The organism is Citrobacter sp. W9 (assembly GCF_026719375.1).
Taxonomy (GTDB): domain Bacteria; phylum Pseudomonadota; class Gammaproteobacteria; order Enterobacterales; family Enterobacteriaceae; genus Citrobacter; species Citrobacter werkmanii.
The window spans coordinates 1-52,494 of the sequence record NZ_JAPPTE010000027.1 but is presented as its reverse complement, the minus strand read 5'-3'; the positions used below and the strand labels follow the sequence as shown (position 1 = coordinate 52,494).

Here is a 52,494-nt window from a genome sequence, read left to right as displayed (position 1 = left end):
GAATTAAACTTCGTAATGAATTACGTGTTCACTCAGAGACTTGGTATTCATTTTTCGTCTTGCGACGTTAAGAATCCGTATCCTCGAGTGCCCACACAGATTGTCTGATAAATTGTTAAAGAGCAGTTGCGACGCGCCTTAGCGCTCTGTCGCGAGGTGGCGTATATTACGCTTTCCTCTTTCAGAGTCAACCCTCATTTTCAGGTTTTTCTCTTCAACCGACCGGCCTGTTTGTGTGAAGTGATTCACATCCGCCGTGTCGATGGAGGCGCATTATAGGGAGTTTCCTTCAGCCCGCAACCCCTAAATGACAGAAAAATGACTGACTGCTGCATTCCACAGCAAAACCCCGCCTTATACCCATTTACGCACAGAGTTATCCACAATCATCAAAAAACTACCGGTGCGCATTGCTGAAAAATGGAGAGAACCGGCACAGAACGCTCTATATATAGAAGAAGTATTGGCAGCCTAAGCCCACATTCCTTACCACCTTTGAATTACGCATGCCGTCGGGCGATAATACCCGCACAAACCGTGATTCCAGGACCGTGATGAGACACTCTCTGCAACGTACTGCTATACGCAAACGCCCAATGAAGCTCGGCACTACCGTGATCCTCATGGTCAGTGCAGTACTCTTCTCAGTGCTGCTTGTTGTTCATCTGATTTACTTTTCGCAAATCAGCAACATGACACGCGATGCATTAGCGGATAAAGCGCTTGCGGTCGCGCGGACGCTGGCAAACTCGCCGGAGATCCGCCAAGGGTTAATGAAAAAACCCGAGGAAAGCGGTATTCAGGCGATAGCTCAGGCGGTGAATAAGAGCAACGATTTTTTGTTCATCGTCGTCACCGATATGAAAAGCACTCGTTATTCCCATCCCGAAGCGCAGCGAATCGGCCAGCCATTTAAAGGTGATGACATTTTGCTGGCTCTGCAGGGCAAAGAGAATGTTGCCATTAATCGCGGCTTTCTGGCTAAAGCTCTGCGCGTGTTTACCCCTATCTATGATGAGCATCACCGACAGATTGGCGTGGTGGCGATCGGCCTTGAGCTAAGCAGAGTGACTGAGCAGATCAATAACAGTCGCGGCAGCATCTTCTGGTCCATCTTGTTTGGCGTTCTGGTTGGGTTACTCGGCACATGGGTATTCGTCAAAGTCCTTAAACGCATTCTGTTTGGCCTGGAGCCGTATGAAATCTCCAATCTGTTCGAACAACGCCAGGCGATGCTGCACTCTATAAAGGAAGGTGTCATTGCCGTAGATGAGTGTGGTGAAGTCACGTTGATAAACCAGGCGGCGCAGGAGTTGCTTGATTACCACAAATCCCAAGATGATGCCCAGCTCTCAACGCTCAGCCACGCGTGGTCACAGGTGGTCGATTTTTCGCAAGTATTACGCGATGGAACGCCACGCCGCGATGAAGAGATCACGGTGAAAGATCGGCTACTCTTAATTAATACTGTTCCGGTACTCAGCAACGGAAAAATCATCGGGGCCATTTCAACGTTCCGCGATAAAACTGAAGTTCGGAAACTGATGCAACGCCTGGACGGTATGGTTAACTATGCCGACGCACTTCGTGAACGATCCCACGAATTCATGAACAAATTGCACGTGATTCTGGGATTATTGCACCTGAAAAGTTATAAGCAGCTTGAAAATTACATCCTGAAGACCGCGAACAATTATCAGGAAGAGATTGGCTCACTGTTAGGAAAAATAAAATCTCCGGTGATCGCTGGATTTTTACTCAGTAAGATTAATCGCACATCTGATTTAGGTCATAGTCTGGTCATTAGCAATGAAAGCCAATTGCCGGAAAACAGCAATGAAGATCAGGTAGCGGTGCTGATTACCGTTTTGGGGAATTTGATTGAAAACGCCCTGGAGGCGCTAGGTCAAGAACCCGGTGGCGAGATCAGCGTATCCTTGCACTATCGACACGGCTGGTTGCATTGCGAAGTGAATGACGATGGTCCAGGGATCGCCCCTGAACACATTGAGCACATCTTTGAGAAGGGCGTCTCGTCAAAAGGAACCGAACGAGGCGTCGGTTTAGCACTTGTGAAACAGCAGGTTGAAAGTGTTGGCGGCAATATTTCCGTCGAGTCTGAACCTGGGGTCTTCACCCAATTTTTTGTACAGTTACCGTGGAATGGTGAGAGGGCCAGCAGATGATCAATGTCTTAATTGTCGATGACGATGCAATGGTAGCGGAATTAAATCGTCGTTATGTCGCGCAACTCTCCGGTTTTCATTGCTGCGGAACAGCCTCTACGCTGGAGAAAGCCAAAGAGATCATCTTTCATAGCGGTCATCATATCGATTTGATTTTGCTGGATATTTACATGCAAAAAGAAAACGGTCTGGATCTGCTGCCCGTTCTGCACAGCAAAGGCTGCAAGTGTGATGTTATTGTCATCTCTTCCGCCGCTGACGCGACCACCATCAAAGACTCTCTGCACTATGGTGTCGTTGACTACCTGATCAAACCTTTCCAGGCTTCCCGTTTTGAAGAGGCGCTAACCGGCTGGCTACATAAGAAAACAGAGATGGAAAAGCATCAGTACTATGAACAGTCTGAGCTTGACCAACTTATTCACGGCAGCTCCTCCAATGAGCAGGAAGTACGCCGCTTACCCAAAGGGCTAACGCCACAAACATTACGTACGCTGTGCCAGTGGATTGATGAGCATCAGGATCAGGAGTTCTCTACGGATGAGCTGGCCAATGAGGTCAATATCTCCCGCGTCTCTTGCCGTAAATACCTTATCTGGCTGGTTAATTGTCACATCTTATTTACCAGCATCCACTATGGCGTGACCGGTAGACCTGTTTATCGTTACCGCGTTCAGGCAGAGCAATACTCATTGCTTAAACAATATTGCCAATAAATACATTTTGGGATTATTTGTTATTTGAAAGTAACAATTATTAAAATAATGAAAAATCCCTATTTTACTGGCTGAAGCAGAAGCATTATCAATTTGCGTTAGATCAAATATATTTGTACACAGCATGTCAAAAGCTATATTTCAATATTGATAAACATCACACTGTTTTTAATTTCAAAATCGCTAACAAAAGTTAATTAAGTATTATCTGACTCGCAGAGTGTGTATTTTTACCCATAAAGGATTAGTCTGAAATTAACCAGACATACAAAATCTGGACTGGTAGCAATGGAGACCATGCTACGTACCATGGACACCGTACATTTTTGTGAGCAAATAAAAGTATCCGTACGCCGATCTCATTACATAATGAAATGGCGTGACCGTGATCACACAAATAACCCACTCACTCATTCTGTCCGTGGTTCATGTCATAGCGGAAAACGCAAAACAGATAAATTACAGCGTCAACCGCAGCTCTCTATGCCCAGTTCTGCTTCCCATCGCCTGAGGATTTTCTCCTCTGTTCAACGCCACAGAAAAAAACTAAATATCGCCATAACTTTAAAAAAACATTCTAGCAAGACATTTGAACATTAATCGCAAATACGGACATATCGAATACTGACCATTTTTTGATGCTTATTCTGGCAAAAAAGAATGTGCCACAGATCCATTTTTCAAAAAATTGACTGGGTTTTTCGCGAGGGTAAATAAAATGTTATTTAGTATACAACTTCTCATAATATTAATATGTTTGTTTTATGGTGCCAGAAAGGGCGGTATCGCACTGGGCTTATTAGGCGGTATCGGCCTGGTCATTCTGGTTTTCGTTTTCCATCTCCAGCCGGGTAAACCACCTGTAGACGTTATGCTGGTTATTATTGCCGTGGTGGCCGCATCGGCAACCCTGCAAGCCTCCGGCGGCCTTGACGTTATGCTGCAAATCGCTGAAAAGCTGCTGCGCCGTAACCCAAAATACGTTTCTATCGTCGCGCCGTTTGTTACCTGCACCCTGACGATTCTCTGTGGTACAGGCCACGTGGTATACACCATCCTGCCAATCATTTATGACGTTGCCATTAAGAATAATATTCGCCCGGAACGTCCAATGGCGGCGAGTTCTATCGGTGCGCAAATGGGTATTATCGCCAGCCCGGTTTCCGTAGCCGTGGTGTCACTGGTCGCCATGCTGGGTAATGTGACGTTTGAAGGTAAACATCTCGAATTCCTCGACCTGCTCAGCATCACCATCCCGTCTACCCTGCTGGGTATACTGGCTATCGGTATTTTCAGCTGGTTCCGTGGTAAAGATCTGGATAAAGATGAAGAATTCCAGAAGTTTATTTCCGTCCCTGAAAACCACAACTATGTTTATGGCGACACCGCCACGCTGTTAGACAAAAAACTACCGAAAAGCAACTGGCTGGCCATGTGGATCTTCCTCGCCGCTATCGCCGTGGTTGCTGTGCTCGGCGCATTCTCTGAGCTGCGCCCTACCTTCAGCGGCAAACCGCTGTCCATGGTACTGGTTATCCAGATGTTCATGCTGCTGACCGGTGCGCTGATTATTATCCTGACGAAGACTAATCCCGCTTCAATATCTAAAAACGAAGTCTTCCGTTCCGGTATGATCGCGATTGTGGCGGTGTACGGTATTGCCTGGATGGCCGAAACAATGTTCGGTGCGCACATGACAGAAATCGAAGGTGTGCTGGGTAATATGGTGAAAGAGTATCCGTGGGCCTATGCAATTGTTCTGCTGCTGGTATCCAAGTTTGTAAACTCCCAGGCAGCGGCGCTGGCGGCGATTGTTCCGGTCGCGCTGGCAATCGGTGTTGATCCAGCGTACATCGTTGCTTCGGCGCCGGCATGTTACGGTTACTACATTCTGCCGACCTACCCGAGCGATCTGGCTGCTATTCAGTTTGACCGTTCCGGTACCACCCACATCGGCCGCTTCGTTATCAACCACAGCTTCATTCTGCCTGGCTTGATCGGCGTAAGCGTATCCTGTGTCTTTGGTTGGATATTCGCCGCAATGTACGGTTTCCTGTAATCACAGTTCGCGTGCCGTCCGCGTTGGTACGGCACGCCACTCTTAAGACACAGTGAATTTCTAAATTCCTGATAAAAATGAAAAGGCTGGAAGCAAATGTCAAAAGTTGAATTCACTTACCAGGCGGCTTTCCCACTGGGGGAAGACAAAACTGAGTACTACCTGCTGACATCCGATCACGTCAGCGTCGGCGAGTTTGAAGGCGAGACTATCCTGAAAGTAGCCCCTGAAGCACTTACGCTACTGGCTCAGCAAGCCTTCCACGATGCCTCCTTTATGCTCCGCCCTGAACACCAACAGCAAGTCGCCTCAATTCTCCATGATCCCGAAGCCAGCGAAAACGATAAGTACGTGGCGCTGCAGTTCCTGAGAAACTCCGAAATCGCCGCCAAAGGCGTATTGCCAACCTGCCAGGACACCGGTACGGCCATTATCATGGGTAAAAAAGGCCAGCGCGTGTGGACCGGCGGCGGCGATGAAGCCGCGCTCTCCAGAGGCGTATTTAATACCTATATTGAAGATAATCTGCGCTACTCGCAAAACGCGGCGCTGGATATGTACAAAGAAGTGAATACCGGCACCAACCTGCCTGCGCAAATCGATCTGTACAGCGTGGACGGTGACGAATACAAATTCCTGTGCGTGGCCAAAGGCGGTGGCTCAGCCAACAAAACCTATCTGTATCAGGAAACCAAAGCGCTGCTGACTCCCGGAAAACTGAAAAACTTCCTGGTGGAAAAAATGCGTACGCTGGGTACCGCAGCTTGCCCGCCGTACCATATTGCATTCGTCATTGGCGGCACGTCAGCGGAAAGCACCCTTAAAACGGTGAAGCTGGCCAGCACGCACTACTATGATGCGCTGCCGACTGAAGGCAATGCTCACGGCCAGGCGTTCCGCGATCTGCAACTGGAACAGGAACTGCTGATCGAGGCACAGAAACTCGGCCTCGGCGCTCAGTTTGGCGGGAAATACTTCGCACATGACATCCGCGTGATCCGTCTACCTCGCCACGGCGCGTCCTGCCCGGTAGGTATGGGCGTTTCCTGCTCCGCGGACCGTAACATTAAAGCCAAGATTAACCGCGAAGGGATCTGGATTGAAAAACTGGAACATAATCCAGGTCAGTACATTCCCGAATCTCTGCGCCAGGCTGGCGAAGGCGAAGTGGTTAAGGTAGACCTTAACCGTCCGATGAAAGAGATCCTCGCCCAGCTTTCGCAGTACCCGGTTTCTACCCGCCTGTCACTGAGCGGCACGATTATTGTAGGTCGTGACATCGCCCACGCGAAGCTAAAAGAGCGTATTGAGTCCGGCGAAGGTCTGCCGCAGTACGTGAAAGATCATCCGATCTACTACGCGGGCCCGGCAAAAACGCCAGCGGGTTATCCGTCCGGCTCTTTAGGCCCGACTACCGCAGGTCGTATGGACTCCTATGTTGACCTGTTGCAGTCACACGGCGGCAGCATGATCATGCTGGCAAAAGGCAACCGTAGCCAGCAGGTGACAGACGCTTGCCACAAACACGGCGGTTTCTACTTAGGCAGCATCGGCGGACCGGCAGCGGTACTGGCGCAGCAGAGCATTAAGCATCTGGAATGCGTGGAATACCCGGAGCTGGGTATGGAAGCTATCTGGAAAATCGAAGTAGAAGATTTCCCGGCGTTCATCCTGGTCGATGATAAAGGCAACGATTTCTTCCAGCAAATCGTCAGCAAACAATGCGCTAACTGCGCGAAGTAACCTATTCGGCCCGGCACTGGACTGACACTAAACTTTTGGCGTCAGTCCAGCGATCCCCCCGGGCCACCTTAATCCCCCCATTTACTGGCGTTGAATTTTTGCTGTTCACAGGGAATAGTAATCTTTTCCATTACGTGTGAATTCATAATGCTCCGCACACTGAACCCCATGATTTTGCAGTCTGGCGCGCTGATTCTGGCGCTGATCCTTATCTACACCGGCATCTGTGCCACTGAGAAAATCACCTGGCTGATGGAAGTCACGCCGGTCATTATCGTCGTACCGTTGTTGCTGACTACCGTAAAGCGCTACCCGTTGACGCCGCTGCTCTACACGCTAATTTTCTTTCACGCCATCATTCTGATGGTCGGCGGTATGTATACCTATGCCAAAGTCCCCGTCGGTTTTCAGGTTCAGGAATGGCTGGATCTTAGTCGCAATCCCTATGACAAGCTGGGTCACTTCTTTCAGGGGCTGGTGCCAGCGCTGACGGCACGAGAGATTTTAGTGCGCGGTAATATTGTCCGTGGCCGAAAAATGCTGGCATTTTTAGTCTGCTGCGTGGCGTTGGCGATTAGCGCGATCTATGAGCTGATCGAATGGTGGGCGGCGCTGGCAATGGGTCAAGGAGCTGATGATTTTCTCGGCACGCAGGGCGACCCGTGGGATACCCAATCCGATATGTTTTGCGCCCTGCTTGGGGCCTTAACCACCGTGATTTTACTGGCGAGAATGCATTGCAAGCAACTGCGCCATTATGGGTTAATCACCGCCAACTGAATGAAATCATTACCGGATGTTGCTGATGCACATCCGGCCTGCATGCTTGCCATTCAGCAATATCAGTATCAGCCAAAAAAATAGTCCCCCTGTCGATAAACGGCGGTTAAAATCCGTCTTCAACACAGCATAACTCATTGTTTAAAAACATATAAAATACAAAATAGACTATTTTTCACCCGCTTTACAGCCCATTTTCTCAGGATAATACTTGCCTGCGTCACATTCATACGGTGTGTCTGCAATCCATAAATTGCAACCTTTCCACAACCGGGTAAAAGATGATGAAAGTATTAATTGTTGAAAGTGAGTTTCTGCATCAGGACACCTGGGTCGGTAGCGCTGTCGAACGTCTGGCTGACGCATTAAGCCGCCAGAATGTTACCGTCATTAAGTCCACCTCATTCGACGATGGTTACGCCATCCTCGCCGCAAATGAAGCCATTGATTGCCTGATGTTCAGCTATCAAATGGAACAACAAGATGAGCACCTGAATGTCAGGCAATTGATCGGCAAGCTCCACGAGCGCCAGCAAAACGTTCCTGTTTTCCTGTTGGGCGATCGCGAAAAAGCCACCGCATCGTTGGATCGCGACCTGCCGGAGCTTGTCGATGAATTCGCCTGGATTCTGGAAGATACCGCAGACTTTATCGCCGGGCGCGCCGTGGCGGCGATGACTCGTTACCGCCAGCAGCTTCTGCCGCCGCTGTTCAGCGCGCTGATGAAATACGGCGACATCCATGAATATTCCTGGGCGGCGCCTGGCCACCAGGGCGGCGTCGGTTTTACCAAAACCCCAGCCGGTCGTTTCTATCATGACTACTACGGCGAAAACTTATTCCGTACCGACATGGGTATCGAACGCACCTCCCTGGGTTCACTGCTGGATCATACTGGCGCATTTGGCGAGAGCGAAAAATATGCCGCCCGGGTGTTTGGCGCTGACCGCTCCTGGTCCGTGGTGGTCGGGACTTCCGGCTCTAACCGCACCATCATGCAAGCCTGTATGACCGACAACGACGTCGTGGTGCTGGATCGCAACTGCCATAAATCGATTGAACAGGGGCTGATCCTTACCGGGGCAAAACCGGTATACATGGTGCCTAGCCGCAACCGCTACGGCATTATCGGGCCTATCTACCCGCAGGAAATGCAGCCTGAAACATTGCAGAAAAAAATCAGTGAAAGCCCACTGACAAAAGGCAAAGCCGGACAAAAACCGTCATACAGCGTCGTGACTAACTGTACCTATGACGGCGTTTGCTACAACGCAAAAGAGGCGCAGGACCTGCTCGCGCAAACCAGCGATCGTATCCACTTCGATGAAGCCTGGTACGGCTATGCCCGCTTTAACCCAATTTATGCCGACCACTACGCCATGCGTGGTGCGCCGGGCGATCATAACGGCCCTACCGTTTTTGCCACCCACTCGACTCACAAACTGCTGAATGCGCTCTCCCAAGCATCTTATATTCACGTCCGTGAAGGTCGTGGGGCCGTGAACTTCTCCCGCTTTAACCAGGCGTACATGATGCACGCCACCACCTCTCCGCTGTATGCCATCTGCGCATCAAACGATGTGGCGGTTTCCATGATGGATGGTAACAGCGGCCTGTCGCTCACCCAGGAAGTGATTGACGAAGCAGTCGATTTCCGTCAGGCCATGGCGCGGCTGTACAAAGAATTCACCGCCGAAGGCGACTGGTTCTTCAAACCGTGGAACAAAGAAGTGGTAACCGATCCGCAGACCGGCAAAACCTATGACTTTGCCGATGCGCCAACCCAACTCCTGACCACTGACCAGAACTGCTGGGTAATGCGTCCGGGCGAATCCTGGCACGGGTTTAAAGATCTGCCGGATAACTGGAGCATGCTGGACCCGATTAAAGTCAGCATTCTGGCACCGGGTATGGGCGACGATGGCGAACTGGAAGAGACTGGTGTTCCTGCAGCTCTGGTCACCGCCTGGCTTGGCCGTCACGGTATCGTGCCGACGCGTACCACCGACTTCCAGATTATGTTCCTGTTCTCAATGGGGATTACCCGTGGGAAATGGGGCACACTGATCAACACGTTGTGCTCTTTCAAACATCACTACGATGCGAATACTCCGCTGGCACAGGTAATGCCTGAACTGGTTGAGGAATATCCAGACACTTACGCAAACATGGGCATTCACGATCTTGGCGACACCATGTTTGCCTGGCTGAAAGAGAACAACCCTGGCAGCCGTCTCAATGCAGCCTACTCCGGCCTGCCTGTTGCTGAAATTACACCGCGTGAAGCCTATAACGCGATAGTCAGCGATAACGTTGAGATGGTGGCCATTGAAAATCTGCAGGGCCGTATAGCAGCGAACTCTGTGATTCCTTACCCACCAGGAATTCCGATGCTGTTGTCCGGTGAAAACTTTGGCGACGCTAATAGCCCGCAGATTAGTTATCTACGTTCGTTGCAGTCCTGGGACCACCATTTCCCTGGATTTGAACATGAAACCGAAGGAACGGAAATTATTGACGGTGTGTATCACGTCATGTGCGTGAAAGCATAATGTCTTTTTGAGATAGTCCGATTTGAAGGATGACATGTCATGCTTGAGTAATTCCTGAGTATTGCTGCAAAACAATAACATTGTCATACCTTTTTGCGCGGGACCACCCCGCGCTTTTTTTATACGAAAATTGCACGTTGCCACTTGCGTAAAATTTTATGTACACGGCAATAATCCCTACAGATATTGTAATTAATCTAAATATCGCTATTTTATCGCCTGTCTTGATTCATCACACAATTTCATTTGCCGGTTATTTCTTGCCCAATGGTAAGTTACGGTAGTTTATGTCATATTCCTGGAGTTTGGGTATGAGACTTTGCAGCAAAGAAGCGTGTGTTGTCGTATTAACGGAGAAGGATGTTTGGTTAAGGATTAACGGTAAAGAAGCCATCAGTTTAAAAGCTAATCATATGGCATTGGTGGCATGTGATAATAATATTATCGACTTCTCATCACTTAATAACGCACTGGTCGTACATATCAGCCGCGATATCATTAAAGACTATCTGCGTTTTTTAAATAAGGACCTTTCACAGATCCCATTCTGGCAGCGGAGTGCTAACCCAGTGATCACCGCTACCTGTCTGACGCCGGATGTCTTCCGGGTGGCCGCCCAACATAGCGTAATGGAAACAGTCGACGAAGGTGAAAGAGAGCGCACACGCTCACTACTGTTCACGGTGTTGTCACGCTTCCTTGACAGCAAAAAATTTATCTCTTTACTCATGCATATGCTGCGTAGTCGTATCAGCGACAGCGTTTATCACATTATTGAAAGCGACATACACAAAGACTGGAATTTAAGCATGGTTGCCAGTTGCTTATGCCTGAGTCCCAGCTTGTTAAAGAAGAAACTCAAAAGCGAAAATACAAGTTACAGCCAAATAATTACCACATGTCGCATGCGTTATGCCGTCAATCAACTCCTGATGGACGAGAAAAACATTTCCCAGGTTTCTCAACTGTGCGGATATAACAGTACCTCATACTTTATTTCCGTATTCAAAGAGTTTTATGGGATGACGCCACTGCATTATGTTAGTCAACATCGGGAGCCATCCGCTGCCTGATTTTTAATCAGTTAGCGATAAGCCATAATAATATCAGCATTAGCGATACCCCAGCTCCGTCATCATAAAATAGTCTTTTGAAGAGGTATGATAAGTCCGTCATTTATCCTTATCAGGAGTTAAAAAATATGTCGACGGATGCTGATGCTCACAAAGTGGGCTTAATCCCCGTCACCCTTATGGTGTCGGGGAATATTATGGGTTCCGGTGTATTCCTGCTACCCGCAAACCTTGCGTCAACTGGCGGGATTGCAATCTACGGATGGTTGGTCACGATTATCGGTGCTCTGGCACTGTCGATGGTGTACGCAAAAATGTCGTCCTTAGACTCCAGTCCCGGTGGTTCTTATGCTTATGCCCGCCGCTGTTTCGGTCCTTTTTTAGGCTACCAGACTAACGTCCTGTACTGGCTGGCCTGCTGGATTGGTAATATCGCCATGGTGGTCATTGGCGTCGGTTACCTAAGCTACTTTTTCCCCATCTTAAAAGATCCGCTGGTCCTGACGCTGACCTGTGTCGTGGTGCTGTGGATCTTCGTATTGCTGAACATTGTCGGCCCGAAAATGATCACCCGTGTACAGGCCGTCGCAACGGTGTTGGCGCTGGTGCCGATTGTTGGGATTGCCGTCTTCGGCTGGTTCTGGTTCCGCGGTGAAACCTATATGGCGGCCTGGAACGTCAGCGGTATGAATACCTTCGGCGCAATTCAAAGCACTCTGAACGTGACCTTATGGTCATTTATCGGGGTGGAAAGTGCCTCCGTCGCGGCAGGCGTGGTTAAAAACCCCAAACGTAACGTGCCTATCGCCACCATTGGCGGGGTGCTGATTGCCGCCGTTTGTTACGTGCTCTCCACAACGGCGATTATGGGGATGATCCCTAACGCTGCGCTGCGTGTTTCGGCCTCGCCGTTCGGTGATGCCGCAAGAATGGCGCTGGGCGACACCGCTGGCGCGATCGTCTCCTTCTGCGCCGCTGCCGGGTGTCTTGGTTCACTGGGCGGATGGACGCTGCTGGCCGGACAAACCGCCAAAGCGGCGGCCGATGACGGTCTGTTCCCGCCGATTTTTGCCCGCGTTAACAAAGCCGGTACCCCGGTGGCCGGGTTAATTATCGTCGGTATCCTGATGACCATTTTCCAGTTCAGCAGCATGTCGCCGAACGCCGCAAAAGAGTTTGGTCTGGTCTCTTCGGTTTCGGTCATCTTCACGCTGGTGCCATATCTGTACACCTGCGCTGCGCTGCTGCTGCTCGGTCATGGTCACTTCGGCAAAGCACGCCCGCTGTATCTGGCGGTAACCTTTATCGCCTTTGTCTACTGCATCTGGGCAGTGATCGGTTCTGGCGCCAAAGAGGTGATGTGGTCGTTCGTCACGCTGATGATTATTACCGCACTGTACGCACTTAACTACAACCGGATCCATAAAAACCCCTATCCATTAGATGCCCCGGTAAAAAATAGTTAACGCAAGCGGCACTGGTGAATAGCCGCCATCCTGCAAAAAGCCAATCTTAAGAACTTAAGGTTGGCTTAATTTTACTTTGAGAGGATCTACACCACTTAGTCGATGGAATCCCCCTTAATGTTAAAGCACCTGTTTAAAAGGCCCACTCTCGGGTTAATCAGCTGGCTTCTGCTGCTCTCATTTTATCTTGCGACTTTTCTGAACATTGCGTTCTATAAACAAGTGCTGCAAGACCTGCCCCTGGATTCTGTGCGCAACGTGTTGGTGTTTTTATCAATGCCGGTTGTCGCTTTCAGCGTTATGAACATCGTGCTGACGCTGGCCTCATTCCTGTGGCTTAACCGCCTGGTGGCGTGCGTTTTCATTCTGGTTGGCGCATCGGCTCAATATTTCATCATGACCTACGGCATCATCATCGACCGCTCGATGATCGCCAATATGATGGACACCACGCCCGCCGAAACCTTCGCCCTGATGACACCGCGAATGGTAATTACGCTCGGGGTGAGCGGTATTCTGGCCGCGCTCATTGCCTGCTGGATAAGAATCAAGCCTATTACTCCAGTGCTGCGCAGCGTGTTGTTCCGTGGCGCGAACATTCTGATCTCCGCGTTGCTGATCGTGTTGGTCGCCGCGTTCTTCTATAAAGATTACGCCTCACTGTTTCGCAACAACAAAGAACTGGTGAAATCCCTCAGCCCATCCAACAGCATTGTGGCGACGTCATCATGGTATTCGCACCAGAGGCTGGCCCACCTGCCGTTGGTACGCATTGGCGAAGATGCGCATCGCAATCCATTGATGGTAAAAGAAAAGCGTAAAAACCTGACGATTGTGGTTCTCGGCGAGACCTCCCGCGGCGACAACTTCTCCCTGTCCGGGTATGCGCGCCAGACCAACCCGCTACTGGAAAAAGATAATGTGGTCTATTTCCCGCGCACGACGTCCTGCGGTACGGCCACGGCGGTATCTGTACCCTGCATGTTCTCCGATATGCCGCGCGCGCACTATGATGAAGAACTGGCGCAGCATCAGGAAGGCGTACTCGACATCATCCAGCGGGCGGGAATTAACGTGCTGTGGAATGATAACGACGGTGGATGTAAAGGAGCCTGCGATCGGGTGCCGCACCAGAATATGACTAAGCTGAACCTGCCGGGACAGTGTATTGATGGTGAATGCTATGATGACGTCCTGTTCCACGGGCTGGAAGAGTACATTAATAATCTGCAAGGCGACGGCGTGATTGTGCTGCACACCATCGGCAGCCACGGTCCGACCTATTACAACCGCTATCCTGCGCAGTTCAAGAAATTTACGCCAACCTGCGACACCAACGAGATCCAGACCTGTTCCCAGCAACAGCTGGTCAATTCATACGACAACACGATTCTTTATGTTGACTATATTGTTGATAAAGCAATCAATATACTGAAAGAGCATCAGGATAATTTCACCACCAGCTTGGTCTATCTTTCCGATCACGGTGAATCCTTAGGGGAAAATGGCGTCTATTTGCACGGCCTGCCGTATTCGATTGCGCCAGATACGCAAAAACATGTGCCGATGCTGCTGTGGCTCTCAGAAGATTATCAGCAACGCTATCAGGTCTCTCAGACATGTTTGCAAAAACGGGCAAGCTCAGAAGATTTCTCACAGGATAATCTGTTCTCGACTCTGCTGGGATTAACGGGCGTGCAAACACAGAAATATCAGGCGGCAGATGATATTCTGCAACCCTGCCGGGGAGGCTAAGCGAATGAAAATTCTGATTGTTGAAGACGATACGTTGTTATTACAGGGACTGATACTCGCCGCGCAAACAGAAGGCTATGCCTGCGACGGCGTATCAACCGCCCGGGCAGCGGAACAATGCCTGGAGACCGGACATTACAGTCTGGTGGTTCTGGATCTCGGCTTACCGGATGAAGACGGTCTGCACTTCCTGAACCGGATCAGGCAGAAAAAATACACCGTACCTGTGCTTATCCTCACCGCCCGCGATACGGTGAAAGACCGGGTCAGCGGGCTGGACGTGGGCGCAGATGACTATCTGGTTAAACCGTTCGCGCTGGAAGAACTGCACGCCCGCATCCGGGCGCTGCTGCGTCGTCATAACAATCAGGGTGAAAGTGAGTTAATTGTCAGTAACCTGACGCTGAATATCGGTCGTCGCCAGGTGTGGATGGACGGGCAAGAGATTATCTTAACGCCGAAAGAATACGCGCTCCTGTCGCGCCTGATGCTCAAGGCAGGCAGTCCGGTTCACCGGGAAATTCTGTATAACGACATCTACAGTTGGGATAACGAACCGTCGACCAATACGCTGGAAGTCCACATCCATAATCTGCGCGATAAAGTGGGGAAATCACGTATCCGCACGGTCAGGGGATTTGGCTATATGCTGGTCGCCACTGAGGAAAGCTAAGTGAAGCTGCTGCAATATCTAAAACGACCGCTCCCTCTTCGCCAACGGTTAATACTGACGATAGGTCTAATTCTGTTGGTCTTTCAACTCATTAGCACCTTCTGGTTGTGGCACGAAAGTACTGAGCAAATACAGTTATTCGAGCAGGCGCTGCGCGATAACCGTAACAACGATCGCCACATCATGCATGAGATCCGCGAGGCCATCGCCAGCCTGATCGTCCCCGGCATCTTTATGGTCAGCCTGACGCTGCTGATTTGCTACCAGGCAGTGCGACGTATTACTCGCCCGCTGGCGGATCTGCAAAAAGAGTTAGAAGCGCGGGCAGCCGATAACCTGGCCCCCATTGAAATTCACAGTTCAACCGTTGAGATACAGGCGGTCGTCTCAGCGCTCAACGAGCTGGTGACGCGGCTGACCACCACTATCGAAAACGAACGCTTATTTACCGCCGATGTCGCCCACGAACTACGCACGCCGCTGTCAGGCGTTCGCCTGCATCTGGAATTATTATCCAAAACCCATAAAGTCGACGTTTCGCCGTTAATTGCCCGCCTTGACCAAATGATGGACAGCGTGTCGCAACTGCTGCAACTCGCCCGCGTCGGGCAGTCGTTTTCGGCCGGAAGCTACCAACATGTCAAACTGCTGGAGGACGTGATTCTGCCCTCCTATGACGAACTCAGCACCATGCTGGACCAGCGCCAGCAGACGCTGCTCCTCCCGCAAAGCGCGGCGGACGTTGTCGTACGTGGCGACGCAACGCTGTTACGCATGCTGCTGCGCAATCTGGTAGAGAACGCCCACCGTTACAGCCCGGAAGGCACTACTATTACGATCGGCCTGAATACCGAACATGATGCCGTCATGGTCGTCGAAGATGAAGGTCCAGGCATTGATGAAAGTAAATGCGGGGAGTTAAGCAAAGCGTTTGTACGGATGGACAGCCGTTTTGGCGGCATTGGGCTGGGGCTGAGCATTGTCAGTCGGATCACCCAGCTACATCACGGGCATTTCTATTTGCAGAATCGTCAGGGAACGAGCGGCACTCGCGCCTGGGTGGAATTAGCGAAAGCTCAGTAAGAATTCACCCATACGTACAAAAAGCTGCTGACGATCAGCACGCTACACAGGGCAGTTAAACTTTCATAAATGCGGGTTTTCATGACACTCTCCTCCGAAACTATGGAGGAGAGTTTGCCTGAAGGATATTAAGCCAACCTTAAGTCGCTGTGATAGATCAACATAATGCGCCGGATGGCAGTTGGCGCCTTATCCGGTCTACTGAGTACAACGCTACCCGCAGGCCTGAAAGCTGATTACTCATCAATACGCGGATGCTGCTGCACCAGACGCGAACGCTTAAGCTGCAATTCCGCAATTTCCTGATCGATATCTTCGATTTTATGCTCGATGTTATCGTAGTGCTCACCAAGGATCTCTTTCGCTTCCTGAATATCCGAAGCGGCAGGCGTCGCCCCTTTCAGTGGCTTATTTGCGGTCTCTTTCATGGTGATACCGGTAATTAAACCAACCACCGCAATCACCATCAGGTAGTAAGCAGGCATCATCAGATTCTGCGAACTTTCCACCAGCCAGGCAGCCAGGGTCGGCGTCAGACCCGCAACCAGGACCGAGATATTAAATGCCGCCGCCAACGCGCTATAACGAATATGCGTCGGGAACATCGCCGGTAACGTTGACGCCATCACCCCGGTAAAGCAGTTGAGGATCACCGCCAGCATCAGCAGCCCGGCAAAAATCAGGCTGATGACATTACTGTTAATCAGGATAAATGCCGGAATGGCCAGCACAAACAGCGCAATACTGCCCATAATAACAAACGGGCGACGACCGAAGCGGTCACTGAGCAGACCCATCACCGGCTGCACAAACAGCATACCAATCATGATGGCGATAATAATCAACACGCCGTGGTCTTCAGAGTAATGCAGGTTATGCGACAGATAGCTCGGCATATAGGTGAGCAGCATGTAATAGGTAACGTTGGTGGCAATCACCAGACCGATACACGCCAGCAGGCTACGCCAGTGTTTGGTCGCAATCTCTTTAAACGAAACCTTCGGACCTTCCTGCAGGCCCTCGCGGTCGCCCTGTTCCAGTTTATCAACGTGCTGCTGGAACGCCGGCGTCTCTTCCAGCGCATGACGCAGATACAGACCAATCAGCCCTAACGGCAGCGCCAGGAAGAACGGAATACGCCAGCCCCATTCAAGGAAATTTGCCTCGCCGACAATGGTTGAAATCAGAACCACCACGCCCGCGCCCAGCACAAACCCGGCGATCGAACCGAAGTCCAGCCAGCTACCCATAAATCCACGCTTACGGTCAGGCGAATATTCCGCGACAAAAATCGACGCCCCGGTGTACTCTCCGCCGACCGAGAATCCCTGTGCCATCTTACACAGCAACAGCAGAATCGGCGCCCAGATACCAATCGAGGCATACGAGGGAATAAGACCGATACAGAAGGTACTGATCGACATAATCACAATGGTGATAGCGAGGATCTTCTGACGACCGTATTTATCGCCGAGCATACCGAAGAACAATCCGCCAAGCGGTCGAATCAGAAAGGGAACAGAGAAGGTGGCGAGCGCGGCAACCATCTGCACGCTGGGGTCAGCCCCCGGGAAGAACACTTTACCTAATGCGTAAGCAACAAACCCATAAACACCAAAATCAAACCACTCCATCGCATTACCTAACGACGCCGCGGTAATGGCTTTTCGCAATTTTCCGTCATCAATGATGGTGACGTCGCGCAGCGTAATGGGTTTTATTTTTTTCCTTTTTAGCATACCAGTCCTCTTAGACTTAGCCCTGTCGCGCACAGTTCGACGCTCCTAACGCAACATGCGCTAAGGTCATCGCCGAGCGGGGAATGCACAGACGCAATCCCTGTAACAAGCGTAGCAGGTTTACTTACACTGGCTGGAAACGAGCAGTACAACCGAACCTGTTGACGCCTGATTGGGCGGTTAATGACCTCTTTACCCTAACAGTGTTTAAATTTGTGATCAACTTCACACATGGTATTTCATTTCGTCAACCTGCGTAAATAAGGTCATTCTGAGTCAGCTTTTTTACATGTCATGCTTGCGATTTACTGACAATTAAATACAAGAATAAATCGCTTTATTGCGCCAACAATCACAGCGGTCACTATTATTCTGCTAGCAAAAAAAACACCTAATCCCTTCACAAAAAGATCACAGCTTTTTTAATAATCACAGCGATTGAGAACTTTTGCGCGGAATATGTGATGAAGATAACTAAAACATCGTTTTATTTTGATTGAATCAACGTTCCCGTGAATGCAAACTAATTCCAGACGCAATATCCCTGGGAGCAGCAACATGCTCAACGTATGCCGCGTTAGATTCTATAAAACAAAGAGATAGCGATTACCTTTGTTAAGAAATTTAAGTAACCATTTGAATTTATTAATTTTTAAATCCTTGCGCATATAGTGCCTGCGACAAGATATGAGGACGTTTATGAAAATTAAAGCCACGATTGAACGCATCCCCGGCGGAATGATGTTGATTCCCCTGTTATTAGGCGCAGTGTTAAATACCTTGGCTCCCGATACCGGCGCGTATTTCGGTTCGTTTACCAAAGGTATGATCAGCGGAACGGTGCCTATTCTGGCGGTGTGGTTTTTTTGTATTGGCGCATCTATTGATTTACGGGCAACCGGTACAGTATTACGGAAGTCCGGTACGCTGGTTATCACCAAAATAGCCGTGGCGTGGGTAGTGGCAATGATAGCCGCGTCATTTATTCCTGATACCGGTATTCAAACCGGGTTCTTTGCGGGACTTTCGGTACTGGCAATTGTTTCCGCGATGGATATGACCAACGGTGGTCTGTACGCCAGCCTGATGAACCAGTACGGAACGAAAGAAGAGTCCGGCGCATTTGTGTTGATGTCTCTGGAATCCGGTCCGTTGATGACGATGGTGATCCTTGGTTCAGCGGGTCTGGCCTCCTTCGAGCCACACCATTTTATCGGCGCGGTATTACCGTTCCTGATTGGCTTTACGCTGGGTAATCTGGATCACGATCTGCGTTCTTTCTTCAGCAAAGCCACGCCGGTGCTGATCCCGTTCTTCGGCTTTGCGCTGGGCAACACCATTAACCTGAGCGTCATCGTTGATACCGGTCTGTTGGGTATTCTGCTGGGCGTCGCGGTTATCGTTATCACCGGTATCCCGCTGATTATTGCTGACCGCGTTATCGGTGGCGGGAACGGTACGGCAGGTGTGGCTGCCTCTTCTGCGGCAGGCGCTGCGGTGGCAAACCCGGTGATTATCGCCCAGATTAACCCGGCGTTTGAACCGGTTGCCGCCTCCGCCACAGCGCTGGTCGCCGCCAGCGTGATTGTCACCGCCATTTTGGTGCCAATTATCACCGCGCTGTATGCCAAACGCTTTAATAAAAACCTGGTCGCCAACGAGACGGCGGCTACCCCGGCAGACTCTCTGCACCACTAACTCTACCTTAGCCCCACTGACCGTCCCTACTCAATTGATGAGTGGGGACGGTGCAAAAATCTCCTCAACCATCGCATCAGCCAGCCGTTTCGCCGAACACAATCGCGGCATTCCCAACGCCACATTCTGCCATCGCTGCGTCACCGACCAGCTCACCGGATGGCGCTGCGCATCACACCAGTCGCCTAACCAACTCAACATATCGTTGTGCTCGCCCGAGCCGCCAACCGTCGGCGCGCTGAGCCAATGATGATAATAATGACGCGTAGCGGGCGCCGCATTCACGCTGTCTGCCAGCGTCTGAGCTGCCATGATGCGCAGATTGTCTTTAAGCATTGAGACCACATCGGCATTCGCTAATCGGCAGGCGTCACCAAAAGCTCCCCAGCGCAGTTCTTCCAGCGCGACAAAACAGCGTCCGGGTAACGACCAGCCGTCATACGCCCCAGCCCGCCACCGGGTAAAAATTTGCTCGCTGTGTTCGCCCGCCTGAACCGTCAGGCCGCGTTGCGTCAATGCCTTCTCTTTATACGCGCCGCGTTGAGTGAACCAGTCCGTAAGCGAATTTATCTGCTGTATGAGACCGGGGGTGGACAGCCCCCGCGGATGTTCGGTCTGTTGCAAAAACATTAGCCGTTCGGCGATGCGCACCAGCGCCAGATGGCCCGGGTCGATCATGCCCGCCAACTTCTCCACCAGCTTCAGACGCATCACCAGATGCTCGCTGGACACTCCCGCCATCACCCACGCCCGCAGTTGCGTCTGGGATAGCACCTCCTGCGTCAGGCGCGCACGCAGCCGCTGCTGCTGTTGCAGAAAACCGCCGGAACGTTTGGTTTCATCTCCTTGAACCAGATCGACCATAAACTTCGGGTAGACACACTCCAGCGTCCGCCCGGGGCCTTCCAGTAACATGTTAGTCATGTGTGCTCAGTTGCAAAAAGGGTGTTGATATCGTCGCGCAGCAAGCGGGAATCTTCATAAAGCCATGCCGCCGTCGTAATGCGATGCTGTAGTTGTTCATTCAACGCATTCACCGCAGACTCATTTTGCTGGCGCAGGGTCAGGCTCTCACGCAGGCTCGCCTGTAATTGCGCCAGACACAGCGAAAAATCAGCAAAAAACGTGGCCATGCCTGCCGTAACGGAAATATCGACCTGAGCAACTAAAGCTTTACGAATTTGTTGGCAAAACAGGGTAACGTAATGCACAAGGCTCTTGTGCAGCGCGCCCATATCAATGAGATAACGCGTTTTTGTTTCGACGTAATCATTCCATCCCCAGTTGGGTTGGTTCAGCCAACGGGAGAAAGTGTCACGCACCACACCGCCAGTAGACGACGTATTTTCCGCCGGAATATCCTGTTCAATAGCCTCATTAAATAGCTGGCGGGTATTAAAATTAAACATCGCCGCATGAAAGGCCGGAAAACGGATCCGCGCACGAAATCCAGCGTGATTCAGCTCCTCTTTCACCCGCAATTCAATAGGCCGCATAGCGTCATTGAGTGCCCGGGACAGGGTCGACTCAAGCTGCTCAAAACGTAGCGCTAAATCCCGGCTAATACTCTCCTGGGCTGCCAGCAATACCCCTTCACAGGACGAGCGCATTTTATCTAAGACGATTTTCGCCTGCCCTTCGTCATGCAGCACCAGCATTTCACCCGCCATTTCAGCCGTTATAGCGCCTGATCCCTGGCCGTGCGGTGACATCATCAGGACGTTTTCTTTGACAAAAAACGTATTGATGCCGCACAGAATCTCAGTCTGTTGCTCATTGAGATAGGTCGCGGCAGATGCGAGCGCCAGTTCTACTTCATGGTTAACTTCATCGCTCACTCGCCCCTGACTTACCTGTAACTGCTGCATATCCTCTTCAATATGCGTAATGTTCAGCCGCAGTTTTTCATAGGCCACCGTTAATCCGTGGGCGCGAAACTCCAGATATTCGTGCGCGCTTTGCGCATAGTTCAATAACTTATGCGACGCGGAACGTAACGCATACAGCGAAGCATTGGCGTGAGCGGCATGAATCACGTTCTGGATCGGCTGCTCAAACAACGAATCTTCCCACAGTAAATCGGCGGCATGACGGATGTGCTCCGTATCCTCAAGATCGGTGGTACGCCAGCGCCTGCCCAGCGCCGCTTCGGCAAAATCCTGTACCCAGCGTTGCACCTGATGATCCGGCAACCGCCCGCGGGTGGTTAGCTCATGACGCGCTCTGTTCGCCAGATAGCCCCACATCGAGGAAACCGGATAGATCCGTTCAGGGGTGATTCCGCCTTGCATCAGCGTGCCGGAAATCAAAGCCCGCACCTGCTCTTCATCATCACTGTTGCGGTCTTTCTGATCGAATTTATTGACCAGCGCGTACAGCGGCACTGTTTTCCCGACCGCCATAATCGCCCGACGGACTTCCTCATCAGAAATCGACTTCAGTTGGGTGTAATCCATTACCGCCAGGACCGCAGAAGCCCGCGCCAGCTGTTCATTCAGCATTTTTTGTAAGTGCGGTTGTCCGGCCTCGTTCGGCCCCGGCGTATCCAGCAGCGTTAATTGCCCCGGATAGCTTGCCTGTCCGGCCAAATGGACAAATTCGACCTCGATAACCGGAATATGCTCAATCGCGGCATAGGCGGCAAAAGGAAAATCAGCCTCCAGCGCTTTTGACAAACGCACCAGGTCATTCAGGCTTTTAAGACAATGGAAAATAGGCTGTGCGCCAAGATAATACCGTTCAAATGCCACGCCGTTTTCAATATGCTGCAGCAGGACGTTCATATCCTTATCAATTTCCAGCGTCTGCGTAAGACGCTGGCGATCGCATGCCCGCATGCGCTGCTGTAAAACCTTCATTAAGGCTTCGATCGGCGCGACATGCGAAAAATGCAGTACCGGCTCTTTCTGCCCCGGCGTATGGCGAATAAGCGTCGGTAACGCCGTCATCGGACGATTACGATTAGGTAAAACTTCTGTGCCGACGATCGCGTTAATCGTCGTCGATTTTCCCGCTTTCATGGTGCCAACGATGGCCAGCACCATTTCCAGACGCGTAATCTTGCGCAGCTCATTATTGAGCGTCGCCTGCTGGGCATCCATACCACGCGCGCTGAAATGCAGGGGCTGAACAACCTGTCTGCTATGCTCTCCATGTTGCAGCGCGACATCATCCAACGACGTGATGGGCAATTTTTGTAATTGCCGGAGATGTTCAAGAGAGAGCATCAGCAAGCGTTCAGCTTCCTGACTTAATTCATATATTGTCTGTGTGTGCATGGAAAATTTTTCCTTAACGCAAATGGCATTACTTTTATTTAGCCTAATCGTTTTATTTATAGATTTTCGGCTTTTATAATTACGTGTGGAAATAATTAAAATCGAAACAACCAATTGATATTATTAAAACAAATTTGGCATATAACCGCTGGCCTGATGCCTCTCACTTATGTAATAAGTAAGAAAGATAAACAGCGTAGTTCAGTTTTAAAGAATACCCGCTGAATTCCCCTACTAAAATTAAGGGGCCAGGAGATATTCAACCATCAGGACGTAGACACCCGTAAGCGGTGTTACCTATAAATATCAGTTATTTCGCCTCACCTTATCTTAAATAACCTGGCGTAGCAATTTCCCTTAAAAAATATTGCGCCATACTTCATTGCTGTGAAAGCAAAGGATCTTTACAGCAGATCATTTTGCTTTATCGCGCAGTAGTCCCGACAAAAGCAGGGATTTTATGTATAATTGCGGCCTTTTTCGGCAATCTGCCATTTTTTGGGCGCATTTGCCCCTGCTGACTTTTGAGGAAATCCACATGTCATTACCACACTGCCCACAATGCAACTCCGAATACACTTACGAAGATAACGGCATGTTCATCTGCCCGGAATGCGCTCACGAATGGAACGATGCTGAACCGGCTCAGGACAGCGACGAACTTATCGTTAAAGATGCTAACGGCAACCTGCTGGCCGACGGCGACAGCGTTACCGTAGTGAAAGACCTGAAGGTAAAAGGTAGCTCTTCAATGCTGAAGATCGGTACCAAAGTAAAAAACATTCGTCTGGTGGAAGGCGACCACAACATCGATTGCAAAATCGATGGCTTTGGCCCAATGAAGCTGAAATCAGAGTTTGTGAAAAAGAACTGATGCAAATTGCCTGATGGCGCTGCGCTAATCAGGCCTGTGTCAGCTCATCTGCCAGGCGGGAAGCTCATACTTCCCGCCTGGTTTATTTTTGCAGACGCTAACTACACTTAACTGGTTTCTTTTACCTGAGGTAAAGATCATGCCGTTAAGTCCCTATATCTCCTTTGCAGGCAACTGCGCAGACGCCATCGCCTACTACCAAAAAACATTAGGCGCCGAGCTGCTCTACAAAATCAACTTCGGTGAAATGCCCAAATCGGCGCAGGACAGTGAAGAAGGTTGCCCTTCAGGAATGAAATTCCCCGATACCGCTATCGCCCACGCCAACCTGCGCGTTGCGGGCAGCGACATTATGATGAGCGATAGCGCCCCCGATGGAAATGCCCACTACTCTGGCTTTACCCTGGTGCTCGACACGCAAAATGTCGACGAAGGCAAGCGCTGGTTTGATAACCTCGCGGCAAACGGAAAAATCGAAATGGACTGGCAGGAAACCTTCTGGGCCCACGGTTTTGGTAAAGTGAGCGACCAGTATGGCGTACCGTGGATGATCAACGTCGTCAAACAGCAGCAACCTACCGAGTAATCCAACGGGAGGCTTGTCCTCCCGTACTGTCATCAAAAATCGCTCAACTCTTCATCGTTGAGTAACCATCCTTTAACGAAAACGTCACATTGATCCGCCACGATGGGGCCACTTTTTTAGGGAGGCCGCATCATGCAAACGATTATCCGCGTCGAGAAACTCTCCAAATCCTTCAACCAGCATCAGGCGCTCAATGCGGTTGATCTGAACATCTGTTCCGGTGAGATGGTGGCTCTGCTTGGGCCGTCTGGCTCCGGCAAATCCACCCTTTTACGTCATTTAAGCGGTTTGATCACCGGGGATAAATCGCCCGGTAGCCATGTTGAGCTGTTGGGTCGCACCGTCCAACACGAAGGTCGGCTGGCACGCGATATCCGCCAAAGTCGCGCCCACACCGGCTATATCTTCCAGCAGTTCAATCTGGTTAACCGTCTGACGGTACTGGAGAACGTCCTGATTGGCGCGCTCGGCAGCACGCCGTTCTGGCGCACCTGTTTTAGCTGGTTCAGTCAGGAGCAGAAACAGCGCGCGCTCCAGGCGCTGACCCGCGTTGGCATGGCGCACTTTGCGTATCAGCGCGTTTCCACGCTTTCGGGCGGGCAACAGCAGCGCGTCGCTATCGCCCGGGCGCTGATGCAGCAGGCCAAAGTGATCCTGGCCGACGAGCCGATTGCCTCGCTGGACCCGGAATCCGCACGCATCGTAATGGATACCCTGCGCGACATTAATCAGACCGACGGCATCACCGTGGTCGTCACGCTGCACCAGGTGGATTACGCCCTGCGCTATTGCGAACGCATCGTCGCGCTGCGCCAGGGCAACGTCTTCTTTGACGGCAGCAGCCAGCATTTTGATAACGATCGTTTTGACCATCTCTACCGCAGCATGAACCGCGTCGAACAGAACGCGCAGGCTGCCTGACATCCCCACAATGAGGAATGGAAATGAGCTATAAGACAGTTGCCGCGCTGGCCTTTACCAGCATGTTTAGTCTCAGCACCCTGCTCAGCCCGGTCCATGCCGAAGAGCAGGAAAAAGCGCTGAACTTTGGCATTATTTCGACCGAATCACAGCAAAACCTGAAGCCGCAGTGGGAACCGTTCCTGAAGGACATGGAAAAGTCACTGGGTGTAAAAGTGAACGCCTTCTTCGCCCCGGACTACGCCGGGATCATCCAGGGAATGCGCTTTAACAAAGTCGATATCGCCTGGTACGGCAACCTCTCGGCAATGGAAGCGGTGGATCGCGCTAACGGACAAGTGTTTGCCCAGACCGTCGCCGCCGACGGATCTCCGGGGTACTGGAGCGTGTTGATCGTTAACAAAGATAGTCCGATCAACAACCTGAACGATCTGATCGCCAAACGTAAAGATCTGACCTTCGGCAACGGCGATCCCAACTCCACGTCAGGCTTCCTCGTCCCCGGTTACTACGTCTTCGCCAAAAACAACATCTCCGCCAGTGATTTCAAACGCACCGTTAACGCCGGACACGAAACCAACGCGCTGGCCGTTGCCAACAAGCAGGTCGATGTCGCCACCAACAACACCGAAAACCTCGACAAACTGAAAACTTCCGCACCGGAAAAACTGAAAGAGCTGAAGGTGATCTGGAAGTCACCGCTGATCCCGGGCGATCCGATCGTCTGGCGTAAAAACCTCTCCGAAACCACCAAGGACAAGGTGTACGACTTCTTTATGAACTACGGCAAAACGCCGGAACAGAAAACCGTACTTGAACGCCTGGGCTGGGCGCCGTTCCGTGCCTCCAGCGACCTGCAACTGGTGCCAATTCGTCAACTGGCGCTGTTTAAAGAGATGCAGGGCGTGAAGGACAACAAAGGGCTGAACGAGGAACAGAAAGCCAGCAAAACCTCGGCGCTGAAAGCGCAGCTCGACGATCTGGACCGTCTGACCGCCGCGCTGGGCGCTATGACCAGCGTCACCAAAGCGGTGCAGTGATTTGTAGAGCGGATTGTAGGCCGGATAAGCGCAGCGCCATCCGGCCTACCACGCAAACACACGTACCAACGGAGCTAAACATGCAAACCATCACCGTCGCCCCGCCCAAACGTAGCTGGTTCTCGCTACTGAGCTGGGCCATTCTTCTCGCCGTGTTGGTGGTCTCGTGGAAAGGTGCCGAAATGGCTCCACTCACGCTGATCCAGGATTCCGGCAATATGGCGACCTTCGCCGCCGACTTCTTCCCGCCGGACTTCAGCCAGTGGCAGGACTATCTCGGTGAAATGGCCGTCACCCTGCAAATCGCCGTCTGGGGTACCGCCCTCGCCGTTGTGCTGTCGATTCCTTTCGGCCTGATGTGCGCCGATAACCTCGTGCCGTGGTGGATTTACCAGCCGATGCGCAGAGCGATGGACGCCTGCCGCGCCATCAACGAAATGGTCTTCGCCATGCTGTTCGTGGTCGCCGTCGGCTTAGGTCCGTTCGCCGGGGTGATGGCGCTGTTTATCCACACTACCGGGGTGCTCTCCAAGCTGCTTTCCGAAGCGGTAGAAGCCATTGAACCGGGCCCGGTAGAAGGCATTCGCGCCACCGGGGCCAACAAAATTGAAGAGATCCTCTACGGCGTTTTGCCGCAGGTGATGCCGCTGCTGATCTCCTACTCGCTGTACCGTTTTGAGTCCAACGTTCGCTCGGCCACGGTGGTCGGCATGGTGGGCGCAGGCGGTATCGGCGTGACCTTATGGGAGGCGATCCGCGGCTTCCAGTTCCAGCAAACCTGCGCCCTGATGGTGTTAATCATCGTCACCGTCAGCCTGCTGGATTTCCTTTCCCAGCGTTTGCGTAAGCACTTTATCTGATTAACGAGGCATTGATTGCTATGCACTTGTCTACACATCCGACCAGTTATCCAACGCGTTATCAGGAAATTGCCGCGAGACTTGAGCAGGAGCTTCGTCAACATTATCGCTGCGGGGACTATCTGCCCGCCGAGCAGCAGCTTGCCGCGCGCTACGAGGTGAATCGCCATACCCTGCGCCGCGCCATTGACCAGTTGGTTGAGCGCGGTTGGGTTCAACGTCGCCAGGGCGTCGGCGTGCTGGTGCTGATGCGCCCGTTTGATTACCCGCTCAATGCCCAGGCGCGTTTCAGTCAGAACCTGCTGGACCAGGGTAGCCACCCCACCAGCGAAAAACTGCTGGCGGTGCTGCGCCCGGCCTCCAGCCATATTGCCGATGCGCTCAGCATTAACGAAGGCGACAACGTTATTCACCTGCGTACTCTGCGCCGGGTTAACGGCATCGCCCTGTGCCAAATCGACCACTATTTTTCCGACCTCACGCTGTGGCCGCTTATGCAGGGCTTTACCAGCGGTTCGCTGCATGACTACTTACGCGAACAGTCCGGTCTGACGCTCCTGCGCACGCAAACACGCATCAGCGCCCGCCGGGCCCAGGCCAAAGAGAGCAAGGTGCTGGAAATCCCCAACATGGCGCCGCTGCTGTGCGTGCGCACCCTGAACCACCGTGAAGGCGAAGAGCAGGCGGCGGAATACTCCGTCAGCCTGACCCGCGCCGACATGATCGAATTCACTATGGAGCACTGAATGCATTTCGATACCGCCACCCGCCAGCGCTGGATGCGCGCGCTGGCTTACAGCAATGCCGATGCGCTGAACGCCCGCATCAACGCGCTCAAACTGACGCCGGACTATGAACTTATCCGCGCACCGGAATGCGGACTGATGCAAATCCAGGCCCGCATGGGCGGTACCGGCAATCGCTTCTTTGCTGGCGACACCACGCTCACCCGCGCGGTGGTGCGCCTGACGAGCGGCACGCTGGGTTACAGCTACCTGCTGGGACGTAACAAACACCATGCCGAGCAGTGCGCGGTAATTGACGCCCTGCTGCAGGAACAAACGCATTTCCAAAGCTTAATGGAAACCTTGATTGTCCCGCTGGAAGCGGAACGCGATGCGCTGATTAGCGCACGCCGTGCCGAAGTCAACGCCAGCCGGGTCGACTTCTTCACGCTGGTACGCGGAGATAACGCATGACCTTACAAACCGCTTTTAATTTACCCGTTCAGGATGCGCAGCAGAGCTTTCGTCGCCTGCTGAAAGCCATGAGTGAACCGGGCGTGATCGTCGCCCTGCATCAACTGAAACATGGCTGGCAGCCGCTGGGCCTGGCAACCACCAGCGTGCTGCTGACGCTGGTTGATGGCGACACGCCGGTCTGGCTGGCGCCGTCGATGGATAACGATATTGCCCGGCAGAATCTGCGTTTTCATACCAACGCGCCGCTGGTGAATCAGCCGCAGCTGGCGGCTTTTGCCGTCGCCGACGAACGCATCAGCAGCGAACAGCTAAACGCCCTCTCCGCCGGTTCCGCCGTCGCGCCAGAGACCAGCGCCACGCTGATTGTGCAAATCTCTGGCTTAAGCGGCGGACGCATGCTGCGTCTGACCGGCGCCGGTATCGCCGAGGAACGCATGATCGCGCCGCAGCTGCCGGAATGCCTGATTCACGAACTCACCGAACGCCCGCATCCGTTCCCGCTGGGGGTCGATCTGATCCTCACCTGCGGCGAACGCCTGCTGGCTATTCCGCGAACGACTCATGTGGAGGTGTGCTGATGTACGTCGCCGTCAAAGGGGGCGAAAAGGCGATAGCCAACGCCCACGCTCTGCAGGAAAACCGACGCCGGGGCGAGGAGACCATTGCCGAACTGAGCGTCGCGCAAATCGAACAGCAGATGAACCTGGCGGTCGACCGGGTGATGACCGAAGGCGGCATCGCCGACCGCGAACTGGCGGCGCTGGCGCTAAAGCAGGCCAGCGGCGATAACGTCGAAGCCATCTTTTTGCTGCGCGCCTATCGCACGACGTTGGCAAAGGTGGCAGTCAGCGAACCGATAAACAGTGCGGAAATGCGCCTTGAACGCCGAATCTCCGCGGTCTACAAGGACATTCCCGGCGGGCAACTGTTAGGTCCAACCTACGATTACACCCATCGCCTGCTGGATTTTACCCTGCTGGCCAATGGTGAAACGCCGCCGCTGCGCTGCGTGGATAACACGCAGGATGCCTCCCCGCACGTCTTTTCCCTGCTGGCAAACCAGGGGCTGGCAAAACGCGAAGAAGATAACGGCGACGCACCCGATGATATCACTCGCACGCCGCCGGTTTACCCGTGCTCGCGTGCCTCACGCCTGCAACAGCTGATGCGCGGCGACGAGGGCTATCTGTTGGCACTGGCCTACTCCACCCAACGCGGTTACGGACGCAACCACCCGTTTGCCGCCGAGATCCGCAGCGGCTACGTCGCGCTGGAAACCGTACCGGAAGAGCTGGGATTTGCGGTGAACGTCGGCGAACTGCTGATGACGGAGTGTGAAATGGTCAACGGCTTTGTCGCGCCAGAGAACGAATCTCCCCATTTTACCCGCGGCTACGGGCTGGTGTTCGGCATGAGCGAACGTAAAGCGATGGCGATGGCGCTGGTGGACCGTGCCTTACAGGCGGCCGAATACGATGAAACGGTCACGGGACCGGCGCAGGACGAAGAGTTCGTGCTGGCACATGCGGATAACGTCGAGGCGGCGGGTTTTGTATCGCACCTCAAGCTCCCCCATTACGTCGATTTCCAGGCCGAACTGGAACTGCTCAAACGCCTGCAACAGGAGGCCGCCCGTGACCGCTAACCTCTCCGGCTACAACTTTGCGTATCTTGATGAACAGACCAAACGCATGATCCGCCGCGCCATTTTAAAAGCGGTAGCCATCCCCGGCTATCAGGTGCCGTTCGGCGGACGCGAAATGCCGATGCCCTACGGCTGGGGCACGGGCGGCATTCAGCTTACCGCCAGCGTGATTGGCGAACCGGACGTGCTGAAGGTGATTGACCAGGGCGCGGACGACACCACCAACGCCGTGTCGATCCGCAATTTCTTCAAACGCGTGACGGGCGTGGCGACGACGGAACGTACCGAAGACGCCACGCTGATCCAGACCCGCCACCGCATCCCGGAAACACCCTTGGTGGAAGATCAGATAATCATTTTCCAGGTGCCAATCCCTGAGCCGCTGCGCTTTATTGAACCGCGCGAAACGGAAACCCGCACCATGCACGCGCTGGAAGAGTACGGCATCATGCAGGTGAAACTGTATGAAGATATCGCCCGCTTCGGCCATATCGCCACGACCTACGCCTATCCGGTGAAGGTCAATAACCGCTACGTCATGGACCCGTCGCCCATCCCGAAATTCGACAATCCGAAGATGGACATGATGCCGGCCCTGCAACTGTTTGGCGCAGGTCGCGAAAAGCGCATCTATGCCGTGCCACCATACACCCGCGTAGAGAGCCTCGATTTCGACGATCACCCGTTTACCGTGCAGAGCTGGGATGAGCCTTGCGCCATCTGCGGCTCTACCCACAGCTATCTCGATGAAGTGGTGCTCGATGACACCGGCAAACGCATGTTTGTCTGTTCCGACACCGACTACTGCCGCCAACAGAGCGAGGCTCTCAGCAAATGACGCAACCGCTGCTTTCAGTCAACAACCTGACTCATCTCTACGCGCCGGGCAAAGGCTTCAGCGACGTCTCGTTTGACCTGTGGCCTGGCGAAGTGCTGGGTATCGTCGGCGAGTCCGGTTCCGGCAAAACCACTCTGCTGAAATCAATCTCTTCACGTCTGACGCCACAGAACGGTGAAATTTTGTATCAGAACCGTTCGTTGTACGACATGAACGAGGCCGACCGCCGCCGTCTGCTGCGCACCGAGTGGGGCGTGGTGCATCAGCATCCGCTGGATGGCCTGCGCCGTCAGGTTTCCGCAGGCGGCAATATCGGCGAACGCCTGATGGCCACCGGCGCGCGCCACTATGGCGACATTCGCGCCACCGCGCAGCGTTGGCTGGAGGAGGTGGAGATCCCCGCCTCACGTATCGACGACCTGCCGACCACCTTCTCCGGCGGCATGCAGCAACGCCTGCAGATCGCCCGTAACCTCGTCACCCACCCGAAGCTGGTGTTTATGGATGAACCCACCGGCGGGCTGGACGTATCGGTACAGGCCAAACTGCTGGATCTGCTGCGCGGCCTGGTGGTGGAACTGGATCTGGCGGTGGTGATTGTCACCCACGATCTGGGCGTGGCGCGTCTGCTGGCGGACCGTTTGCTGGTGATGAAGCAGGGTCAGGTAGTGGAAAGTGGGTTAACCGACCGCGTGCTCGACGATCCACATCATCCGTATACCCAGCTGCTGGTGTCGTCCGTATTGCAGAACTGATTTTTTGTTGTGCCCGATGGCGCTGCGCTTATCGGGCCTACCTGGATCGCACTTTTGTAGGCCGGATAAGGCGCAGCCGCCATCCGGCAAAAAATCTCGAGGCAAAAATGATTCGCGTTGAAAATGTCAGTAAAACCTTCGTGCTCCACCAGCAAAACGGCGTACGTCTGCCAGTGCTGCAAAACGCCACTCTGGCAGTGAAAAGCGGCGAATGCGTGGTGCTGCACGGTCATTCGGGCAGCGGTAAATCCACGTTGCTGCGTTCGCTGTACGCCAACTACCTGCCGGATGAAGGGCACATCCACATTCGCCACAGCGATGAATGGGTCGATCTGGTGCAGGCCCCGGCGCGCAAAGTGCTGGAAGTTCGCCGTTCAACCATCGGCTGGGTGAGCCAGTTCCTGCGCGTGATCCCCCGTGTCTGCGCCCTGGATGTGGTGATGCAGCCGCTGCTGGATCTCGGCGTATCCCGTGAAGAATGCGCCGCGAAAGCCGCCAGCCTGTTAACGCGTCTCAACGTACCGGAACGCCTGTGGCACCTGGCGCCATCGACCTTTTCCGGTGGCGAACAGCAGCGCGTCAACATCGCCCGTGGGTTTATCGTCGATTACCCTATTCTGCTGCTCGATGAGCCGACCGCCTCATTGGACGCCAAAAACAGCGCTGCCGTGGTGGCGTTGATTGAAGAGGCGAAAGCCCGCGGCGCAGCCATTGTCGGTATTTTTCACGATCAAACCGTGCGCGACCGCGTAGCGGACCGTCTGCACCTGATGGGAACAACAGCATGATTATCAACAATGTAAAGCTGGTTCTGGAAGATGAAGTGGTGCAAGGATCGCTGGAAATTGCGGGCGGGGTTATCCGCGCCTTTGCCGAAACCCAGAGCCGTCTGCCGGAGGCTTTAGACGGCGAAGGCGGCTGGCTGCTGCCAGGGTTGATTGAGCTGCATACCGATAATCTGGATAAATTCTTCACCCCGCGCCCGAAGGTCGACTGGCCTGCCCACTCGGCGATGAGCAGCCATGACGCGCTAATGGTCGCCAGCGGCATTACTACCGTGCTGGACGCGGTGGCGATTGGCGACGTGCGCGACGGCGGCGATCGGCTGGAAAATCTGGAGAAGATGATCAACGCCGTGGAAGAGACGCAAAAACGCGGGGTCAATCGCGCCGAACACCGCCTGCATCTGCGCTGCGAACTGCCGCACCACACCACCCTGCCGCTGTTTGAAAAACTGGTCGGGCGCGAGCCGGTGACGCTGGTTTCACTGATGGATCATTCGCCGGGCCAGCGCCAGTTCGCCAATCGAGAAAAATACCGCGAGTATTATCAGGGCAAATATTCGCTCACCGATGAGCAGATGGCCCGCTATGAAGAAGAACAGTTGGCCCTCGCCGCACGCTGGTCGCAGCCCAATCGTAACGCCATCGCCCAGCTTTGCCGCGAACGTAATCTCGCGCTGGCGAGCCATGACGATGCCACCAGCGAACATGTGCTGGAATCGCACCAACTTGGCAGCGTAATCGCCGAATTTCCTACCACTTTCGCGGCGGCTGAAGCCTCGCGCCAGCACGGAATGAACGTGCTGATGGGCGCGCCAAACATCGTGCGCGGAGGGTCTCATTCCGGCAATGTGGCGGCGCATAAGCTGGCTGAGCTGGGGTTACTGGATATTCTCTCCTCCGATTACTACCCCGCCAGCCTGCTCGACGCGGCATTTCGCGTAGCGGATGACGACGCCAACCGCTTTACACTGCCGCAGGCGATTCGTCTGGTGACCCGCAATCCGGCGCGGGCATTGAATCTCGACGATCGCGGCGTTGTTGCCGAAGGTAAACGGGCGGATCTGGTGCTGGCACATCGCAAAGGCGGCAACATCCATATCGACCACGTCTGGCGTCAGGGCAAAAGGGTATTCTGACTATGGGGAAACTGATCTGGCTGATGGGGCCATCCGGCTCTGGTAAGGACAGTCTGCTGGCGGAACTCCGCCTGCAGGAACCCGCGCAACTGCTGGTGGCGCATCGATACATCACCCGTGCCGCTAACGCCGGGAATGAAAATCATATTGCGCTGAGTGAACAAGAATTTTTTACCCGCGCCGGGCAGAATCTGCTGGCGCTGAGCTGGCATGCAAACGGCTTCTACTACGGCGTGGGCGTGGAGATTGACCTCTGGCTGCACGCCGGTTTTGATGTGGTGGTCAACGGATCGCGCGCCCATCTGCCCCAAGCGCAGGCTCGTTATGGCGCGTCGTTACTTCCTATTTGCTTACAGGTTTCCCCAGCGATTCTACGGCAGCGTCTGCAGGCGCGTGGGCGGGAGAGTGAAACGGAAATCGCCGCCCGCCTTGAACGCGCGGCACGCTACGCACCGTATGACTGCCACGTCCTCAACAATGATGGCAGTTTGCTACAGTCTGTCGATACACTGCTCGCCCTGATGGGACGCAAGGAGAAGAAACATGTCTGTCTGTGAATTACGCCGCGCCACGCTCTACGATACCGATGCGGTTTACGCGCTTATCTGTGAACTCAAGCAGGGACAATTCGATCGCCAGACCTTTAGCGCCGGATACGCCGCGAATCTGCAAGATCCTAATATGCACTACCAATTGGCGCTGCTCGACGGAGAAGTCGTCGGCTTGATCGGTCTGCACCTGCAGTTTCATCTGCACCACGCCAACTGGATTGGCGAGATTCAGGAACTGGTGGTGATGCCACAGGCGCGAGGATTAACGGTAGGCAGTCAGCTACTGGCCTGGGCCGAAGCCACCGCGCGTGAAGCAGGCGCAGAAATGACCGAGCTTTCCACCAGCACCCAACGCCTTAACGCGCACCGTTTCTACCAGCGCGAAGGCTATACCCAGAGCCATTTTCGCTTCACCAAACCGTTGTAGGGGGAGTCATGAGTCTGACCATTACGCTGACGGGAACCGGCGGCGCGCAGCTGGTGCCGGCATTTGGCTGCGACTGCGCGGCCTGTCAGCGGGCGCGCTCACAGGCGCAATACCGTCGACGCCCCTGTAGCGGGGTGGTCAAATTCAATCATGCGGTAACCCTGCTGGACGCGGGGATCCCGCATCTGATGGACGACTGGCCAGCGGGCAGCTTTCAGCAGTTTCTGCTGACCCACTATCATATGGATCATGTGCAAGGACTGTTTCCGTTGCGCTGGGGCGTGGGGGCGAGCATCCCGGTGTACGGCCCACCGGATGAGCAGGGTTGCGACGATCTGTTTAAGCATCCCGGTATTCTCGATTTTAGCCATACCGTTGCGCCGTTCGTGGTATTTGACCTGCAAGGGTTGCAGGTGACGCCGCTGCCGCTCAACCATTCAAAGCTGACGTTTGGCTATCTGTTCGAGACCGCGCACTGCCGGGTGGCGTGGCTCTCCGACACCGCCGGGCTTCCCGATAAGACGCTGAAGGTTCTCCACAATAACCCACCGCAGGTGATTATCATCGACTGCAGCCATGCCCCGCGCGCCGAACCGCCGCGCAATCATTGCGATCTCAATACCGTCATCGCGCTGAACGAGGTTATCCGCTGTCCAAGGGTTATCCTGACGCATATCAGCCATCAGTTTGATCTGTGGCTGATGGAAAATCCGCTGCCGACAGGCATCGAAGCAGGATATGACGGGATGGAGATTGTGCTGGATTAGCGAGATTTGCCGGACGCTGTGAAACACCCGCTCCGGCCTATAAGCAGCCTATCAGGCGACTTTCTTAGTGGCGACATTTCGCTGCGCGACAAAATCTTTAACAGACATAATACGGTTCAGTTCTTCTTGCGCCCGCATATCATTTTCAACTTCCCACAGGTCAACCGCCGACTGTAGGTTACGCCAGAAATCAACGGAGGTATCAAACGCTTTCGCCAGGCGAAATGCCATATCCGTTGTTAATTTGCGATTATTATTGACCAGCGCGCTCACCGTATTGCGGTGAACATGCAGTATTTCAGCTAGATCGTTAATTTTCAGATCGAGCGGCTCCAGGTATTCATATTGCAGGACATCACCCACAGTAGTTGGTTTTCTGGTTGCCTGTTTCATATCGTTACCTTACATTTTTTCTAGTAGATGTGTGGGTCTAAGTACACATCTTCAGCCTTACCGTTAACCCATTTAAATATTAATCGGTACTGCTTATTTACTCTTATTGAAGAATATTCCTGTAACTTTCCGGTTAACTCTTCATATCTATTCCCAGGCGGCGAGCGCAAATCCCGATGCGAAACCGCCGCATTGATGATATCCAGCTTTCTGGCTAATGCGGTGTGAATATCCGCGGGTATTTTTCTGTGCGGTGTTGCCCGCTCAAAAAAATCTTCAAGCCATGTATCCCGAAAATTTCTGATATTTAATGATTTAGACATTCCATTGCCAACACCTTTTGCATAAGCATAAAGAGATTGTAGTGCATAGACGCACTGTGCTCAAGTGCATTGATTAACATTAAGTTGGTGTGTTGGGCTCAATGGTAACTTTCATACCAGAAGTAAAATTATCACGCATATTGGGGAGTTAGATGCTAACGATCGTAATCCTCTTCCATTCTGCGTTCTTCGTCTTCTAACTGACGTCGTTCCTGATCAAGCTGACGCTGACGGTCATCCAGTTGGCGACGTCGGTCTTCAAACTGGCGACGGCGATTATCATACTGCCTGCGCCGATCGTCACTCATCTGACGCTGCCAGCTTTCATCACGAGCGTCATCATAATCCCGCCCGTTGTCCGGTTTGTATGCGTCGTTAATCGCCTGCTGAATATTGCCGATGGCATCATCGATAATATCCGCCTGCGCCGAAACGGTGGTCATCATCAGTAGAGAGAAAAGTATGAATGTCGCGGAGCGTTGCATAAAACCAGCCTCATCGAGAAACTCGCCCCACGGTAATCAAAGCGAATTTGCGCGGGTAGCGGAGGAATCTCAATTACGCGAATGCCGCAGCGCTTGCGCCAGTTCTGTGCGGGTAAAGGGTTTACGCAATAACGCCACATCCGGCAGCGCCGGGTTATGGGCCGGACGCAAATCCTGACCGCTCATCAGCAGGATATTCAGCTGCGGATAATGTGCCTGGGCATGATTAACCACATCCACGCCGCTTAAACCACCGGGCAGCATGACGTCGCTGATAAAAATATCAATCTCGGATGAAGCCGCCAGCATATGCATCGCCTGTTCCCCGTTGGCGGCTTCTAATGTCAGGTAGCCCAGCAGGTGTAATTGCTCACACAACGTCTGGCGCACATCAGCCTCGTCCTCAAGCACCAGCACCAGTTTTTCGCCACTATTAGCCGCGTGTTCCGCTATCGGTTCTGCCTCAGCCTGTACCGGCACTACGGCGCGAGGAAGCTGCAACCTGACCGTCGTTCCCTGCCCGGGAGCGCTTTCAATCTCCACACGTCCACCGGACTGACGTACAAAGCCGTAGACCATTGATAACCCCAGCCCGCTGCCGCTGCCGGTCTGTTTGGTGGTGAAAAACGGTTCAAAGACCTGAGCTTTCACCTCCTGCGACATCCCGCAGCCTTGGTCGGCGACCTCCAACATCACCATATCCTGCTTACGCCCATCGCTGCGCGTGACCCGCTGGTTCCAGGTACGGATTTTAATCGTGCCCGCCTGCCCGTCCATGGCGTCACGGGCGTTCATCACCAGATTGATAATGGCATTTTCCAGTTGGCTGACGTCAATCCACGCGGGCCAGGCGGGAGACTGGGCTTCAATCTCCAGCGTCAGCGTGGCCGGGAGCGAATGACGCATCAGTTCGCCCAGGTTTTCCAGCAGCGTTTTCAGCTCCACCGCGTGGGGATGCAAAGATTGCTTGCGCGAAAAGGCCAGTAGCCGCTGGGTAAGTAGCGCCCCGCGCTCGGCGGCTTTAAGCGCCCGATTGACCCGCGGCGCATCGGGTGAGTCTGGGTTCACCAGATCCAGACTGCCAATAATCACCGCCAGCAGGTTATTGAAATCATGCGCTAATCCGCCCGTCAGTTGCCCCACCGCCTTCAGCTTTTGGCTGTGCAGCAGTGCCTCTTCCAGTTCCTGGCGCTCGGTGCGGTCGATTTCCATTTGGCTGGTTTTTTCTTTAAGTAATCGGGTGGTGTGCTCCAGCGAAGCGGTGTTACGGGCAAAGACACTAAAAGCGCGGGCCAGTTCGCCCAGCTCATCGCGCCGTTGCAGGGCCGGAACGCTGACGTCCGATTCACCGTGCGCCAGCCGGGTCATCGCCTGCGAAATTGCCGTCAGGTTAGAGCCGAGGTTGCGATAGATATACCAACCGGCAAAACCGGTAATCACTACGGCCAGCAACGCAAACACCATAATAAACAACGCGCCGGATTGCAGTTCCTGATGGCTTTGCGCCACCCGCTGCTCAGAAATCATCGCCACCTGCGAGGCATATTGATTGATATCGCTATTAAGGATCGCCACCAGCGCTTTGATATGAAACATATACCAGTTGATCGCCAGATCGCTCTGCTCCAGCGCGGAAGAAAGCGGCTCCAGCTTATGCAGTTCCTGATTGAAATCGTTGAGGATTCTGCTTATCAACGGGCTGGAGTGATGTAAAGGCAGCGCGCTCATCACGCTGTCGAGTTGTTTCACTACCGATCGCGGCGTGGGAGTCTCAATGGCGGCAACGATCAAGCGGTCTATTTGCCCCAGCAGCATGTCATCCTGCGCGCCGGTAAGCGTTTGCAGATGGCGCAAATAGCTTTGATTCTGATACAGCGAACTGAGCAGCGCGTTACGTTCCAGATGCCGCCGCTGTCCGCGCTGCAACATACCTTCCACACTGCTTTGTAACTCATTGCTGCGCTGGATAATGCGCTCGACCAGCACCGGCTCCTGCTGCGCCAGCGGGGCGCCAGCCAGTTGTTGCAGCGAATGCTTCAGCGCCCGCTGGGTCTCCTGCAACCGCTCCGCTTCGCCTTTGTATTCCAGCGCGCCGACCACCTGCGACAGTCGCACCGCCGCCGTTGCTACGTTCGCCGTATCACGCGCCAGGTTCATGCTGCCGGTCATGTCATCAACGGTTTGCTGCTGTACCTGCTCCTGAATTTGACTGGCATGCTGAAACCCCAGCACCGCCACGCCGCTCACCATCAGCGTGACCGCCACCACCAGCAGATTGAAGAACAGTAATCGTCCGCGCGCACTGGCGAAAAAGTGACGTCCCGGTTGCGGCATATCACGCTCCGTGAAGAAAAATCGCAATATGACAAATATGAACGGCTTCTGACATTTTGCATTTACATTCCTGTGATGGACTGCTGATATCGGCCACCCCACAGGAGATCCGCTATGAGCAGGACACCGGTTCTGGAGATGCGCAACATTGCCAAAGCGTTTGGCAAATTTTACGCGCTGAAAGGGGTCGATTTAACCGTCTGGCCGGGTGAGATTCATGCCCTGATGGGCGAGAATGGCGCGGGGAAAAGCACGCTGATGAAAATCCTCGCGGGCGCCTACACCGCCACCAGCGGCGAGATCCTGATTGATGGCCAGCCGTTCCATATTCGTGGGCCAAAAGATGCGCTCAGCGCGGGCATCACGCTGATTTACCAGGAGATGCAGTTGGCGCCCAACCTGACGGTAGCGGAAAATATCTTTCTTGGCAGCGAGCTGTCGCGCGGCGGTCTGGTCCAGCGTAAAGAGATGGTGCTGCAGTCGCAGAAAGTCATCGACCGACTCGGCGCCCAGTTTAAGGCCAGCGATCGCGTGATGACGTTGACCATCGCCGAACAGCAGCAGGTGGAAATCGCCCGCGCTCTGCACCGTAACAGCCGCATTCTGGTGATGGATGAACCCACCGCCGCCCTCTCCTCACGTGAAACCCACCGCCTGTTCGAACTGATCATGCGCCTGCGCGATGAAGGGATGGCGATTATTTACATCAGCCACCGCATGGCCGAAGTGTACGAACTTTCCGATCGCGTCAGCGTCCTGCGCGACGGGCAATACGTCGGTAGCCTGACCCGCGACAAGCTCAACGCCCCTGAACTGGTGCGCATGATGGTGGGCCGTCCGCTAAGCGATCTGTTCAACAAAGAGCGCGATATTCCCTTAGGTAAAGCGCGCCTCAACGTCCACCACCTGACCGACGGTCATAAAGTCCAGCCGTGCAGCTTGTTGGTGCGCTCCGGGGAGATCGTCGGCCTCGCCGGGTTAGTTGGCGCCGGGCGCTCCGAACTGGCGCAACTGATTTTTGGCGTGCGTAAAGCCGTCGGCGGCATGATTGAAGTAGACGGTGAACCGGTGGTGATCCACTCCCCGCGCGAGGCGATTGATCACGGCATCGGCTTTCTGACCGAGAACCGCAAAGAACAGGGGCTGTTTTTAGAACTGGCGGCAGCAGAGAACATCACGATGGCGACGCTGGAGCGCGATGCCAACTGGGGCATGCTCGATCGTAAAAAGGCGCAGGCCATTTCCGATGACGCTATCAAACTGCTCAACATTCGCGTTCCGCACGCGCAGGTACGCGCAGGTGGGCTGTCCGGCGGTAATCAGCAAAAATTGTTGATCTCGCGCTGGGTGGCGATCGGCCCACGCATTTTGATCCTCGATGAACCCACGCGCGGGGTAGACGTTGGCGCGAAAAGCGAGATCTACCGGATCATGAACGACATGGCGCGCAAAGGCGTGGCGATCCTGATGATCTCCAGCGAATTGCCGGAAGTCGTTGGCATGAGCGATCGCGTGTACGTCATGCGCGAAGGCAGCATTGCCGGCGAGCTGAACGGACAGAGTATTACCCAGGAAAATATTATGACGCTGGCGACCGGCGTGAACGACTCCCATCATCAGGCGGTGTCCCATGAATAATCCAACCACTCCCCAGCAGGTGGCGAAATCCACCACCGCAAAAAAGATGCTGATGAGCGATCTGATGCAAACAGTCGGTATCTTGCCGATTTTGATCCTGATTGTGGCGGTATTTGGCTTTATCGCGCCCAACTTTTTCACCGAAAGCAACCTGCTGAATATTACCCGCCAGGCCTCGATCAACATCGTGCTGGCGGCTGGCATGACCTTCATCATTTTGACCGGCGGGATCGATCTCTCAGTTGGCTCGATTCTCGGCACCACCGCCGTTGCGGCGATGGTCGTTTCTCTTATTCCTGAGTTTGCCATGCTGTCGATTCCGGCGGCGCTGATGCTCGGCCTGGTGCTGGGGCTGTTTAACGGTGCGCTGGTGGCTTTTGCCGGGCTTCCGCCGTTTATCGTCACGCTTGGAACCTATACTGCGCTGCGCGGCGCGGCCTATCTGTTGGCCGATGGCACCACGGTGATTAACTCCAACATCAGTTTTGAATGGATCGGCAACAACTATCTCGGCCCGGTTCCGTGGCTGGTAGTCATTGCGCTGGCGGTGGTGGTGGTGTGCTGGTTTATTCTGCGCCGCACCACGCTCGGCGTTCATATCTACGCGGTCGGCGGCAACATGCAGGCCGCACGCTTAACCGGGATCAAAGTATGGCTGGTGCTGCTGTTCGTCTACGGCATCAGCGGTTTGCTTTCAGGTCTGGGCGGGGTGATGAGCGCCTCGCGGCTGTACAGCGCCAACGGCAACTTAGGTATGGGTTACGAGCTGGACGCCATCGCGGCGGTGATCCTCGGCGGCACCAGCTTTGTCGGCGGGATCGGCACCATCACCGGCACGCTGGTGGGGGCGCTGATCATCGCTACGCTCAACAACGGCATGACGCTGATGGGCGTCTCCTATTTCTGGCAACTGGTGATCAAAGGGGCGGTGATCATCATAGCGGTGCTGATCGACAAATACCGTACCCGACATCATCAAAGTGCATAGACAAGCTTACTGGCCTACCCCTTCGCAGGCCTGATAAGCGCAGCGCCATCAGGCGTATAACAACAATACCCTACGTGAGGAAACGAGTATGCGTTTGAAGCCATTAGTGACCGCGCTCTGTGCTGGCGCACTGCTTGCTGCAGCTCCGTTTGTGCAGGCAAAAGAACTGAAATCGATCGGCGTTACGGTGGGCGACCTGGCGAACCCATTCTTCGTGCAAATAACCAAAGGCGCGGAGCTGGAAGCACGAAAGCTGGCGGGTGATAGCGTCAAAGTGACGCTGGTCTCCAGCGGCTACGATCTCGGGCAACAGGTGTCGCAGATCGACAACTTTATTGCCGCCAAAGTCGACATGATCATCCTTAACGCCGCGGACTCCAAAGGCATCGGTCCGGCGGTAAAACGCGCGAAAGACGCCGGGATTGTGGTGGTGGCCGTTGACGTGGCGGCGGAAGGCGCAGACGCGACCATCACCTCCGATAACACTCAGGCGGGTGAAATGGCCTGCAAATACATTACCGACCGTCTGAAAGGGAAAGGCAACGTCGTCATCATCAACGGACCGCCGGTTTCCGCCGTCCAGAACCGTGTGGAAGGTTGCCAGACCGAGTTCAAACGCCATCCGGACATCAAAGTGCTGTCGTATAACCAAAACGCCAAAGGAAGCCGCGAGGGCGGGCTGGAGATCATGACCGCGCTGCTGGCGGCAAATCCGAAGATCGACGGTGTATTCGCCATTAACGATCCCACGGCGATCGGTGCCGATCTGGCGGCAAAACAGGCGCAGCGTAACGAATTCTTTATTGTCGGCGTCGACGGATCGCCAGACGGTGAAGAGGCGCTGAAGCGCGAAAACTCATTATTTGTGGCGACGCCAGCACAAGATCCGCAGGTGATGGCTGCCAAAGCGGTCGAAATCGGCTATGACATACTGCAGGGGAAACCCGCCCCAAAAGAGCCCGTGCTGATCCCGGTAACAATGATCGATAAAAACAACGTTGCCAATTATAAAGGTTGGACGGTGAAATAACCCGCCACAGCAACGCCGGATAGCGGCAAAATGCCTTCTCCGGCCTACAAGATCGGTATCAATTTGTAGGCCGGAGAAGCGCAGCGCCATCCGGCATTATTCTAAGGAGAATTCTGCGATGAAACGCTCCGCAATAAACGAAATCCTTGGCCACACGCGCCAGTTTTTTTCTCTGCACGATGTGCACCTCCCCCCTTTCGCCAGTTTCCCGCCGACCCAATGGCGCAAGCTTGATGCCTCTGCCTGGAGCGAAGTTTTCGACCTTAAGCTCGGTTGGGATGTCACCGCATTTGGCGGCAACAATTTCGCCGCGCAAGGGTTAACGCTGTTCACCCTGCGTAATGGCTCGCCGAAAGGTATGCCTTACGAGAAATGCTACGCCGAGAAAATCATGCATGTTCGCGAGGCGCAGGTCACGCCGATGCATTTTCACTGGCGCAAACGCGAAGACATTATCAATCGTGGCGGCGGTAATTTAATTGTGGAACTGTGGAATGCGGGGCTCCGGGAGCAAACAGAGGACAGCGACGTGAACGTGGTGATTGATGGCTGTCGGCAAACCCATGCCGCGGGCAGCCAACTACGCCTGACGCCGGGGGAGAGCATCTGCCTGCCGCCGGGCCTGTATCACAGCTTCTGGGCGGAAAAAGGTTTTGGCGACGTGCTGGTTGGCGAGGTCTCATCTGTTAATGACGACGACCACGATAACCATTTTCTGCAACCTATCACCCGTTATAACGACATTGAAGAAGATGAACCGGCGCAGCTGGTGCTGTGTAACGAGTATCGCCTGTTCCGCTAACCAAGGAGCGCATTATGCCGTTGATATCTCTCGCCGATGGCCTCGCCCATGCCCGTGAGCACCGCTATGCTTTAGGCGCATTTAACGTTCTGGACTCGCATTTCCTGCGCGCCCTGTTTGCCGCGGCTAAACAGGAACGTTCGCCGTTCATTATCAACATCGCCGAAGTACATTTTAAATATATCTCGCTGGATTCTCTGGTCGAAGCGGTCAAATTTGAAGCCGCCAGGCACGACATTCCGGTGGTGCTGAACCTTGACCACGGCCTGCACTTTGAGTCAGTGGTGCGGGCGCTACGCTTAGGTTTCAGTTCAGTGATGTTCGATGGCTCCACGCTGGAGTATGAAGAAAATATCCGCCAGACCCGCGAAGTGGTGAAGATGTGCCACGCCATCGGCGTCTCGGTGGAAGCCGAACTGGGCGCAGTGGGTGGCGATGAAGGCGGCGCGCTGTACGGTCATGCTGACGAATCGTTGTTTACCGACCCGATGATGGCGCGTGATTTCGTCGACAGAACCGGAATTGACGCGCTGGCGGTCGCCATTGGCAATGCGCACGGCAAATATAAAGGCGAACCGGAACTCGACTTCCCGCGTCTGGACGCTATTCGCCAGCAGGCGGCGATCCCGCTGGTACTGCACGGCGGCTCCGGCATCAGCAATGACGATTTCAAGCGCGCAATTGAACTCGGTATTCACAAAATCAACTTCTACACCGGCATGTCGCAGGCAGCGCTGACAGCGGTAGAGTCACGGATGGCCAATCGCCAGCCGCTGTACGACGAGTTTGCCGAACTGCTGCTGGCTATTGAAGAGGCCATTACCGATACCGTTTCAGAACAAATGCGCATTTTTGGCAGCGCGGGGCAGGTCTGATGGAACGCAAAGGCGTTATCGCCGCAGGCAACATGCTGGTCGATCATGTCCATCAAATTGTGCAATGGCCGGAACGCGGCTGGCTGGCGGAAATCACTCGAAGCGAACGCGCCACGGGTGGTGCGCCGCTGAACGTGCTGCTGACGCTGGCGAAAATGCACACCGGATTGCCGCTGCAGGCGGTGGGGTTAATCGGTCAGGACAGCGACGGCGACTACATCATGGCGATGCTGGAGCAGTATCACGTTAATCGCCAGCATGTGCAGCGCACCACATTCGCCCCCACGTCGATGTCGCAGGTGATGACCGACCCCAGCGGGCAGCGAACCTTTTTTCACTCGCCCGGCGCCAATCGACTACTGGACTTACCCGCCTTTGAGCAACTGGATACCTCGATGAAAATCTTCCATCTTGGCTATCTGCTGCTGCTCGACAGTCTGGACATGCCGGATGAGGAGTACGGGACGCGTAGCGCACGGCTGCTGGCGCAAATGCGCGACAACGGCTTTGAAACGTCCCTGGATCTGGTGTCGCGTAAGGGCGACCCGCGCTACCAGCCTCTGGTGATGCCGGCCCTGCGCCATCTCGACTATCTGGTGATTAACGAGCTGGAGGCCGGAGAGTTCAGCGGGCTGGAGATTCGCCAGCCCAACGGCGAGCTGCATATTCCCCATATCGCTACCGCCGCGCGCGAACTGCTGGATGCAGGCGTGCGCCAGCGGGTGGTGATTCACTGTCCGGAAGGCGCCTGGGGTGAAGAACCGGATCGAGCCGGCATCTGGATACCGTCACAGTTACTGGCGCAAGAAGAGATTGTCGGCAGCGTCGGCGCAGGAGATGCGTTTTGCGCCGGATTTTTGTATGGCTGTCATGAGCGCTGGTCGCTGGCAGACAGCATCAGACTGGCACACGCCTGTGCGCGCGCAAGCCTGCTGTGCGCCAACGCGATAGATGGCGCGAAAACGCTGGCAGAGTTAAAAGCGACTATGGCTGATGCCTGATGCGCTGCGCTTATCTGGCCTACGGGGCCGTTATCGCTTTTGTAGGCCGGATAAGGCGTTTACGCCGCATCCGGCAACTGCTGATGCCTGATGCGCTGCGCTTATCAGGCCTACGGCGTTGTTATCGCTTTTGTAGGCTGGATAAGGCGTTTACGCCGCATCGGGCAACTGCGCACGCTCACGCCGCCTTATCGTGATGCTGCACATCGGCGGCAAACACATAGCCCAGCCCGCGCAGGGTTTTGATCAGCATTGGCTGGTGCGGGTTGTTCTCTATTTTGCGCCGCAGCCGCATGATTAACACATCAATGGTGCGGTCAAATACCTCAACGCTGTCGCTGCGCGTCAGTTCCAGCAATTGCTCGCGGCTGAGCACCCGACGAGCGTTTTGCGCCAGCGCCAGCAGCAGGCTGTACTCACCCTGAGTCAGTTCCACCTTCAGTTGCTGAGGATTATGTAACTGACAACCGGCGGTATCCAGATGCCAGCCATTAAAGGAAAGCCCCGTGGTTTGCGGACTGCCGCTTTCTGCCGTTAACACGCCCACGCGTCTGAGCACCGCCTTTACCCGCGCCACCAGCACCCGCGCATTGAACGGTTTCCCAATATAGTCGTCAGCGCCCATTTCCAGTCCGACCACTACATCCGACTCGCTGCCTAAGCCCGTCAGCATGACTACCGGTAATCCGGGCCTCATCTTTTGCACCTGCTGCAACACCATCAGACCGTTGATATCGGGCAACATCATGTCCAGCAATACCAGAGCGATATCCGGCTGAGTCTCAATGCAGCGCAGCGCCTCCTGTCCGCTATGGCACGCGCTCACTGCAAAGACGTGCTCGCTCAGCACGTCCTGTAATAGCGTGCAGACAGCCTCGTCATCATCCACAACCAGTATTGCTGGCTTCATTGTTTTTCCCCATTTCTGGCCAACTTAAATGAGTGTGATTGATTCTGCACAGAGTGACAGCGATAAGGCACAAGGATATGCGGGAAACATAACCTCGGTCACACTGCCGGACCGTCACGTATTGGAGATTCGTCACGTCAAATATGACGACAGCCTGTTTTTCGTCAGAGTTTTGACCAAAAATCGCCCGTAATATCGACTAATGCCCCTGAAAAAAACATGGCATAAAAGATGCATAAGCAAAGCGACAAGCGCGTATGCGCGATTTGATTAACTGGAGCGAGACCGATGAAAAAAGTCGTCACGGTTTGCCCATATTGCGCATCAGGTTGCAAAATCAACCTGGTGGTCGATAACGGCAAAATCGTCCGGGCTGAGGCGGCGCAGGGGAAAACCAACCAGGGTACCCTGTGTCTGAAGGGCTACTATGGCTGGGATTTTATTAATGATACCCAGATCCTGACCCCTCGTCTGAAAACCCCAATGATCCGTCGCCAGCGTGGCGGCAAACTGGAATCTGTTTCCTGGGATGAAGCGCTGAATTACGTCGCCGATCGCCTGAGCGCCATCAAAGCGAAGTACGGCCCGGACGCTATTCAGACGACCGGTTCATCTCGCGGTACAGGTAACGAAACCAACTATGTAATGCAAAAATTCGCGCGCGCCGTTATTGGTACCAATAACGTCGACTGCTGCGCTCGCGTCTGACACGGCCCTTCGGTTGCAGGTCTGCACCAATCGGTCGGTAACGGCGCAATGAGTAATGCTATCAATGAAATTGATAACACGGATTTAGTGTTCATCTTCGGGTATAACCCGGCGGATTCCCACCCGATCGTGGCGAATCACGTGATTAACGCTAAACGTAACGGGGCGAAAATTATCGTCTGCGATCCGCGCAAAATTGAAACCGCGCGTATTGCCGACATGCACATCGCGTTGAAAAACGGCTCGAACATCGCGCTGCTCAACGCCATGGGGCATGTCATCATCGAAGAAAAACTGTACGACCAGGCGTTCGTCGCCTCCCGTACGGAAGGATTCGAAGAGTACAGCAAGATTGTCGAAGGCTATACGCCGGAGTCCGTCGAAGATATCACGGGCGTTAGCGCGCACGATATTCGTCAGGCTGCACGTATGTACGCCACGGCGAAAAGCGCGGCAATTCTGTGGGGCATGGGTGTAACCCAGTTCTATCAGGGTGTGGAAACCGTGCGTTCACTGACCAGCCTCGCGATGCTGACCGGTAACCTCGGTAAGCCAAGCGTGGGCGTTAACCCGGTTCGTGGCCAGAACAACGTTCAGGGCGCATGCGACATGGGCGCGCTGCCGGATACCTATCCGGGCTATCAGTACGTGAAATTCCCGGAAAACCGCGAGAAATTCGCTAAAGCCTGGGGCGTGGAAAGCCTGCCTGCGCATACCGGCTATCGCATCAGCGAACTGCCGCACCGTGCGGCGCATGGCGAAGTGCGCGCGGCGTACATTATGGGTGAAGATCCATTACAGACCGATGCTGAGCTCTCCGCAGTGCGCAAAGGCTTTGAGGATCTGGAACTGGTCATCGTGCAGGATATCTTCATGACCAAAACCGCCGCTGCCGCAGACGTTATTTTACCGTCTACGTCATGGGGCGAGCATGAAGGCGTCTTCTCTGCGGCGGACCGTGGCTTCCAGCGCTTCTTTAAAGCCGTTGAGCCGAAGTGGGATCTGAAAACGGACTGGCAGATTATCAGTGAAATCGCCACCCGTATGGGCTACCCGATGCACTACAACAACACCCAGGAAATCTGGGACGAGTTGCGTCATCTGTGCCCGGATTTCTACGGCGCCACTTACGAGAAAATGGGCGAACTGGGTTATATCCAGTGGCCTTGCCGCGACACCTCAGATGCCGACCAGGGTACGTCTTACCTCTTCAAAGAGAAGTTTGACACCCCGAACGGCCTGGCGCAGTTCTTCACCTGCGACTGGGTAGCGCCAATCGACAAACTCACCCCAGAGTACCCGATGGTACTGTCGACGGTGCGTGAAGTCGGCCACTACTCTTGCCGTTCGATGACCGGTAACTGTGCGGCGCTGGCCGCGCTGGCGGATGAGCCGGGCTATGCCCAGATCAACACCGCTGACGCAGAGCGTCTCGGTATTCAGGATGAAGATCTGGTGTGGGTTAACTCACGTAAAGGCCGGGTTATTACCCGCGCGGCAGTCAGCGATCGTCCAAACAAAGGCGCGATTTACATGACCTACCAGTGGTGGATTGGGGCATGTAATGAACTGGTAACCGAGAACTTAAGCCCGATTACCAAAACGCCGGAGTATAAATACTGTGCCGTTAACGTTGAACGCATTGCCGATCAGCGCGCTGCCGAACAGTATGTTATTGATGAGTACACCAAGCTGAAAGCCAGCCTGCGCGAAAGCGCGATGGGTTAAGCCTGAGCCTACGGCCTCCATTCGGAGGCCGTTTTTTTATGCACGCGATCTCTTTATACTGTCTACTCCGTACCCTAAATAAAACTCAAAATGAAACAACTTCTTGCATTGATGTTCTTCGTGACATTCTTTGCCCATGCCAGTGATACTGAACCCGGAAGCCAGTATCTACAGGCAGCAGAGGCAGGTGACCGACGCGCGCAGTATTTTCTCGCCGATACCTGGTTCAGTTCAGGCGATTTAAGCAAAGCCGAATACTGGGCGCAAAAAGCTGCCGACAACGGTGATGCGGATGCATATGCTTTGCTGGCGCAAATTAAGATAACCAATCCGGTCAGTCTGGATTACCCTCAGGCCAAAACGCTGGCGGAAAAAGCGACGCAGGCGGGCAGTAAGGCGGGGGAAATTACGCTGGCGCGTATTCTGGTGAACACCCAGGCAGGCCGCACCGATTACCCCAAAGCCATTACCTTGCTGCAAAACGCCTCCGAGGATCTGGAAAATGACTCCGCCGTCGACGCGCAAATGCTGCTCGGACTGATTTACGCCAACGGCGTCGGTATTCCTGCTGACGATGAGAAAGCGACGTGGTATTTCAAGCGTAGTTCAGCCATTTCCCGCACCGGGTATTCCGAATACTGGGCCGGGATGATGTTCTTAAACGGCGAGCAGGGTTTTATCGAGAAGAATAAACAGAAAGCGCTGCACTGGTTGAATTTGAGCTGTATGGAAGGATTCGATACCGGCTGCGAAGAGTTTGATAAGTTAGCCAACGGCTAATGGTTTGCATTGCCGGATGAACGTAGTCGTTGTAGGCCTGATAAGCGTAGCGCCATCAGGCAACCCGGAGCAGGTTGCCGGATGGCGGCGTTGCCTTATCCGGCCTACAAGGCAGTCTTATCAAATTTGCCCAGCACGTCGCGCTCATAGGCCAGCGCTTTCTTGCGGTCAAATTTGTGTTCCCACTTGGCGATAACCAGCACGGCCAGCGCATTACCCACCACGTTCAGCGCAGTACGCGCCATATCGAGGATACGGTCGACACCGGCGATAAACGCCAGACCTTCCAGCGGGATCCCCACACTGCCGAGCGTTGCCAACAGCACCACAAACGATACGCCCGGCACGCCCGCAATCCCTTTTGAGGTCACCATCAGCGTCAGCACCAGCACGATTTCCTGCCACAGCGACAGATCGATACCGTACAGTTGAGCAATAAAGATAGCGGCGATACTCTGGTACAGCGTTGAGCCATCAAGGTTGAATGAATAACCGGTCGGCACCACAAAGCTGGTGATTGACGCCGGCGCGCCGTAGGCTTCCATCTTCTCAATAATACGCGGCAGCACGCTCTCAGAACTGGCGGTCGAGTAGGCCAGAATCAGCTCGTCTTTCAGAATGCGGATCAGGATCCAGATGCTCAAACCGCAGATGCGCGCGACGATCCCCAGCACCACCAGCGCGAAGAACAGGATGGCGAAATGCACCAACAGCACCAGCTTCGCCAGCGGCCACAGGGAGGCAAAACCGAAGTTCGCAACGGTAACGGCGATCAACGCAAAAACCCCGACTGGCGCGTAACGCATCACCATGTGCGTCACTTTAAACATGGTTTCGGAGATCGAGCGGAACACGGTAACCAGCGGCTCGCGGTGAGTTGCCGGCAGAGAAGACAGACCTAAACCGAACAGTACCGAGAAGAAGATAATCGGCAGCATGTCGCCTTTTGCCATCGACGCGACGATGTTGGTCGGCACCAGTGACAAAATCGTGCCCATCAGGCCATGCGCGTGGCTCTGTACTTCTGCGGTGGTGCTCTGATATTTCGAAATATCGACGGTTGCCAGCTGCGACATATCAACCCCGGTACCGGGCTGGAACACATTCGCCAGCGTGATACCAAGGATAATCGCCACGGTGGTGATCACTTCGAAATAGATAATCGTTTTGGCGCCAATACGGCCCAGCTGTTTGGCATCGCCCACCCCGGCTATGCCGACAATCAACGTAGAGATGACAATCGGCACGACGATCATTTTGATCAGGTGGATAAAGATATCGCCCGCCGGAGACAGCAGGTTTACAATCAGCCATTCACGGCTGTCACTATGGTAATGCAGGTAACTCCCTAGCAGAATGCCCAGCACCATAGCGATTAGAATCTGCCATGCCAGGCTGACTTTCAAATTTTTCATAACAACGGACTTCCTCGATGAAGCGCTATTCCACATGCAGCGTGTGGGAATAGTACATACTGAAAAGGTATGATTTGTGTTGCGTTCGTTTATGGAGTTTTTTAACGCTTATTATCATTATCATCTGCATGGCATTCAGCGCAACCCTCTGAGAACAGGGCCTTTCGCTGATTATTTGCATAAAAATGCAATTTTATCGGGATAATGATGAATAACTTTTTGTTATAAAAGAATTTTAATATGTTCAAAAAATGAAGAAGTCAGGGCATGAGTTTTTTTTGCTCGCTTGTTCGTTTGCCTGTTTTTTAAACAGGCAAAATGATACAAATCACAAATAAAACAAATTTATTTTTGCCGATTCTGCAACAACTTCGCCATATTAATAGAGTCAATGAGCTGTGCCCGATTCACCCTCGGCGAGTTTAAATCCATAACCTTTTGCCACACTGAGATAGCCTGAGCGTAGTCTGCCTGCATAAACGCATCGGAAGCTAACAGCATCAGCGCAGTGACCTCTGTCGGGTCCAGCGCCAGAGCCTTATCAATCATCTCGCGGGTGGGCGGCGTCATATGTTGCCCGGCCTGATAGTACAGCACCGTCGCCAGCGCGGAATAGATTTCGGCGTTTTCACCGCGTATACGCAGCGCCTGCTCGTAGGCCAGCAGCGCATTATGATACGCGTTTTGCCACAGATAGTACTCACCCAGTTGCGCCCATTTCACTGCGTCCTGCGGATTCGCACGAATTTGCGATTGCAGAGAAAATAGCTGTTTTTCCTGAATATTTTCATCAGAAAAAGCATGTAAGGGGTCTGCCAGACGCGCCTGCTCCTGACGTGCCGCCTGCCATTTTGGCGTTAACAGGTAACCGCCGATGCAGGCCATCACCATCAGCACCACCGCAGCAGCCAGCCGCTTCACGGGCATGGGACGTAACGGCGCAGTGGAATGTTCGGCCTGGCTCATTGCTCATCCTCTTCTGCGTGCTGACGCTTCCTCACCTGCCAGACCACCACGCCCACCAGCAATAACAGCAGGCACGGCAGCGCCCACAACAGCAGCGTTTGCTCATTCAACGGCGGGTTGTAGCGCACGAAATCACCGTAACGCTCGGTCATCCAGGCGGTGATTTCCGCTTCGCCTTTACCTTCAGCAACCATGCTGTAAACCTGATGGCGCATACTGACTGCCACGGGCGCATTGGATTCCAGCAAGTTCTGGTTCTGACACTGCGGACAGCGCAACTGACTGGCAATAGACAGCGCTTTCTCCTGCTGCTGCGGGTTGGCAAACGTCCATGTGTCCACCACCTGGGCATGGGTGGCAAAAGGGAGAAAAATCAGTAAAGCCACAAGTAACATCGTTCTGCCGGATGGCGGCTTGAACGCCTTATCCGGCCTACCCTGCTTTTCACTCGTAGGCCTGATAAGCGCAGCGCCATCAGGCAATAACTCAGGATACTTCCTCCCTCGCCATGCGCTCAGCAGCGCGCCAAACACCATCAACAATCCTCCTCCCCAAATCCAGCGCACGCCAGTCTGCACGTATAAGCGCATGGCGTAACGGTCCGGTCCGGTTTTTTCGCCCATCACCGCGTACCAGTCATGCATCAGATTCCAGCGGATACCCGGCTCCATCATCTGTTGACGACGCGCGGCATAGAAGCGCCTTTCGGGCTGCAGGCTACCGATACGCTGCTCATTTTGCCACAACGTGATCAGCGCTTTTTCACTGGTGTAGTTGCCTTTGGCTTCCAGGTCGAGACGCTCAAAACGGAATCTATGGTCACTCCCGTTTTTGCAACACCGATTTTGACGACAAGTTGGCTTGCTTGAATCTATCCGGCGTCTGAATGGGATTTTATTCCCGCGCCTTGATGAGTTCCGCGCCTGATGA

General features: G+C 53.8%; 48 protein-coding genes. 36 read left to right on the top strand and 12 right to left on the bottom strand.

The window, feature by feature from the left end:
• The first annotated feature begins 554 nt into the window (after window positions 1-554).
• The 11 genes from OOJ59_RS24850 (at window position 555) to pmrB (ending at window position 16,086) form a co-directional block, all read left to right on the top strand.
• The gene (locus OOJ59_RS24850; RefSeq protein WP_160956495.1) at window positions 555-2,186 is read left to right on the top strand and encodes a sensor histidine kinase; all 1,632 of its coding nucleotides are present in this window, start codon (window positions 555-557) and stop codon (window positions 2,184-2,186) included.
• Window positions 2,183-2,902, top strand: coding sequence for a two-component system response regulator DcuR (gene dcuR / locus OOJ59_RS24845; RefSeq protein WP_038636447.1), 720 nt, complete (start codon window positions 2,183-2,185; stop codon window positions 2,900-2,902). Before OOJ59_RS24850 ends, dcuR begins: the two co-directional genes overlap by 4 nt.
• A gap of 718 nt (window positions 2,903-3,620) precedes the next feature.
• On the top strand, window positions 3,621-4,961 hold the full coding sequence (gene dcuB, locus OOJ59_RS24840; RefSeq protein ID WP_003031873.1) for an anaerobic C4-dicarboxylate transporter DcuB: 1,341 nt from the start codon (window positions 3,621-3,623) through the stop codon (window positions 4,959-4,961).
• Between the two features lie 96 nt (window positions 4,962-5,057).
• Window positions 5,058-6,704, top strand: a complete 1,647-nt coding sequence (gene fumA, locus OOJ59_RS24835; RefSeq protein WP_038636444.1) for a class I fumarate hydratase FumA — start codon at window positions 5,058-5,060, stop codon at window positions 6,702-6,704.
• Between the two features lie 147 nt (window positions 6,705-6,851).
• The gene (locus OOJ59_RS24830; protein WP_137347404.1) at window positions 6,852-7,484 is read left to right on the top strand and encodes a DUF2238 domain-containing protein; all 633 of its coding nucleotides are present in this window, start codon (window positions 6,852-6,854) and stop codon (window positions 7,482-7,484) included.
• A 284-nt stretch (window positions 7,485-7,768) separates the two neighbouring features.
• Window positions 7,769-10,036, top strand: a complete 2,268-nt coding sequence (gene adiA, locus OOJ59_RS24825; protein WP_160955731.1) for an arginine decarboxylase — start codon at window positions 7,769-7,771, stop codon at window positions 10,034-10,036.
• Between the two features lie 311 nt (window positions 10,037-10,347).
• Window positions 10,348-11,109: an AraC family transcriptional regulator gene (locus OOJ59_RS24820; protein ID WP_069325137.1), complete on the top strand. Its 762-nt coding sequence runs from the start codon at window positions 10,348-10,350 to the stop codon at window positions 11,107-11,109.
• A gap of 128 nt (window positions 11,110-11,237) precedes the next feature.
• Complete coding sequence (gene adiC / locus OOJ59_RS24815; RefSeq protein WP_038636433.1) at window positions 11,238-12,575, top strand: arginine/agmatine antiporter; 1,338 nt, start codon at window positions 11,238-11,240, stop codon at window positions 12,573-12,575.
• Window positions 12,576-12,692: 117 nt separating this feature from the next.
• Window positions 12,693-14,330 carry a phosphoethanolamine transferase EptA gene (gene eptA / locus OOJ59_RS24810; protein ID WP_160955714.1) on the top strand — a complete coding sequence of 546 codons (1,638 nt, stop codon included), beginning with the start codon at window positions 12,693-12,695 and terminating at the stop codon, window positions 14,328-14,330.
• Between the two features lie 4 nt (window positions 14,331-14,334).
• On the top strand, window positions 14,335-15,003 hold the full coding sequence (gene pmrA, locus OOJ59_RS24805; protein WP_038636427.1) for a two-component system response regulator PmrA: 669 nt from the start codon (window positions 14,335-14,337) through the stop codon (window positions 15,001-15,003).
• Window positions 15,004-16,086: a two-component system sensor histidine kinase PmrB gene (gene pmrB, locus OOJ59_RS24800; protein ID WP_160955715.1), complete on the top strand. Its 1,083-nt coding sequence runs from the start codon at window positions 15,004-15,006 to the stop codon at window positions 16,084-16,086. It begins immediately after the preceding gene.
• Here pmrB and pmrR read toward each other — a convergent pair.
• Entirely contained in the window at window positions 16,080-16,169 is a 90-nt protein-coding gene (gene pmrR, locus OOJ59_RS24795) for an LpxT activity modulator PmrR (protein WP_160955716.1), read from the bottom strand. The genes pmrB and pmrR overlap by 7 nt on opposite strands.
• Before the next feature lie 153 nt (window positions 16,170-16,322).
• Window positions 16,323-17,825: a glycine betaine/L-proline transporter ProP gene (gene proP, locus OOJ59_RS24790; protein ID WP_160955717.1), complete on the bottom strand. Its 1,503-nt coding sequence runs from the start codon at window positions 17,823-17,825 to the stop codon at window positions 16,323-16,325.
• A gap of 699 nt (window positions 17,826-18,524) precedes the next feature.
• Between proP and kdgT the strand changes: the two genes are divergently transcribed.
• The gene (gene kdgT, locus OOJ59_RS24785; protein ID WP_051594499.1) at window positions 18,525-19,523 is read left to right on the top strand and encodes a 2-keto-3-deoxygluconate transporter; all 999 of its coding nucleotides are present in this window, start codon (window positions 18,525-18,527) and stop codon (window positions 19,521-19,523) included.
• Between the two features lie 30 nt (window positions 19,524-19,553).
• Here kdgT and OOJ59_RS24780 read toward each other — a convergent pair whose 3' ends face one another.
• Window positions 19,554-20,447: a diguanylate cyclase regulator RdcB family protein gene (locus tag OOJ59_RS24780; protein ID WP_160955718.1), complete on the bottom strand. Its 894-nt coding sequence runs from the start codon at window positions 20,445-20,447 to the stop codon at window positions 19,554-19,556.
• The gene (gene crfC / locus OOJ59_RS24775; RefSeq protein ID WP_160955719.1) at window positions 20,444-22,801 is read right to left on the bottom strand and encodes a clamp-binding protein CrfC; all 2,358 of its coding nucleotides are present in this window, start codon (window positions 22,799-22,801) and stop codon (window positions 20,444-20,446) included. Before crfC ends, OOJ59_RS24780 begins: the two co-directional genes overlap by 4 nt.
• A 538-nt stretch (window positions 22,802-23,339) precedes the next feature.
• On the opposite strand from crfC, the gene OOJ59_RS24770 reads away from it, so the two are divergent.
• From OOJ59_RS24770 to phnP, 16 genes are all read left to right on the top strand, one after another.
• Entirely contained in the window at window positions 23,340-23,675 is a 336-nt protein-coding gene (locus OOJ59_RS24770; RefSeq protein ID WP_003031835.1) for a zinc ribbon domain-containing protein YjdM, read from the top strand.
• A gap of 139 nt (window positions 23,676-23,814) precedes the next feature.
• Complete coding sequence (gene yjdN / locus OOJ59_RS24765; RefSeq protein ID WP_038636411.1) at window positions 23,815-24,261, top strand: VOC family metalloprotein YjdN; 447 nt, start codon at window positions 23,815-23,817, stop codon at window positions 24,259-24,261.
• Window positions 24,262-24,393: 132 nt separating this feature from the next.
• Entirely contained in the window at window positions 24,394-25,182 is a 789-nt protein-coding gene (gene phnC / locus OOJ59_RS24760) for a phosphonate ABC transporter ATP-binding protein (protein ID WP_137347408.1), read from the top strand.
• A gap of 23 nt (window positions 25,183-25,205) precedes the next feature.
• Window positions 25,206-26,222 (top strand): phosphonate ABC transporter substrate-binding protein, encoded by a 1,017-nt coding sequence (gene phnD, locus OOJ59_RS24755; RefSeq protein ID WP_038636405.1) that lies wholly within the window; start codon window positions 25,206-25,208, stop codon window positions 26,220-26,222.
• Between the two features lie 80 nt (window positions 26,223-26,302).
• Complete coding sequence (gene phnE / locus OOJ59_RS24750; RefSeq protein WP_038636402.1) at window positions 26,303-27,082, top strand: phosphonate ABC transporter, permease protein PhnE; 780 nt, start codon at window positions 26,303-26,305, stop codon at window positions 27,080-27,082.
• Window positions 27,083-27,102: 20 nt separating this feature from the next.
• Window positions 27,103-27,828 (top strand): phosphonate metabolism transcriptional regulator PhnF, encoded by a 726-nt coding sequence (gene phnF, locus OOJ59_RS24745; RefSeq protein WP_121529854.1) that lies wholly within the window; start codon window positions 27,103-27,105, stop codon window positions 27,826-27,828.
• Entirely contained in the window at window positions 27,829-28,281 is a 453-nt protein-coding gene (gene phnG, locus OOJ59_RS24740) for a phosphonate C-P lyase system protein PhnG (RefSeq protein WP_160955721.1), read from the top strand. It abuts the gene before it with no gap.
• A complete protein-coding gene (gene phnH, locus OOJ59_RS24735; protein ID WP_160955722.1) occupies window positions 28,278-28,862 on the top strand; it encodes a phosphonate C-P lyase system protein PhnH in 585 nt (194 codons plus the stop codon). The genes phnG and phnH overlap by 4 nt, the downstream gene beginning before the upstream one ends.
• Window positions 28,862-29,929, top strand: coding sequence for a carbon-phosphorus lyase complex subunit PhnI (locus OOJ59_RS24730; protein WP_160955723.1), 1,068 nt, complete (start codon window positions 28,862-28,864; stop codon window positions 29,927-29,929). Before phnH ends, OOJ59_RS24730 begins: the two co-directional genes overlap by 1 nt.
• Window positions 29,930-29,975: 46 nt before the next feature.
• Window positions 29,976-30,767 (top strand): alpha-D-ribose 1-methylphosphonate 5-phosphate C-P-lyase PhnJ, encoded by a 792-nt coding sequence (gene phnJ, locus OOJ59_RS24725; RefSeq protein WP_230592289.1) that lies wholly within the window; start codon window positions 29,976-29,978, stop codon window positions 30,765-30,767.
• Window positions 30,764-31,522 carry a phosphonate C-P lyase system protein PhnK gene (gene phnK, locus OOJ59_RS24720; protein ID WP_038636380.1) on the top strand — a complete coding sequence of 253 codons (759 nt, stop codon included), beginning with the start codon at window positions 30,764-30,766 and terminating at the stop codon, window positions 31,520-31,522. The genes phnJ and phnK overlap by 4 nt, the downstream gene beginning before the upstream one ends.
• Window positions 31,523-31,629: 107 nt before the next feature.
• Entirely contained in the window at window positions 31,630-32,310 is a 681-nt protein-coding gene (gene phnL / locus OOJ59_RS24715) for a phosphonate C-P lyase system protein PhnL (protein ID WP_069325130.1), read from the top strand.
• Window positions 32,307-33,443: an alpha-D-ribose 1-methylphosphonate 5-triphosphate diphosphatase gene (gene phnM, locus OOJ59_RS24710; protein ID WP_160955724.1), complete on the top strand. Its 1,137-nt coding sequence runs from the start codon at window positions 32,307-32,309 to the stop codon at window positions 33,441-33,443. The genes phnL and phnM overlap by 4 nt, the downstream gene beginning before the upstream one ends.
• A gap of 2 nt (window positions 33,444-33,445) precedes the next feature.
• A complete protein-coding gene (gene phnN, locus OOJ59_RS24705; protein WP_038636371.1) occupies window positions 33,446-34,000 on the top strand; it encodes a ribose 1,5-bisphosphokinase in 555 nt (184 codons plus the stop codon).
• Window positions 33,987-34,421 (top strand): aminoalkylphosphonate N-acetyltransferase, encoded by a 435-nt coding sequence (gene phnO / locus OOJ59_RS24700; protein ID WP_038636367.1) that lies wholly within the window; start codon window positions 33,987-33,989, stop codon window positions 34,419-34,421. Before phnN ends, phnO begins: the two co-directional genes overlap by 14 nt.
• 8 nt (window positions 34,422-34,429) lie before the next feature.
• Window positions 34,430-35,188 (top strand): phosphonate metabolism protein PhnP, encoded by a 759-nt coding sequence (gene phnP / locus OOJ59_RS24695; RefSeq protein WP_160955725.1) that lies wholly within the window; start codon window positions 34,430-34,432, stop codon window positions 35,186-35,188.
• 51 nt (window positions 35,189-35,239) lie between these two features.
• Here phnP and OOJ59_RS24690 read toward each other — a convergent pair whose 3' ends face one another.
• From OOJ59_RS24690 to OOJ59_RS24675, 4 genes are all read right to left on the bottom strand, one after another.
• Complete coding sequence (locus OOJ59_RS24690; protein ID WP_038636361.1) at window positions 35,240-35,581, bottom strand: HigA family addiction module antitoxin; 342 nt, start codon at window positions 35,579-35,581, stop codon at window positions 35,240-35,242.
• Window positions 35,582-35,601: 20 nt separating this feature from the next.
• Window positions 35,602-35,904, bottom strand: coding sequence for a type II toxin-antitoxin system RelE/ParE family toxin (locus tag OOJ59_RS24685; protein ID WP_038636359.1), 303 nt, complete (start codon window positions 35,902-35,904; stop codon window positions 35,602-35,604).
• A gap of 155 nt (window positions 35,905-36,059) precedes the next feature.
• A complete protein-coding gene (yjdP, locus tag OOJ59_RS24680) occupies window positions 36,060-36,389 on the bottom strand; it encodes a DDRRRQL repeat protein YjdP (protein ID WP_193157158.1) in 330 nt (109 codons plus the stop codon).
• A gap of 69 nt (window positions 36,390-36,458) precedes the next feature.
• Window positions 36,459-38,723, bottom strand: coding sequence for a hybrid sensor histidine kinase/response regulator (locus OOJ59_RS24675; protein WP_160955726.1), 2,265 nt, complete (start codon window positions 38,721-38,723; stop codon window positions 36,459-36,461).
• A gap of 114 nt (window positions 38,724-38,837) precedes the next feature.
• On the opposite strand from OOJ59_RS24675, the gene OOJ59_RS24670 reads away from it, so the two are divergent.
• The 6 genes from OOJ59_RS24670 (at window position 38,838) to OOJ59_RS24645 (ending at window position 45,057) form a co-directional block, all read left to right on the top strand.
• A complete protein-coding gene (locus OOJ59_RS24670) occupies window positions 38,838-40,361 on the top strand; it encodes a sugar ABC transporter ATP-binding protein (RefSeq protein WP_038636350.1) in 1,524 nt (507 codons plus the stop codon).
• Complete coding sequence (locus OOJ59_RS24665; protein WP_038636347.1) at window positions 40,354-41,349, top strand: ABC transporter permease subunit; 996 nt, start codon at window positions 40,354-40,356, stop codon at window positions 41,347-41,349. The genes OOJ59_RS24670 and OOJ59_RS24665 overlap by 8 nt, the downstream gene beginning before the upstream one ends.
• A gap of 88 nt (window positions 41,350-41,437) precedes the next feature.
• On the top strand, window positions 41,438-42,379 hold the full coding sequence (locus OOJ59_RS24660; protein ID WP_042312943.1) for an ABC transporter substrate-binding protein: 942 nt from the start codon (window positions 41,438-41,440) through the stop codon (window positions 42,377-42,379).
• 118 nt (window positions 42,380-42,497) lie between these two features.
• Entirely contained in the window at window positions 42,498-43,181 is a 684-nt protein-coding gene (locus OOJ59_RS24655) for a D-lyxose/D-mannose isomerase (protein WP_085049648.1), read from the top strand.
• Between the two features lie 14 nt (window positions 43,182-43,195).
• Window positions 43,196-44,056, top strand: a complete 861-nt coding sequence (locus tag OOJ59_RS24650; RefSeq protein WP_160955727.1) for a ketose 1,6-bisphosphate aldolase — start codon at window positions 43,196-43,198, stop codon at window positions 44,054-44,056.
• Window positions 44,053-45,057: a carbohydrate kinase family protein gene (locus OOJ59_RS24645; protein ID WP_087856527.1), complete on the top strand. Its 1,005-nt coding sequence runs from the start codon at window positions 44,053-44,055 to the stop codon at window positions 45,055-45,057. Before OOJ59_RS24650 ends, OOJ59_RS24645 begins: the two co-directional genes overlap by 4 nt.
• A gap of 178 nt (window positions 45,058-45,235) precedes the next feature.
• Here the strand turns inward: OOJ59_RS24645 and OOJ59_RS24640 are convergent, their stop codons facing one another.
• On the bottom strand, window positions 45,236-45,967 hold the full coding sequence (locus OOJ59_RS24640) for a response regulator transcription factor (RefSeq protein ID WP_160955728.1): 732 nt from the start codon (window positions 45,965-45,967) through the stop codon (window positions 45,236-45,238).
• 288 nt (window positions 45,968-46,255) lie between these two features.
• Between OOJ59_RS24640 and fdhF the strand changes: the two genes are divergently transcribed.
• A complete protein-coding gene (fdhF, locus tag OOJ59_RS24635; protein ID WP_079225655.1) occupies window positions 46,256-48,403 on the top strand; it encodes a formate dehydrogenase subunit alpha in 2,148 nt (715 codons plus the stop codon).
• A gap of 90 nt (window positions 48,404-48,493) precedes the next feature.
• Window positions 48,494-49,183, top strand: coding sequence for a Sel1 family TPR-like repeat protein YjcO (gene yjcO / locus OOJ59_RS24630; RefSeq protein ID WP_038636323.1), 690 nt, complete (start codon window positions 48,494-48,496; stop codon window positions 49,181-49,183).
• A gap of 104 nt (window positions 49,184-49,287) precedes the next feature.
• Here the strand turns inward: yjcO and gltP are convergent, their stop codons facing one another.
• From gltP to nrfF, 3 genes are all read right to left on the bottom strand, one after another.
• Window positions 49,288-50,598: a glutamate/aspartate:proton symporter GltP gene (gene gltP / locus OOJ59_RS24625; protein WP_160955729.1), complete on the bottom strand. Its 1,311-nt coding sequence runs from the start codon at window positions 50,596-50,598 to the stop codon at window positions 49,288-49,290.
• A 345-nt stretch (window positions 50,599-50,943) separates the two neighbouring features.
• The gene (gene nrfG, locus OOJ59_RS24620; RefSeq protein ID WP_137347417.1) at window positions 50,944-51,564 is read right to left on the bottom strand and encodes a heme lyase NrfEFG subunit NrfG; all 621 of its coding nucleotides are present in this window, start codon (window positions 51,562-51,564) and stop codon (window positions 50,944-50,946) included.
• A partial coding sequence (nrfF, locus tag OOJ59_RS24615; protein ID WP_268063529.1) for a heme lyase NrfEFG subunit NrfF occupies window positions 51,561-52,494 on the bottom strand: 934 nt, incomplete at its 5' end. The genes nrfG and nrfF, both read right to left, overlap by 4 nt.

Coding starts and splice junctions, on each gene's coding strand:
- OOJ59_RS24650 (WP_160955727.1), top strand. CDS start 43,196: ATGCCGTTGATATCTCTCGCCGATGGCCTCGCCCATGCCCGTGAGCAC.
- fumA (WP_038636444.1), top strand. CDS start 5,058: ATGTCAAAAGTTGAATTCACTTACCAGGCGGCTTTCCCACTGGGGGAA.
- adiC (WP_038636433.1), top strand. CDS start 11,238: ATGTCGACGGATGCTGATGCTCACAAAGTGGGCTTAATCCCCGTCACC.
- OOJ59_RS24730 (WP_160955723.1), top strand. CDS start 28,862: ATGTACGTCGCCGTCAAAGGGGGCGAAAAGGCGATAGCCAACGCCCAC.
- OOJ59_RS24660 (WP_042312943.1), top strand. CDS start 41,438: ATGCGTTTGAAGCCATTAGTGACCGCGCTCTGTGCTGGCGCACTGCTT.
- crfC (WP_160955719.1), bottom strand. CDS start 22,801: ATGCACACACAGACAATATATGAATTAAGTCAGGAAGCTGAACGCTTG.
- OOJ59_RS24770 (WP_003031835.1), top strand. CDS start 23,340: ATGTCATTACCACACTGCCCACAATGCAACTCCGAATACACTTACGAA.
- OOJ59_RS24780 (WP_160955718.1), bottom strand. CDS start 20,447: ATGACTAACATGTTACTGGAAGGCCCCGGGCGGACGCTGGAGTGTGTC.
- phnF (WP_121529854.1), top strand. CDS start 27,103: ATGCACTTGTCTACACATCCGACCAGTTATCCAACGCGTTATCAGGAA.
- proP (WP_160955717.1), bottom strand. CDS start 17,825: ATGCTAAAAAGGAAAAAAATAAAACCCATTACGCTGCGCGACGTCACC.
- OOJ59_RS24655 (WP_085049648.1), top strand. CDS start 42,498: ATGAAACGCTCCGCAATAAACGAAATCCTTGGCCACACGCGCCAGTTT.
- phnL (WP_069325130.1), top strand. CDS start 31,630: ATGATTCGCGTTGAAAATGTCAGTAAAACCTTCGTGCTCCACCAGCAA.
- OOJ59_RS24670 (WP_038636350.1), top strand. CDS start 38,838: ATGAGCAGGACACCGGTTCTGGAGATGCGCAACATTGCCAAAGCGTTT.
- pmrA (WP_038636427.1), top strand. CDS start 14,335: ATGAAAATTCTGATTGTTGAAGACGATACGTTGTTATTACAGGGACTG.
- adiA (WP_160955731.1), top strand. CDS start 7,769: ATGAAAGTATTAATTGTTGAAAGTGAGTTTCTGCATCAGGACACCTGG.
- pmrR (WP_160955716.1), bottom strand. CDS start 16,169: ATGAAAACCCGCATTTATGAAAGTTTAACTGCCCTGTGTAGCGTGCTG.
- phnK (WP_038636380.1), top strand. CDS start 30,764: ATGACGCAACCGCTGCTTTCAGTCAACAACCTGACTCATCTCTACGCG.
- yjcO (WP_038636323.1), top strand. CDS start 48,494: ATGAAACAACTTCTTGCATTGATGTTCTTCGTGACATTCTTTGCCCAT.
- yjdN (WP_038636411.1), top strand. CDS start 23,815: ATGCCGTTAAGTCCCTATATCTCCTTTGCAGGCAACTGCGCAGACGCC.
- OOJ59_RS24665 (WP_038636347.1), top strand. CDS start 40,354: ATGAATAATCCAACCACTCCCCAGCAGGTGGCGAAATCCACCACCGCA.
- OOJ59_RS24850 (WP_160956495.1), top strand. CDS start 555: ATGAGACACTCTCTGCAACGTACTGCTATACGCAAACGCCCAATGAAG.
- phnO (WP_038636367.1), top strand. CDS start 33,987: ATGTCTGTCTGTGAATTACGCCGCGCCACGCTCTACGATACCGATGCG.
- eptA (WP_160955714.1), top strand. CDS start 12,693: ATGTTAAAGCACCTGTTTAAAAGGCCCACTCTCGGGTTAATCAGCTGG.
- phnD (WP_038636405.1), top strand. CDS start 25,206: ATGAGCTATAAGACAGTTGCCGCGCTGGCCTTTACCAGCATGTTTAGT.
- gltP (WP_160955729.1), bottom strand. CDS start 50,598: ATGAAAAATTTGAAAGTCAGCCTGGCATGGCAGATTCTAATCGCTATG.
- OOJ59_RS24685 (WP_038636359.1), bottom strand. CDS start 35,904: ATGTCTAAATCATTAAATATCAGAAATTTTCGGGATACATGGCTTGAA.
- phnE (WP_038636402.1), top strand. CDS start 26,303: ATGCAAACCATCACCGTCGCCCCGCCCAAACGTAGCTGGTTCTCGCTA.
- phnG (WP_160955721.1), top strand. CDS start 27,829: ATGCATTTCGATACCGCCACCCGCCAGCGCTGGATGCGCGCGCTGGCT.
- dcuB (WP_003031873.1), top strand. CDS start 3,621: ATGTTATTTAGTATACAACTTCTCATAATATTAATATGTTTGTTTTAT.
- OOJ59_RS24690 (WP_038636361.1), bottom strand. CDS start 35,581: ATGAAACAGGCAACCAGAAAACCAACTACTGTGGGTGATGTCCTGCAA.
- phnP (WP_160955725.1), top strand. CDS start 34,430: ATGAGTCTGACCATTACGCTGACGGGAACCGGCGGCGCGCAGCTGGTG.
- yjdP (WP_193157158.1), bottom strand. CDS start 36,389: ATGCAACGCTCCGCGACATTCATACTTTTCTCTCTACTGATGATGACC.
- phnC (WP_137347408.1), top strand. CDS start 24,394: ATGCAAACGATTATCCGCGTCGAGAAACTCTCCAAATCCTTCAACCAG.
- nrfG (WP_137347417.1), bottom strand. CDS start 51,564: ATGAGCCAGGCCGAACATTCCACTGCGCCGTTACGTCCCATGCCCGTG.
- OOJ59_RS24830 (WP_137347404.1), top strand. CDS start 6,852: ATGCTCCGCACACTGAACCCCATGATTTTGCAGTCTGGCGCGCTGATT.
- OOJ59_RS24820 (WP_069325137.1), top strand. CDS start 10,348: ATGAGACTTTGCAGCAAAGAAGCGTGTGTTGTCGTATTAACGGAGAAG.
- dcuR (WP_038636447.1), top strand. CDS start 2,183: ATGATCAATGTCTTAATTGTCGATGACGATGCAATGGTAGCGGAATTA.
- kdgT (WP_051594499.1), top strand. CDS start 18,525: ATGAAAATTAAAGCCACGATTGAACGCATCCCCGGCGGAATGATGTTG.
- phnH (WP_160955722.1), top strand. CDS start 28,278: ATGACCTTACAAACCGCTTTTAATTTACCCGTTCAGGATGCGCAGCAG.
- phnJ (WP_230592289.1), top strand. CDS start 29,976: ATGATCCGCCGCGCCATTTTAAAAGCGGTAGCCATCCCCGGCTATCAG.
- phnM (WP_160955724.1), top strand. CDS start 32,307: ATGATTATCAACAATGTAAAGCTGGTTCTGGAAGATGAAGTGGTGCAA.
- OOJ59_RS24675 (WP_160955726.1), bottom strand. CDS start 38,723: ATGCCGCAACCGGGACGTCACTTTTTCGCCAGTGCGCGCGGACGATTA.
- phnN (WP_038636371.1), top strand. CDS start 33,446: ATGGGGAAACTGATCTGGCTGATGGGGCCATCCGGCTCTGGTAAGGAC.
- OOJ59_RS24640 (WP_160955728.1), bottom strand. CDS start 45,967: ATGAAGCCAGCAATACTGGTTGTGGATGATGACGAGGCTGTCTGCACG.